Here is a 48,131-nt window from a genome sequence, read left to right as displayed (position 1 = left end):
GCCACCCGCTACGACAAACTCGCCGTCCGCTACGAAGCCACCATCACCATCGCCGCCATCAACAGCTGGCTCCGCACCCACTTATGAAACACGCCCTAACGCCTGGTGTATAGCAGGGGCCCCCTCCTAACAGCTTCGAATCCGCACCAACCTCGCCAGGCCAGCGCCGGCAGAGCCGTGCGGCGGTGCGCCCCGCCCGATCGGGGAACGGCGCGTTAGAGTCGCTGCTTGACCATGCCCGGTCGGCATCGACCGGGCGTAGCGGCTGGGGGGTTCTTCGGGTGGGCGAGGCGCACACGACCGGTCACCGTGCGGGCGTACCGGGTGAGCACGCCGAGACGGATACCACGCTGGTCGTGGTCACCGGGCTGTCCGGTGGTGGGCGCAGCACGGTGGCCCGGGCGCTGGAGAACGTGGGCTTCTACGTCGTCGACAACCTGCCGCAGGCGCTGCTGCTGGACATGGCCGAGCTGGCGGTGAAGGCGGGCGGGGCGGCCCGGCGTACCGCGATGGTGCTGGACGTGCGCTCCCGGGCCTTCTCCACCGATCTGGCCGAGGCGATCCGGGAGTTGAAGGAGCGTGGCTACGCCCCCCGGGTGGTCTTCGTCGATGCCGACGACGAGGTGCTGATCCGCCGGTTCGAGAGCGTCCGACGCTCGCACCCGTTGCAGGGCGACGGTCGGCTCGCCGACGGCATCGCGGTCGAGCGGGGGCTGCTGGAGGAGGCCCGCGACCAGGCCGACGTGATCATCGACACCAGCCACCTCAACGTCAACCAGCTGCGCCGCCGGGTCGAGGAGCTGTTCGGCGGGGAGGACGCCCGCCGGTTGCGGCTGACGGTGATCTCCTTCGGGTTCAAGTACGGCCTGCCGCCGGACGCCGACTTCGTGATGGACGCCCGATTCCTGCCGAACCCGTACTGGGTGCCGGAACTGCGCGAGCACACCGGGCGGGAGGAGGCGGTCAGCGCGTACGTGCTGGGGCAGGAGGGCGCGGACGCCTTCGTCGACGCGTACGCGGATCTGGTGAACGCCACCACCGCCGGCTTCGAGCGGGAGGGCAAGCGGTACCTGACGGTGGCGGTCGGCTGCACCGGTGGCAAGCACCGCAGCGTGGCGATCGCGGAGGAGCTGGCGGCCCGGCTGCGCCGCTCCGGGTTGGCCGCCAACGCCCAGCACCGGGACCTGGGGCGGGAATGACGATTCGGGTGGTGGCGTTCGGCGGCGGGCACGGCCTCTCCGCTTCGCTGCGTGCGCTGCGCCGCTGCGCTCCCGAACTCGACCTGGACATCACGGCGGTGGTGACCGTCGGCGACGACGGCGGTTCCAGCGGCCGACTGCGCGCCGAACGGGGCGGCCTGCCCCCCGGCGACCTGCGGCAGGCGCTGGTGGCGCTGGCCGGCGACCATCCCGCCACCCGACGCAGCGCGGGGCTGTTCCAGCACCGGTTCGCCGAGGTGGCGGTCGCTGGCCGGGGTGACGGGCTGGCCGGGCACGCGGTCGGCAATCTGGTCCTCTGCGGCCTGATGGAGTCACTCGGCGACCCGGTGGCCGCGCTGGAGCACGCCGGAGCGATGCTCGGCGCGGTCGGCCGGGTGCTGCCGATGTCCCGCCAGCCGGTCGACATCGAGGCCCGGGTACGCGGCGCGGACCCGGGACGCCCCGAGGAGGTGTGCACCGTACGGGGACAGCACCAGGTCGCGGTCACCACGGGACGGGTCGAGTCGCTGCGACTCACCCCGCAGGCGCCCGCGGCGTGCGCGGAGGCGGTCGCCGCGATCGGCGCCGCCGACTGGCTGATCTTCGGCCCGGGCAGCTGGTACACCAGCGTGCTACCGCACCTGCTGGTGCCCCAGTTGGCCGCGGCGATCCTGGCCAGTCCGGCCCGGCGGCTGGTCACCCTGAACCTGGCCGCCGAGAAGGAGACCCTCGGGCTCTCCGTCGCCGATCACCTGGCGGCGCTGCGCTGGTACCTGCCGGAGCTGACGGTCGACTTCGTGCTCGCCGACGCCAAGGCGGTCGGTGACCCCGAACCCGTCCACGGTGCGGCAGAATCCCTGGGAGCCCGACTGGTCCTCGCCCCCGTCGCGGTCGACGACGGCACTCCCCGTCATGATCCGGCTGCTCTGGGCGCCGCCCTGGTGCCCGTACTGGGCGCCGATCGTTAGACACGTACGTAATCTCCGGCGACACGCCGGAACAGGTCCGTGAGGGGACGCACAATGGCGATGACGGCTGCGGTCAAGGACGAGCTGAGTCGGGTCGACGTGCCCAAGCCCTGCTGCCGGCGGGCGGAGATGGCGGCGCTGCTGCGGTTCGCCGGTGGGCTGCACATCGTCTCCGGCCGGGTGGTGGTGGAGGCCGAACTCGACACCGGCGCGGTGGCCCGCCGGCTGCGGCGTGAGATCGCCGAGGTCTACGGCTACCCGAGCGAGATCCATGTGCTCGCCTCCGGTGGGTTGCGCAAGGGCAGCCACTTCATCGTCCGCGTCGTCAAGGACGGCGAGGCCCTGGCCCGGCAGACCGGGCTGCTCGACGTGCGCGGTCGACCCGTACGCGGCCTGCCGCCGCACGTCGTCGCGGCCAGCGTGTGCTGCGCGGTGTCCGCCTGGCGGGGTGCCTTCATGGCGCACGGCTCGTTGACCGAGCCGGGCCGCTCCAGCGCCCTGGAGATCACCTGCCCCGGCCCGGAGTCGGCGTTGGCGCTGGTCGGTGCGGCCCGGCGGATCGGCATCACCGCCAAGAACCGCGAGGTACGCGGCGTCGACCGGGTGGTGGTCAAGGACGGCGACGCGATCGCCGCGCTGCTCACCCGGATCGGTGCCCACTCCAGCGTGCTGGCCTGGGAGGAGCGCCGGGTCCGGCGCGAAGTCCGGGCGACGGCCAACCGGCTGGCGAACTTCGACGACGCCAACCTGCGGCGGTCGGCCCGGGCGGCGGTCGCCGCCGCGGCCCGGGTGACCCGGGCGTTGGAGATCCTCGCCGACGACGCGCCGGAGCACCTGACCTCGGCCGGTCGGCTGCGGCTGGAGCACCGGCAGGCGTCCCTGGAGGAACTGGGTGCGCTGGCCGATCCGCCGCTGACCAAGGACGCCATCGCCGGACGGATCCGGCGGCTGCTGGCGCTGGCCGACAAGCGCGCCCGGGACCTGGGCATCCCGGATACCGAAGCGGCCGTCACGCCCGACATGCTCGTGGTCTGATAGGACGGTGGGGCGACCACCCGGCGCAGCGTGGCTCGGTGCGCTCGGATATGGTCGCTGCGTACGGCAAGGGGGCCGGCACCGGCTCTCCGCCGTATCCACCGCCTCGACGGCGGTCAGGTCCCTCGGACCGCGACGGGGTGGCCGGGATGAACCGTCAACGGCCGGCTCCAACGGTCGGCGCACACCACTTCGCCGGCCGAGGGTCTCCACGCCGGCGGACCAGAACGCGAGGAGATGGGACCTGTGACCATCCGGGTTGGCATCAACGGCTTCGGCCGGATCGGCCGCAACTTCTTCCGGGCAGTGCTGGCGTCCGGCGCTGACGTCGAGGTCGTGGCCGTCAACGACCTGACCGACAACGCGACGCTCGCCCACCTGCTCAAGTACGACAGCATCCTGGGCCGCCTCCCGCAGGAGGTCAAGGCCACCGCCGACGAGATCACCGTCGGTGGCAAGACCATCAAGGCGTACGCCGAGAAGGACCCGGCGAAGCTGCCCTGGGGCGACCTGGGCGTCGACGTGGTCATCGAGTCCACCGGCTTCTTCACCGACGCCACCAAGGCCAAGGCGCACGTCGACGGCGGGGCCAAGAAGGTCATCATCTCCGCTCCGGCGAAGAACGAGGACGTCACGGTCGTGATGGGCGTCAACGACGGCCAGTACGACCCGGCCAACCACAACATCATCTCGAACGCCTCCTGCACCACCAACTGCCTGGCGCCGATGGCGAAGGTCCTGCACGACACGTTCGGCATCCAGCAGGGCCTGATGACCACCATCCACGCGTACACCCAGGACCAGAACCTGCAGGACGCGCCGCACAAGGACCTGCGCCGGGCCCGGGCCGCCGCGCTGAACATCGTGCCGACCTCGACGGGCGCCGCGAAGGCCATCGGCCTGGTGCTGCCGGACCTCAAGGGCAAGCTCGACGGGTACGCGCTGCGGGTGCCGATCCCGACCGGCTCGGCCACCGACCTCACCGTCACCGTCGGTCGGGAGACCACGGTGGACGAGGTCAACGCCGCGCTGAAGGCCGCCGCCGAGGGTCCGCTGCGGGGCATCCTGACCTACAACGAGGACCCGATCGTCTCCGCCGACATCGTGACCGACCCGGCGTCGTGCATCTTCGACGCGCCGCTGACCAAGGTCATCGGCAACCAGGTCAAGGTGGTCGGCTGGTACGACAACGAGTGGGGCTACTCCAACCGCCTCGTGGACCTGGTCAAGCTGGTTGGTTCGTCGCTGTGAGCATCCGTACCCTCGACGACCTGCTCGCCGAGGGGGTGTCGGGTCGGCGCGTGCTGGTGCGCGCCGACCTGAACGTCCCCCTCGACAAGCAGACCGGCGCGATCACGGACGACGGCCGGATCCGGGCGGTGCTGCCGACCCTCGGTGCGCTGACCGAGGCCGGCGCCAAGGTGGTCGTCTGCTCCCACCTGGGCCGGCCGAAGGGCGCGCCGGACCCGCAGTTCAGCCTCGCCCCGGTCGCCGGGCGGCTCGGTGAGCTGCTCGGCACGGCGGTGCACTTCGCCACCGACACGGTCGGCGAGTCCGCCCAGGCGACGGTGGCGGCCCTCGCCGACGGTGAGGTGGCGCTGCTGGAGAATCTCCGCTTCAACAAGGGGGAGACCAGTAAGGACGACGCCGAGCGGGGTGCCTTCGCCGACCAGCTCGCCGCCCTCGGTGACGCGTACGTCGACGACGCGTTCGGCGCGGTGCACCGCAAGCACGCCAGCGTCCACGACGTGCCCGCCCGGCTGCCGCACGTCGCCGGCCGGCTGGTGCTGCGCGAGGTCGAGGTGCTGTCGCAGCTCACCGGCGACCCCGAGCGGCCGTACGTGGTGGTGCTCGGCGGGTCCAAGGTCTCCGACAAGCTCGCGGTGATCGAGGCGCTGCTGCCGAAGGTCGACCGGCTGCTCATCGGTGGCGGCATGTGCTTCACCTTCCTCAAGGCTCAGGGCCACGAGGTCGGCTCGTCCCTGCTGGAGGCGGAGATGGTGGAGACCTGCCGCAACCTGCTGGAGCGTTCCGAGGGCAAGATCATGCTCCCGGTCGACGTGGTGGCCGCCGACGCGTTCGCCGCGGACGCCGCGCACGACACCGTGCCGGCCGACGGCATCCCCAGCAAGCGGGTGGGGCTGGACGTCGGCCCGAAGACGGTGGCGGGCTTCGCCGCCGCGCTCAAGGACGCCCGGACGATCTTCTGGAACGGCCCGATGGGCGTGTTCGAGATGGCCGCGTTCGCGCACGGCACCCGCGGGGTGGCCGAGGCGATCGCCGGCTCCGACGCGTTCAGCGTGGTCGGTGGCGGTGACTCCGCCGCGGCGGTGCGGGCGCTCGGGCTGGACGAGAAGGCCTTCGGGCACATCTCCACCGGCGGTGGCGCCTCCCTGGAGTACCTGGAGGGCAAGACCCTCCCCGGCATCGCGGCCCTGGAGAACTGATGGCGAGCGCCCCCCGCCGGCCGTTGATGGCCGGCAACTGGAAGATGAACCTGAACCACCTCGAGGCGAACCTGCTGGTGCAGAAGCTGGCGGCCAGCCTCACCGAGAAGCAGCTCGCCGAGGTGGAGACGGTGGTGCTGCCACCGTTCACCGACCTGCGCACGGTGCAGACCGTGGTGGAGGGCGACAAGCTGCTCATCGGCTACGGCGCGCAGGACCTGTCGCCGCACGCCTCCGGCGCGTACACCGGGGAGATCTCCGGCGCGATGCTGGCCAAGCTCGGCTGCACGTACGTGGTGGTCGGGCACTCCGAGCGGCGGCAGTACCACCGCGAGGACGACGCGCTGGTGGGTGCCAAGGTGCAGGCGGCGCTGACCCACGGGCTCACCCCGATCCTCTGCGTGGGGGAGGGGCTCGACGTCCGGGAGCAGGGCACCCACGTGGCGCACTGCACCGACCAGCTCGACGCGGCCCTCAAGGGGCTCAGCCCGGAGCAGGTCGTCCGGGTGGTGGTCGCGTACGAGCCGGTCTGGGCGATCGGCACCGGCAAGACGGCCACCCCGGAGGACGCCCAGGAGGTGTGCGGCGCGCTGCGGGCGCGGCTGGCCGACACCCTCGACCAGGGCACGGCCGACGGTGTGCGGATCCTCTACGGCGGATCGGTGAAGTCGTCGAACGTCGCCTCGATCATGGCTCAGCCGGACGTGGACGGCGCCCTGGTGGGCGGCGCCAGCCTGGACGCCGAGGAGTTCGCGAAGATCTGCCGGTTCCCGGAGCACATCACCGGCTGATCGCTCGCTATCCTTGACTCCGCCCGTCCGCCGGTCGGTGCCGCCGTGCCCGAACTGCCCGGGCGAGGATCGTAATGAGAGGACTGACCCCCGCCATGCCGCTCTGGTTCGCCTACACGCTGATCGTGTTGCTGGTCATCACGAGCTTCCTGCTCGTCCTGCTCATCCTGCTGCACCGCGGCAAGGGCGGTGGTCTGTCCAGCATGTTCGGCGGTGGCGTCAGCTCCAGCCTGGCCGGCTCGTCGGTGGCCGAGAAGAACCTGGACCGCTACACCGTTCTGGTGGGCATTGTCTGGTTCGCCTGTATCATCGGGCTCGGTCTCTGGCTCCGGCTCGAGGTGGGTACGGGCGTCTGAGCCGACCCCCGAGGCGTACAATCTGCGCGCGGTCCGTCACCCGACGGGCCGCGCGCAGTCCGTTTCACCCGCTGCACCGCGTCGCCCGCCGTCCACCCCTCGACGGCGGTCCCCTCCGACGACAGGAGTCAGCGCCGTGCCGAACGGCCACGTCATCCGGGGCGCCCGCGTCGGGTCCGCGCCCCCACGTCACCCCGAACGCCACCAGCCGGTCCCGTGCCGGTCGGTCAGCTACTGGTGCCGCAACGGGCACCGCACCGACATCCGGATCGTCGCCGACGTGGCGGCCCCGACGGTCTGGGACTGCCCCCGCTGCGGGCTGCCCGCGGGCCAGGACGCCCAGGATCCGCCCGGCCGGGTCCGGGCCGAGCCGTACAAGACCCATCTGGCGTACGTGAAGGAGCGGCGCACCGACGCCGAGGGGGAGGCGATCCTCGCCGAGGCTCTCGCCGCCCTGCACCGACGTCGCGGCACACGCTGAGTCGGATCGATCGCACTCGCACGGCCGCAGGTGTTAAGAAGGGGCCCCTTCACCTCATCAGGCGTTAAAAGGGGGCCCTTCCTTTCACCTCAGGCTGCGGAAACGGGCCGGGAGGTCGGCCGCCGCCGCGCGGTCCAGCAGCCAGAGAGTACGCCCGGTGCCCTGCACGCCGGCGGCCGGCACCTGCACCGGGCCGGCGCCGGCCAACGCCATGCCGACCGCGTGGGCCTTGTCGCCGCCGGCGGCGACCAGCCACACCTCCTCGGCGGTGTTGATCGCCGGAAGGGTGAGGGTGATGCGTACCGGCGGTGGCTTCGGGCTGCCCCGTACCGCGCTCACCGGCCGGCTCTCGTAGTGCACCGGGTGCTCCGGGAAGACCGAGGCCACGTGCCCGTCCTCGCCGACGCCGAGCATCAGCACGTCGAAGTGGGGCAGCACAGCGGTGCCGGGCCGGGCCGCCCGGGCGAGTTCGGCCGCGTACCGGGCGGCGGCCTCCTCCGGGTCGGCCCCGCCGTCGGAGGGTGGCATGGCGTGGACGCGGGCCGGGTCCACCGGCAGCGCGTCGAGCAGGGCCGCGCGGGCCTGTGTCTCGTTGCGCTCCGGGTCACCGGAGGGCAGGAACCGTTCGTCGCCCCACCAGAAGTCGACCCGGGACCAATCGACCGCGTCCCGGGCGGGCAGTTCGCCCACCGCCCGGTAGACCGCCGCGGCGATCCGCCCGCCGGTCAGCACCACCGACGCCTGGCCACGTTCGGCCTGTGCGTCCAGCAGTCGCACCACCAGCCGGGCCGCGACCGCCTGCGCCAGCAGGTCGGCGTCGGCGTGGACGGCGACACTCGCCTCACTCATGGTGTCCTTCCGCGACCGCGTGGGCGGTCCGAGTCGTGCGGGTCTGAGGGATGGGAGGGTCAGGAGCCGGCGTTGGTCGTGGCGTGCGCCGTGACGCCGGCCTCGGCCCGTTGAGCGGTGGCCGGGTCCTTCCAGACGTGTACCCGCTGGCTGGGGCGCCGATCCAGGTTGGCCAGTCCGGCGAAGGCGCCCAACGCCTCCGCGTACACCTGGTCGGAGCCGAGCCGGCGCAGTTCCTCGGCCAGTTCGTCGCCGAGCGGCCGGCGCACCAGTGGCAGGATCCGGTCCTCCTGGCCGGTACGCCGGAAGGTGGCCACGCTGTCCTCGCGGGTCAGCGTCAGCTCGTCGCCGTTGGCACAGCGCAACTGGACCTCCCGCATCCGGGGAAACTCCCGGGCCCGGTCCCAGCGCGGCTTGATGCCGAGCCGGCTACGCAGCCAGCCCCGCATCAGCGCGGCGGTCGGGTCGCTCGGCGGCGCGACGATCGCCGCCTCGGTCAGCTGCGCCTCCGTGGTGTCGAAGGCGCCGGCCACCAGGGTGCGCCACGGGGTGATCCGGGTCCAGGCGAGGTCGGTGTCGCCGGAGGCGTAGTCGCGGGCCCGCTGCCGCAGCGCCGCGATCGGGTCGGCGGCCTGCGCGGAGTCGGTGATGCGCCGGTCGGCGACCACGCCGAGGAAGTCGGTGGCGATCTCCTCCGGCGGTTCGCCGTGCCACCAGGTCACCACCGGCACGTCCGGCACCAGCAGCGGCATCACCACGGACTCGGCGTGCAACGCCAGCCGCCCGTACATCCGCATCACCACCGCCTCGCACGGGCCCAGTCGCCCGCCGACCACGATCTCGGCGTCGAGCCGGCTGCGGTCCCGGTCCACGTCGGAGCGGACGACCACCAGCAGCCGGCAGGGATGCGCGGCGGCGGCGATCGTGGCCGCCGCTTCCGCGTCGCGGACCCGCTTCTCGTCCACCACCACGATCAGGGTCAGCGCCATGCCGCTGGCCACCCCGCCCGCGCTACGCCGTTCCGCGGCGAGTGCCTTGACCACCTCGTTGCCGGTGGTGTCCCACAGTCCGATCAACGCAGCCTCCTGCTTCGCTCGCCGTACCCGCCGCGCGCCGCCGCCCCGCTTCGCGCACCGACGGCGCGCGGCGTCGTGCCGCTGAACCCGCTGGATCGTTCGCTCACGCTCGCCGCCAGGCCCGGCCCTCGCGGGCCAGCATCTCGTCGGCGGCCCGGGGGCCCCACTCGCCGGCCCGGTAGGGCTCGGGCTTGGTGCCCTCCCAGGCGTGCTCCAGCGGGTCCACCACGGCCCAGCTCTGCTCGACCTCGGCGGCGTCCGGGAACAGCGTCCGGTCGCCGATCAGCACGTCCAGCACCAGCCGTTCGTACGCCTCCGGGCTGGACTCGGTGAACGCCTCGCCGTACTGGAAGTCCATCGCGATGTCGCGGACCTCCATCGTGGTGCCGGGCACCTTAGAGCCGAACTTGAGCACCACGCCCTCGTCCGGCTGGACCCGGATCACCAGCTGGTTGTTGCCGAGCATCTCCATGTCGGCGGGGGTGAACGGCAGGTGTGGCGCCTTCTTGAACATCACCGCGACCTCGGTGACCCGTCGCGGCAGCCGCTTGCCGGCCCGGATGTAGAACGGCACCTCCGCCCACCGGCGGTTCTGGATGCCGAGCCGCACCGCCACGTAGGTCTCGGTGGTCGAGGTCGACGGGACACCGTCTTCCTCAAGGTAGCCCTTGGCCCGCTGGCCGCCGACCCAGCCCGGCAGGTACTGGCCGCGTACCGTGCCCTGCGTGACGTCCTTCGGCAGCGTGATGGCCTTGAGCACCTTGAGCTTCTCGGCCCGGATCTCGTCGGCGTCGAAGCTGGTCGGTTCCTCCATCGCCACCAGGGCGAGCAGCTGCAGCAGGTGATTCTGCAACACGTCGCGGGCGGTGCCGACCGAGTCGTAGAAGCCGGCCCGGCTGCCGATCCCGACGTCCTCGGCCATGGTGATCTGCACCGAGTCGACGTACTGCGAGTTCCACAGCGGCTCGAACAGGCTGTTGGCGAAGCGCAGGGCGAGGATGTTCTGGACCGTCTCCTTGCCCAGGTAGTGGTCGATGCGGAAGACGTCCTGCCGGGTGAAGACGTCGTCGACCAGGTCGTTGAGCGCCTTGGCGGAGGGCAGGTCGTTGCCGAACGGCTTCTCCACCACCACCCGGCGCCATCCGCCGCACTTCTCGTTGTCGGCCATGCCGGTGCGGGCCAGCTGCTTGAGCACCACCGGGAAGGCCGCCGGCGGGATGGAGAAGTAGAACGCCGCGTTGCCGTGGATGCCGTGGCTGTCGCGCAGGCCCTCCAGGCAGCGCGCGAGGTTGTCGAAGGCGGTGTCGTCGTCGAACGAGCCACCGACGAACTTGATGTTGTGTTCGAGTCGCGACCACACCTCCTCCCGCCACGGTGTCCGGGCGTGTGCCCTGGCCGCCTCGCGGGCCAGCGAAGCGAAATCGCCGTCGCCCCAGTCCCGCCGGGCGAAACCGACGACCACGAAGCCGGGCGGCAGCAGCCCCCGGTTGGCCAGGTCGTAGACCGCAGGTAGCAGCTTCTTCTGGGCCAGGTCACCGGTCACCCCGAAGATCACCAGAGCACACGGCTCCGGGATCCGCGGCAGTCGCCGGTCCTGCGGGTCGCGCAGCGGGTTCACGCTGCCTCCTCGCTCCGCTCGTCCACGTCGTCCATCGTCATGCCCGCGGCCACCCGTGCCGCCGCGCCGGGCGGCCGGGCCGGCCCGGCTGGGCACCGGGGCAGGTGCCGATGCGGGCGTTCCCGACCGGCCGGAGTCGCCGGTGACTCCCTGAAGGAGTACGGGGGTTCGGGTACCGGTAGATCAACGTCGACCGTACCGGTTCGCTGCGAAAGGCCGTCCACCTGCGAATCACTCGGATACCACCGCTCACCCACGCCGCCACCTGGTCCAGGTGGCGGCGTGGGTGCTGCCGGACGGCACCGTCACGCATTTCCTCCGGCGCGGGCGGCGGCGTCGGCGTTGTCACGGGCGGCGTCGCCCGGGTGCCCGCTGCCCTTGCCGGCGGCGGCCAGCGACTTGCGGACGCCGTCGAGCAGTTCGTGCCAGCTCGCCTCGAACTTCTCCACGCCCTCCCGCTCCAGGGTGGCGATCACGTCGGCCAGGTCCACGCCCACCGACTCCAGGGCGGCGAAGACCTTCCGGGCGTCGTCGTACGCGCCGGTGACGGTGTCCGGGTGGGTCTCGCCGTGCTCGGCGTACGCGTGGATGACCGGTTCCGGCATGGTGTTGACCGTGCCGGGCGCGATCAGCTCCTCGACGTAGATGACGTCCCGGTAGTCCGGGTTCTTCGTCGAGGTGGAGGCCCACAGCGGCCGCTGCGGGTGTGCACCGGCGTCGGCCAGCGCCCGCCACCGGTCGGTGCCGAAGACCTGGCTGTAGCGCTCGTACGCCAACCGGGCGTTGGCCACCGCCGCCTTGCCACGCAGCGCCTTGGCCCCGTCGGAGCCGATCTTCTCCAGCCGGGCGTCGACCTCGGTGTCGACCCGGGAGACGAAGAACGAGGCCACCGAACCGATCGTGCTCAGGTCGTGCCCGTTCGCCTTCGCCTGCTCCAGGCCGGCCAGGAACGCCTCCATCACCTGCGAGTAGCGGTCCAGCCCGAAGATGAGCGTCACGTTGACGCTGATCCCCTCGGCCAGCGCGGCGGTGATCGCCGGCAGACCGGCCTCGGTCGCCGGGATCTTGATGAACAGGTTCGGCCGGTCGACCAGCCACCACAGCGCCTTGGCCTCGGCCACGGTGCGCTGCGAGTCGTGGGCCAGCCGCGGATCCACCTCGATGGAGACCCGGCCGTCGACTCCGCCGCTGGCGTCGTACGACGGGCGCATCACGTCGCAGGCCCACCGCACGTCGTACGTGGTGAGCATGCGGACGGCCTCTTCCACGTCGACGCCCCGCGCGGCCAGGTCCCGCAGCTGCCAGTCGTACTCGTCGGCGTCGCTCAACGCCTTCGCGAAGATCGTCGGGTTGGTGGTCACCCCCGCGACGTGCTTGTCCCGGCGCAGCTGGTCCAGCCCACCGGAGTTCAGTCGTACCCGGGAAAGATCGTCGAGCCAGACCGCCACTCCCGCGGCGGTCAGCTCGCCCAGCCTGTCGGTCGTCATGTGCGCCAACGCCTCCCTCAGTTGCCGGTCGTGAAACCGGTGATGTCGCCGACCCGGCTCAGCGCCGCGTGCGCGGCGGCGACGATCCGGTCCGGGGTGAAGCCGAACTGCTCGAAGAGCACGGAGTGCGGGGCACTCGCGCCGTAGTGCTCCAGGCTGACGCTCTCGCCGCAGTCACCGACGATCCCGCGCCAGGACATCGCGATGCCCGCCTCCACGCTCACCCGGGCCTTTACCCCGCGCGGCAGCACCGACTCCCGGTACGCCTCGTCCTGCTCGTGGAACCACTCCTGGCAGGGCATCGACACGACCCGGGTCGGGGTGCCGTCGGCCTCCAGCCGCTCCCGGGCGGTGAGGCAGAGCTGCACCTCGGATCCGGTGCCGATGATGATCACCTGGGGCTTGCCGTTGGACGCCTCGGCCAGCACGTACCCGCCCTTGGCGACCCCCTCGGCACCGCCCAGCTGCGAGCGGTCCAGCGTCGGCAGCGCCTGCCGGCTCAGCGCCAGCGCGGTCGGCCGGTCGGTGTGCTCCAGCGCCTGCCGCCAGGCCCAGGCCGTCTCGTTGGCGTCGGCGGGGCGGACCACGTCCAGGCCGGGGATGGCCCGCAGCGCGGTCAGGTGCTCCACCGGCTGGTGGGTCGGGCCGTCCTCGCCGAGGCCGATGGAGTCGTGCGTCCAGACGTAGACCACCGGCAGCTTCATCAGCGCGGCCAACCGCACGGAGGGCCGCATGTAGTCGCTGAACACCAGGAAGGTGCCGCCGTACGGGCGGGTGCCGCCGTGCAGGGCGATGCCGTTGAGGATGGCGCCCATGGCGTGCTCGCGGATGCCGAAGTGCAGGGTGCGGCCGTACTCGTGGCCGGGGAACTCCTTGGTGGCGTACTGGCTGGGGACGAAGGAGGGCTCACCCTTCATCGTGGTGTTGTTGCTCTCGGCCAGGTCCGCGGAGCCGCCCCACAGCTCGGGCAGCACCGGCGCGAGCGCGGCCAGCACCTTGCCGGAGGCGGCGCGGGTGGCGACACCCTTGGCGTCGGCGGGGAACTCGGGCAGCGCGTCGGTCCAGCCGTCGGGCAGCGTCCGACCGGCCAGCCGGTCGTAGAGCGCGCGGCGCTCCGGGTTGGCCTGCGACCACGCGTCGAAGGCGGTCGTCCACTCCTGCTGCTCGGCCTCGCCGCGGCGCAGCGCCGCCCGGGTGTGCGCGAGCACCTCCTCGGTGACCTCGAACGATCCGGCCGGATCGAAGCCGAGGACCTCCTTGGTGGCGGCCACCTCGTCGGCGCCCAGCGCCGAACCGTGGATCTTGCCGGTGTTCTGCTTGTTCGGTGCCGGCCAGCCGATGATGGTGCGCAGTGCGATGAACGACGGTCGGGCGGTCTCGGCCCGGGCGGCCAGCAGCGCCTCGTAGAGCTCCTCGACGTTCTCGTGGTAGTCGCCCTGCTCGGCGTCACCGCGCCGCCAGTCGACCGTCTGCACGTGCCAGCCGTACGCGGTGTAGCGGGCCGCCACGTCGTCGCTCATCGCGATGCGGGTGTCGTCCTCGATCGAGATCTCGTTGTCGTCGTAGATCACGCAGAGGTTGCCCAGCTGCTGGTGCCCGGCCAGCGCGCTGGCCTCGTGGCTGATGCCCTCCTGGATGTCGCCGTCGGAGGCGATGCACCAGATGTGGTGGTCGAAGGCGGACTCGCCGGCCTCGGCCTCCGGGTCGAACAGGCCGCGCTCGCGGCGCGCCGCCATCGCCATGCCGACGGCGTTGCCCAGGCCCTGCCCGAGCGGGCCGGTGGTGGTTTCGACGCCCGGGGTGTGCCCGTGCTCCGGGTGACCCGGGGTGAGCGAGCCCCACTGCCGCAGCGACTTGAGGTCGTCCAGGCTCAGCGGGTAGCCGGCGAGGAAGAGCTGGATGTAGAGCGTCAGGCTGGAGTGGCCCGCGGAGAGCACGAAGCGGTCCCGGCCGGGCCAGTTCGGATCGGCGGGGTTGTGCCGCATCACCCGGTTGAACAGCAGGTACGCCGCGGGGGCGAGGCTCATCGCGGTGCCCGGGTGGCCGTTGCCGGATTTCTCCACGGCGTCCATGGCCAGTACGCGGACGGTGTCCACGGCACGGCGGTCGAGATCGGACCAGTCAAGTGCGGGGTGCGCGGGTCGGTTGGCAGCCACGGTGGTTTGTGCTCCTCGGCGAGATGGGCGGAACCCTCACTGGTGACCCTATCGAGCGCGGCTAAACGTGCGCCCGAGGATCTCAGCATGCTGGTCTGTACGTTTCGGGTCCGCTCCACGGTTCAGCCACCGTCGGGCCGCGCCGCCGCCCGCCGGTGTGACGACTGGCACCGTTACCGGGTCGCCCGGGCAGCCAAAACGACAACGCGTAGTGTGTGGGGCGGTGTGTGGACCCGAGCCGGTCCCGCCGCCGTGACCTCCCCTGCCGACGCCGGAAGGTGGCAATCCGTGAGCATGATCACCGAGCGCCCCGTCAGCAACCCTGCCGGGCAGACGCCGGTGCGTACGACCGGGGAGACCCCAGCCCGCCCTCGCGACCTTCGGGCGGTGGTGGCGGCGTACGTGACCCTGACCAAGCCGCGGATCGTGGAGCTGCTGCTGGTCACCACGGTGCCGGCGATGATGCTCGCGCACGGCGGCATGCCGTCGCTCTGGCTGGTCGCGGTGGTGCTGGTCGGCGGCTCGCTCGCGGCGGGCGCGGCCAGCGTGCTCAACTGCTACATCGACCGGGACATCGACCAGTTGATGCGGCGGACGAAGCGGCGGCCGTTGCCGGCGCACACGGTGACCCCCCGTAACGCGTTGATCTTCGGTCTGGTGCTGGCGGTCGTGTCGGTGACCCTGATGGCGGCCTTCACCAACCTGTTGGCCGCCGGGCTCACGCTGGCCGCGATCGTCTACTACGACGTCGTCTACACGTTGTGGCTCAAGCGCACGACGACGGCGAACACCTTCTGGGGCGGCGCCTGCGGGGCCGCGCCGGTGCTGATCGGCTGGGCGGCGGTGACCGGGTCGTTGTCGCCCGTGGCCTGGGCCCTGTTCGGCGTGGTCTTCTTCTGGCAGATGCCGCACTTCTACCCGCTGGCGATGAAGTACAAGGACGACTACGCCCGGGCCGGCATCCCGATGTTGCCGGTGGTGGCCTCGGTCCGGCGGGTCAACGCCGAGATCGTGCTGTTCGCCTGGCTGACGGTGCTCACCTCACTGGCCGTCTGGGCGCTGGGCCTGAGCGCGGTCTACGGCGTGCCGACGTTGGTGGTCGGCGTGATCTTCCTGGCCGAGGCGCACCGGCTCGCCGGGCGGGCCCGCCGGGGTGAGCCGGTCAAGCCGATGCGGTTGTTCCACTGGTCGACGACGTACCTGACCATCGTCTTCGCCGCCGCGGCCCTCGACGCCCTCCTCTGACCGCCCGGTCCGGCGACCGGGCGGAGCTCTTTCGACGTCCGTGTCGGCGATCGCCGATGGGCTGTTGTCCGGCAAATCGTCACATCCATGGGCGCGGACGGATGGATCCCGGCTTCTTCGGTATCACCCGCTTCCTGGTGCTCCGGTGTTCCGATACGCCGGTTTCCGCCCGGATAAATACGGGCGAAACGCCTTTGGTCCTGCTTAAACCTGCGGGTAATGGGTATCACAAAAGCTTCACGGTTCTCGCACGTCCGTGTGTATCTCTGCTTAGGCTTCGCGTTATGGCAGATGGTTCCGATACGACGCTGACGGCTGATCAGACCGCCTCCGGGCACGCCCCCAACGGGCTGGTCGCGGGCATCAAGTCGTTCGCCGCCGAACACGGCGGGGCGAAGGCGGTCATCGAGTACGTCGGCAAGCGTGGCGCCCGCATCGTCCTGGTGGGCTCCGACGGAGCGTGGGGCGACCAGTTCGCCGAGGACACGGTCGTCGCCCGGGAGGCCTGCGCGCAGGCCGGGGTGGACGTGGAGAACGCCTGGGAGCGGGAACTGATGGACCAGATGCGTCCGAGCAACGACCTCTGGCGTTCGATGGCCCGTCGCACGATGGCCCGTTGAGATAAATTGACCGATCACCACCAGCCGACCCGGGGGAGACCCCGGGTCGCTCTCGTCACCTGTACCGACCTGGCCGGCCTCGAGGCCGACGACCGGCTCGTCCTCGCCCCGCTGGCCGCGCGCGGCATCTCCGCCGAACCCGTCGTCTGGGACGATCCGGCCGTCGACTGGGCCGGCTACGACCTGGCCGTGCTCCGCTCACCCTGGGACTACATGTCCCGCCGGGACGAGTTCGTCGCCTGGGCCGAACGCGTGCCGCGGCTGGTCAACCCGGCGGAGGTGGTGCGGTGGAACACCGACAAGCGCTACCTCGACGAGCTGTCGGCGGCCGGCGTGCCCACCGTGCCCACCGGGTGGGTGCTGCCAGGCGAGCCGTGGCAGCCGCCGGCCGACCGGGGCGAGTACGTCATCAAGCCGGCCGTGAGCGCCGGCAGCCAGGACACCGGCCGCTACGATCTGACCGACCCGGGGCACCGGGACCTGGCGCTGGCCCACGTGCGCCGGCTCGGCCGGGCCGGTCGGGTCGCCATGGTCCAGCCGTACCTGGACGCCGTCGACACCGACGGTGAGACCGCGCTGCTCTTTTTCGCCGGCCCGGACGGGCTGACCTTCAGTCACGCCATCCGCAAGGGCCCGATGCTGACCGGTCCGGACGACGGCGTCGACGGGCTGTACAAGGTCGAGGAGATCACCGCCCGCACCGCGCAGCCGGCGCAGCTCGCGGTCGCGGCGCAGACCCTCGCGGCGGTACCGGGCGGATCGGACCGCCTGCTCTACGCCCGCGTGGACCTGATTCCCGGCCCCGACGGCACCCCCGTGCTGGTGGAACTGGAGCTGACCGAGCCCTCGCTGTTCCTCGGGTACGCCGACGGCGCCCCCGGCCGCCTGGCCGACGCCATCCGCGTCCACCTGGCCCGGCCCTGGTAGTCCCCGTTCAGTGGGTCGCGGCCACAACCTCGTGGTCGGCACGAGGGGAGGTGGGCGGAGCCGAGTGGTCGACCGGGCGGCGTTCGCGGATCGACCAGAGCACCGACAGGGTGGCGAGCCAGACCAGGCAGGAGCCGAGCATGTGGGCACCGACCAGCAGTGCCGGCAGGTTCGTGAAGTACTGCACGAAGCCGATCACCCCCTGGCCCAGCTCGACCAGGAGCAGGGTCAGGGCGGCCCGTACGGCGCGGGCCGGGGCACCGACCGCGCGCAGCGCCAGCCACAGCCCCACGGTCAGGCCGACGAGCAGGAAGACCAGGTCGGCGTGGATCTGGGAGATGGTCTGCGGGTCGAGGCCGTTGCGGATCGCGTCGGCGTCGCCGGCGTGCGGGCCGCTGCCCGTCACCGCCACCCCGACGACGATGACCGCCGCGCTGGCCACCACGGTGATCCAGGTGAGGGTTCGCAGCGCCGGAGGCACCACGGGCACCGTCGGGCCGTCCGGTTCGCGCACCCGACGCCACAGGGCGTAGGCGACGAGCAGCAGCAGCATCGACACCACGAAGTGAATGCCCACGATCGAGGGGTGCAGCTGGGTGCGGACGGTGATGCCACCGATCACCGCCTGCGCCACGATGCCGAGGACGACGGCCAGCGCCAGCGGCACCACACCGCGCCGCCGGGGGCGGTGGGCGAGCGCGGCGAGCAGGGTGGCGCCCGCGATCAGCACCAGCACGAAGGTCAGCAGGCGGTTGCCGAACTCGATCGCCCCGTGCACGCCCATCTCGGCGGTGGCGGTGTACGACTCGTCGGTGCACCGGGGCCAGGTGGGGCAGCCCAGCCCGGAGGCGGTCAACCGGACGGCCCCGCCGGTGACGACGATCGCGGCGTTCGCGACGATGTTGGCGAACGCCAGACGGCGCAGCAGGGCGGTGGAGACCGGGAACCGGACGGGTCGCTTCACGAGGCGAATCCTACGCACCGTAGTTGTCGCCGATCGGGTGACTCCGCCCGTGCGGTGGTTCGGATCACCGGGGGCGCGTTTGCGGGCCCTGATTGAATTACGTAACGTGGGCGTTGTGAAAAAGGCAGCGGGGCTCACCGGGCACCAGCCGACGGCCGGTACGGCCGCCGGCCGGTCGCTGCCCGGCGCTCACGTCACAGCCGCCCCGTCGGCCCCGGTCGGCACGCCGGTGGGTGAGGCGTCGACCCGGGACCGGGTCACCCTACTGCTGCTGGAGCGCCGCGCCGCCACCGCCGCCCAGCTCGGCGACGCGCTCGGGCTCAGCCCGGCGGCGATCCGCCGGCACCTGGACGCGATGCTCGCCGAGGGTGATGTGATCGCCCGTGAGCAGACCGTACGCGGTCATCGCGGACGCGGCAGGCCGGCCAAGGTGTTCCTGCTCACCGACGCCGCCCGCAGCCGGTGTGGCACGCACCACTACGACAACATGGCGACCGCGGCGCTGCGCTGGATTGCCCGCACCGGTGGCTCCCAGGCGGTGGAGAGATTCGCCGCCGAGCAGGTGGCCGCCCTGGAGACCCGCTGCCGGGCCGCCCTCGCCGACGCCGGCGACGATCCGATGGCCCGTGCCGAGGCACTCGCCATGGCGCTGACCGCGGAGGGTTACGCTGCCAGTGCCTCCACGATCGCCTCCGGCGGCCAGCTCTGCCAGCACCACTGCCCGGTGGCGCACGTGGCCGCCGAGTTTCCCCAGCTGTGCGAGGCCGAGACCACGGTGATCTCCCGCCTGGTCGGTACCCACGTGCAGCGCCTGGCCACCATCGCGCACGGCGACGGGGTGTGCACCACGCACATCCCGGGGTCGCCGCACGCCCAGTCCGGTAAGACCGTCACCACTGTGAGGACAGATAGATGACCGAGCAGATCGTCCAGCCCCTGACCCAGGAGGAGCAGCTCGCCGCCCTGGGCAACTACGAGTACGGCTGGGCCGACCCGGACGTCGCCGGGGCCTCGGCTCAGCGCGGCCTCAACGAGGCGGTGGTGCGGGACATCTCGGCCAAGAAGAACGAGCCGGCCTGGATGCTCGACCTGCGCCTGAAGGGCCTGCGGCTGTTCGAGCGCAAGCCGATGCCGGCCTGGGGCGCCGACCTCACCGGGATCGACTTCGACAACATCAAGTACTTCGTGCGTTCCACCGAGAAGCAGGCCGCCAGCTGGGAGGACCTGCCCGAGGACATCAAGAACACCTACGACAAGCTGGGCATCCCGGAGGCGGAGAAGCAGCGCCTCGTCGCCGGTGTCGCCGCCCAGTACGAGTCCGAGGTGGTCTACCACAAGATCCGTGAGGACCTGGAGGAGCAGGGTGTCGTCTTCCTCGACACCGACACCGCCCTCAAGGAGCACGAGGATCTGTTCAAGGAGTACTTCGGCACGGTGATCCCGGTCGGCGACAACAAGTTCGCCGCGTTGAACACCTCCGTGTGGTCCGGTGGCTCGTTCATCTACGTGCCGGAGGGCGTGCACGTGGAGATCCCGCTGCAGGCGTACTTCCGGATCAACACCGAGAACATGGGCCAGTTCGAGCGGACGCTGATCATCGTCGACGAGGGTGCGTACGTGCACTACGTCGAGGGCTGCACCGCGCCCATCTACTCCTCGGACTCGCTGCACAGCGCCGTGGTGGAGATCATCGTCAAGAAGAACGCACGGTGCCGCTACACGACCATCCAGAACTGGTCGAACAACGTCTACAACCTGGTCACCAAGCGCGCCGTGTGCCACGAGGGCGCGACCATGGAGTGGATCGACGGCAACATCGGCTCCAAGGTCACCATGAAGTACCCGGCGGTCTACATGACCGGCGAGCACGCCAAGGGCGAGGTGCTCTCGGTGGCCATGGCCGGCGAGGGCCAGCACCAGGACGCCGGCGCCAAGATGGTGCACGCCGCGCCGCACACCAGCAGCACCATCGTGTCGAAGTCGATCGCCCGGGGCGGCGGCCGGACCTCGTACCGGGGCCTGGTGCAGGTGCTGGAGGGTTCGCACAGCAGCGCCAGCACGGTCAAGTGCGACGCCCTGCTGGTCGACACCATCTCCCGCTCCGACACCTACCCCTACGTCGACATCCGCGAGGACGACGTGTCGATGGGGCACGAGGCGACCGTCTCGAAGGTCAGCGAGGACCAGCTCTTCTACCTGATGAGCCGGGGCCTGAGCGAGGACGAGGCGATGGCGATGATCGTGCGCGGCTTCATCGAGCCGATCGCCAAGGAACTGCCCATGGAGTACGCCCTGGAGCTCAACCGCCTGATCGAGCTGCAGATGGAGGGCGCGGTCGGCTGACGCCGAGCGGCGTCACCGGCGAACGCCGACCCGTCGGGCCGGGGCGCGCGAGCCCCGACCGACCCTCCAGTTAATGACACCGCCGTCGTAGAACAGACCAAGGACGAGATGACTACCCAGGCTTCCGCGCCGCCCAGCACCAAGTCACAGGCGCTGCGTTCGTACGATGTCGCCGACTTCCCGGCCCTGACCGGCCTGGAGGAGGAGTGGCGCTTCACCCCGCTGAAGCGGCTGCGCGGGCTGGTCGGCGATGACCCGACCGCCACCGGCACGGTCCGGCACGAGTACGCCGATCTGCCCGAGGGCGTCAGCGTGGAGCGGGTCGGCCACGACGACCCGCGGGTCGGCAGCGTGCTCACCCCGTTCGACCGGGTCAGCGCGCTGGCGTACGGCGGTGCCGGGCAGGCGCTGCTGGTGCGGGTGGCGCAGGACGCCGTGATCAGTGGGCCGACCCTCCTGCGGGCGGTCGGCGGGGGCGCGGAGGGCCTGGCCTTCGGGCACACCGTCGTCGAGGTGGGTCGGTTCGCCGAGGCGATCCTGGTGCTGGAGCAGGTCGGTTCGACCACGCTGGCCGACAACGTCGAGGTGTCGGTGGGCGACGGGGCGAAGCTGACCCTGGTCACGGTGGCCGACTGGGCCGACGACGCGGTGCAGGCGCAGCACCTGAAGGTCCGGCTGGGCCGCGACGCCCGGGTGCTGCACGTCCAGGTCACCCTCGGTGGCGACCTGGTCCGCCAGCACACCACCGTCGAGTACACCGACCGTGGCGGCGAGGCCGAGCTGTACGGCGTCTACTTCGCCGACTCCGGCCAGCACCAGGAGCACCGCCAGCTGGTCGACCACACCGTGCCGGACTGCCGCAGCTACGTGGGTTACCGGGGGGCGTTGCAGGGGGAGAGCGCCCGGACCGTCTGGGTCGGCGACGTGTTGATCCGGGCCGAGGCGACCGGCACCGACACGTACGAGATCAACCGGAACCTGCTGCTCACCGACGGTGCCCGGGCCGACTCCGTGCCGAACCTGGAGATCGAGACCGGCGAGATCGCCGGCGCCGGTCACGCGAGCGCCACCGGTCGCTTCGACGACGAGCAGCTGTTCTACCTGATGGCCCGGGGCATCCCGGAGGCCGAGGCGCGCCGGCTGGTGGTCCGCGGCTTCTTCGCCGAGCTGCTGAACAAGATCCCGGTCGAGGAGCTGCGCGAGCGGCTCGGCGAGGCGATCGAGGCCCGGCTGACCAAGGCGGGCGCCTGATGATCCGCATCTGCGCCATCGAGGACGTGCCGAAGGGCACCGCGATCAGCGCCGATGTCGACGGCACCCAGATCGCGCTCGTACACGGTGAGGACGACCAGTTCTACGCGGTGTACGACGAGTGCTCGCACGCGGCCGTGGCGCTCTCGGAGGGGGAGGTCGACGGCTGCACGCTGGAGTGCTGGCTGCACGGCTCCCGTTTCGACCTGCGCACCGGCGAGCCCACGGGGCTGCCCGCCACCGAACCCGTACCCGTCTATCCCGTCGAAGTCCGCGACGGTGACATCTACGTCAGTCTGACGCCGAGCAATGGAGTGACCCGATAATGAGCACCCTGGAGATCCGCGACCTGCAGGTGTCGGTGAAGCTGCCCGAGGGTGAGCTCAAGCCGATCCTGCACGGTGTCGACCTGACCGTGAAGTCGGGGGAGACCCACGCGATCATGGGCCCGAACGGCTCCGGCAAGTCGACCCTGGCGTACTCGGTCGCCGGCCACCCCAAGTACGAGATCACCGGCGGTTCGGTGACCCTGGACGGCGAGGACGTCCTGGAGATGTCCGTCGACGAGCGGGCCCGCGCCGGTCTCTTCCTCGCCATGCAGTACCCGGTCGAGGTGCCCGGCGTCTCGGTGGCGAACTTCCTGCGTACCGCCAAGACCGCGATCGACGGCGAGGCGCCGAAGCTGCGCACCTGGGGCGGTGAGCTGCGTGGCGCCATGGAGCGCCTGCACATGGACCCGGCCTTCGCCCAGCGCAATGTCAACGAGGGCTTTTCCGGCGGTGAGAAGAAGCGCCACGAGATCGTGCAGCTGGAACTGCTCAAGCCGAAGATGGCCATCCTCGACGAGACCGACTCCGGTCTCGACGTGGACGCGCTGCGCGTGGTCAGCGAGGGCGTGAACCGGGTGCGGGACACCGGTGACACCGGTCTGCTGCTGATCACCCACTACACCCGGATCCTGCGCTACATCAAGCCCGACTTCGTGCACGTCTTCGTCGCCGGCCGGATCGTCGAGCAGGGCGGCCCGGAGCTGGCTGACAAGCTCGAGGAAGAGGGCTACGAGCGGTACGCCGCCGGGACCGGTTCGGCGCGGGCCTGATCTGCGAAGGAAGGGCCGGGTCACCACGATGACCACCATCGCGATCCCGTCGGGGATGCCGCAGTACGACGACGTGCCCCGCTACGACGTGGCGGCGGTACGCGCCGACTTCCCGATCCTCGCTCGGGAGATCAACGGGCATCCGCTGGTCTATCTGGACAGCGCCAACACCTCGCACAAGCCACGCCAGGTGCTCGACGTGCTGGCCGAGCACTACGCCCGGCACAACGCCAACGTGTCCCGCTCGGTGCACACGTTGGGTACCGAGGCGACCGAGGCGTACGAGGGGGCCCGGGCGAAGATCGCCGCGTTCGTCAACGCGCCGAGCGTCGACGAGGTGGTCTTCACGAAGAACTCCACCGAGGCGATCAACATCGTGGCGTACGCGTTCTCCAACGCCGCGCTGCGCGCCGATGCCGATCCGCGCTTCCGGCTGGGTCCGGGCGACGAGATCGTCATCTCCGAGATGGAGCACCACTCGAACATCGTCCCGTGGCAGTTGCTGGCCGAGCGCACCGGCGCGACGCTGCGCTGGTTCCCGGTCACCGGCAACGGTCGGCTGGACGAGTCGGGCCTGACGGACCTGGTCAACGAGCGGACGAAGATCGTCTCGCTGGTGCACATGTCCAACATCCTCGGCACCGTCAACGCCACCTCGCGGATCACCGCCCGGGTCCGGGAGGTGGGTGCGCTGCTGCTGCTGGACTGCTCGCAGTCGGTGCCGCACATGCCGATCGACGTGGTCGACCTGGACGCGGACTTCATCGTCTTCACCGGGCACAAGATGTGCGGCCCGACCGGCATCGGGGTGCTCTGGGGCCGGGCCGAGCTGCTGGCGGCGATGCCGCCGGTCTTCGGCGGCGGCTCGATGATCGAGACGGTGACGATGGGCGGCTCGACGTACGCCGCGCCGCCGGCCCGCTTCGAGGCCGGCACCCCGCCGATCGCGGAGGCGGTCGCGCTCGGTGCGGCCGTGGACTACCTCACCGGGATCGGCATGCGGGCGATCCAGTGGCACGAGAAGCAGCTGACCGCGTACGCCCTGGACGCCCTGGCCACCGTGCCCGGTCTGCGGATCTTCGGCCCGGAGGTGCCGGTCGGCCGGGGCGGCACCATCTCCTTCGCCCTCGGCGACGTGCACCCGCACGACGTGGGGCAGGTGCTCGACTCCCTCGGCGTGCAGGTGCGGGTGGGCCACCACTGCGCCCGCCCGGTCTGCACCCGGTTCGGGGTGCCGGCCACCACCCGGGCCTCGTTCTACCTCTACACCACCACCGAGGAGATCGACGCGCTGGTGGCGGGCCTGGAGCAGGTGCGGAAGGTGTTCGGCTGATGCAGCTAGACCAGCTCTACCAGGAGATCATCCTGGACCACTACAAGCACCCGCACGGGCGTGGGCTGCGCGACTCCGCCGACCCGGCCCACCAGGTCGGCGAGGCGCACCACGTCAACCCGACCTGCGGTGACGAGGTCACCGTCCGGGTGGCCACCGACGGCGAGACGCTGCACGACGTGTCGTACGACGGCATGGGCTGCTCGATCAGCCAGGCATCCGCGAGCGTGCTGCACGAGCTGCTGACCGGCCGGGTCGCGGTGGAGGCGTTCGAGGTGCACGAGGCGTTCCTGGCGTTGCTGTCCGGCCGTGGTCAGGTCACGCCGGACGAGGATGTGCTCGGCGACGGGGTGGCGTTCGAGGGCGTGGCCCGCTACCCCGCCCGGGTCAAGTGCGCGCTGTTGCCGTGGATGGCGTTCAAGGACGCCGCGGCACGCGCCGGTGTGGGCGCGAGCCCGACGGAGGTGAAGGCATGACCGAGGAAACCAGCAGCACGCCCGAGTCGGGCGCCGTGGCGACCGACGGCGCGGTGACCCCGGCGGCCGGCGGCAAGGCCGCCGTCGCCGACGTCGAGGAGGCGATGAAGGACGTCGTGGACCCGGAGCTGGGCATCAACGTGGTTGATCTCGGCCTGGTGTACGGCGTGCACGTCGACGACGAGAACGTGGCCACCCTGGACATGACGTTGACCTCGGCGGCCTGCCCGCTGACCGACGTGATCGAGGACCAGGCCCGGCAGGCGCTGACCACCGGCCCCGGCGGCGGTCTGGTCAACGACATCCGGATCAACTGGGTCTGGCTCCCCCCGTGGGGACCGGACAAGATCACTGACGAGGGGCGCGACCAGCTCCGCTCCCTCGGCTTCAACGTCTGACGGCCCACCGGGCCGGTACCTCGCACCGTCGCGTCGGGCGCGGCATCCACCGGGTGCCGCGCCCGACGTCGTACCCGGCTTGTCCGACGGGATCGAGAGGCGTGACGCTCTGGTCGGATAATCCGTGGCGCGCCTGCGGCGGGTCGTCGCAGGATGGCGCGGTGAGTGAGGCGTACCCGCTGAAGCCGTGTCCTGTCGCCGTGGCCACCGCCGCGCGCCGACAGCGGGCCGTGCCGGGCGACGACTCACCCCGGCTCCTGTCGTGACCGGCGCGTTTCTCGCCGGTCTGGTCGCCGGCTACGGCGTGGCCGTCCCGGTCGGCGCGATCGCCGTGCTCATCCTCGGGCTCACCGCGCGTACCTCGTTCCGGGTCGGCGCGGCCGGTGCGCTGGGGGTGGCCACCGCCGACGGGATCTACGCCGGTGTCGCGGCGCTCGGTGGCGCGATGGTCGTCGGCTGGCTCACGCCGATCGCCGGACCGCTGCGGCTGGCCGGTGCGGCGGTGCTGCTCGCCCTCGCCGCCCACGGGGCATGGCGGGCCCTGCGTCCGCGCGGGTCACGGCGCTCCCCGCAGCAGCGGCGTGGGTTGGAGACGCCGGCCCGGGCGTTCGCCGGGATCCTCGCGTTGACCCTGCTCAACCCGGCCACGGTCGTCTACTTCACGGCGCTGGTGCTCGGCCGGACACACCTCGGTGGCGCCGGTACCGGCGTCGCGCTGATCTTCACGCTCGGAGTGTTCGTCGCCTCGGCCAGTTGGCAGCTGGTGATCGCCGGGGGCGGCTCGCTGATCGGGCAGGCGCTCACCGGCGACCGTGGTCGCCTGGTCACCGCCCTGCTGTCCAGCGCCATCATCACCGTGCTGGCCGTCGGCATGCTCCTCGGTGGCTGACCGGTGCCGCCCGTGCCGTACGGTCGGACGATGAGCAGCCGACCCGCCGCAGGGGGCGGCCGGTGGGTGCAGGTCGATCCGGACCGCGTCGCCCGCTGGGTCGCCGGCTTCGCCGACCGGCACGGCCCGCCCACCACCAGTCTCCAGGAGTACGGGCTGCTGCTGTCCGCCCCGGACGGTGCCACCGCCGAACTGCACACCCCACCGGGTGCGCCGGCCACCCCCGAGCTGGACGCTTTCGTGGCGGCGGCCGTCGCGTCGCGCCGGATCGGGCTGTTGCTGGCCCGCAAGGGAGCGGTGGCGATCGGGATCGGCGAGGGGCAGCGGCTGAGCGTGCACAAGGTGGACACCCGCTACGTGCAGGGGCGCACCGCCGCCGGTGGTTGGTCCCAGCAGCGGTTCGCCCGCCGCCGGGACAACCAGACCAGGGCCGCGCTGGCCGACGCGGCGGATCTGGCCGTACGCCTGCTGCTGCCGGAGGCCGACCGGCTCGACGCGTTGGTTGCCGGCGGCGACCGGCGGGCCGTGGACACCGTGCTGGCCGACCGCCGACTCGCCCCGCTGGCCGCGTTGCGCGCCGACCGGCTTCTCGACGTCCCGGAACCCCGGTACGCCGTGCTCCTCGCCGCTCTCAGCGCGGCCCGGTCGCTTCGCATCCTGGTTCGGGAGCCGCAGGCGGACGTCGGCCGCTAGCGGGACCGCTCAGTCGAGGCAGAACTCGTTGCCCTCGGGGTCAGCCATCACGATGTGACCGGTGCCCATCGGGGGAGCCGGGTCGTGCCGCCTGAGCCGGGTGGCGCCGTGCGAGACGAGGCGCTCGGCCTCCGCCTCCAGCGCGGCCATGCGTGCGTCGCCGTCGAGCCCCGGCGCGACGCGCACGTCGAGGTGCACCCGGTTCTTGGCCTGCTTGCCCTCGGGTACCCGCTGGAAGAACAGCCGTGGCCGCTGTCCCTCCGGGTCGACCAGCGCCGAGGCGTCGTTGCGCTGCTCCACCGGCACGCCCATCGCGTCCAGCGCCTGTTCCCACGACTCGAAGCCCTCGGGTGGGTCCTGGATCCGGTAGCCGAGGGTTTCGGCCCAGAACGTGGCCAACCCGCCCGGGTCGGCGCAGTCGAAGGTGATCTGGACATCGCGGGCCATGTCGGCTCGCCTCCTGTCAGGTCCGTCGGTCTGGTCGGTCATGGCCCATCCTGACGGCGGCGGCGGACAATTTCGCTCGTTCTGCCGAGGAGGCGCCGGTGGCGCGGGCCCGGTCGCGGTGACCGGGCCCGCCGTGTGCCAAAACGTCAGACCGCGCCGCTGAACGTGTCGCAGGTGGCCGGGTCGCCGGACTCGTAGCCTCGGTTGAACCACTGCTTGCGCTGCTCGGAGGAGCCGTGGGTGAACTCGTCCGGGTTCACCGGCCGGCCGGCGCGCTTGGAGATGGCGTCGTCACCGATCTTCTCGGCGGCGTCGATGGCCTCGGCGATGTCCCGCTCGGTGATGCTGGTGAAGATCTTCTGGCCGCTCTCGTCCGCCGTGCCGGTGGCGTTCTTCGCCCAGGCTCCCGCGTAGCAGTCGGCCTGCAACTCCATGCGTACCGACAGGTCGTTGGCGTTGTTCGGGTCGCGTTGCTGCTGGCGGCGGACCTGCTCGTTGGTACCGAGCAGGTTCTGCACGTGGTGGCCGTACTCGTGGGCCAGCACGTACGGCTGGGCGAACTCGCCCTCGGCGCCCAACTGCTCGGCGAGCACCTCGTAGAAGGAGAGGTCGATGTAGACCAGCGAGTCGGCCGGGCAGTAGAACGGCCCGACGCCGGAGTCGGCCTGGCCGCAGGCGGTGTTGACGGCCTGGCGGAAGAAGACGGTCCGGGTGGGGCGGTACTGCTCGCCGAGGGACTGCGGCAGGGCGGTGCGCCAGTAGGCCTGGATCGAGTTGACGTAGAGGGTGTTGCGGCAGTCGAGCTGGTCCAGGGCGTCCTGGCTGCTGCACCGCTGCTCCAGCGCGGCGTTGTCGCCCTGCTCCTCGCCGCCGGTCATGGCGTTCAGGCCGAAGCCGCCGCCGACGAGGGCCACCAGCACGGCGATGACGATGCCGACGATGCCGCCGCGCCCGCCGCCGATCGGGATGGGGATGCCCATCCCGCCGCCTCCACCGCTGCCTCGCCGGTCCTCCACCTGGCTGGTGTCTATCCGTGCGTTCTCGTTCAGCTCCATGGTGACCCCGATCAGTCTGTGGCTCGTGGGCCGGAACCGGTCCGGTCGGCGATCCCGGTACCCGACGATCTTGGTCGGTAATCCGCGTGGGGCGACCGCCGGGGCCCGGTACACTTGACGCCGTGCTGCGCTGCGAAGGCTGAACGCCCCGCGCCGACGGGTCGAAAAGGATCCGCCGGCGCTTTCGTGTGCCCTGAGTCAGCCCTTCGGATCCCGAGAGCGAGTACCTGGAAATGATCACTGCCAGCGGCCTGGAACTGCGCGCGGGCGCCCGGATCCTGCTGTCCGACACCACGCTGCGGGTGCAGCCCGGTGACCGGATCGGACTGGTCGGCCGCAACGGTGCCGGCAAGACCACCACCCTGAAGGTCCTCGCCGGGGAGGGCCAGCCGTACGCGGGGCAGGTCGAACGGCGCAGCGCCGTCGGCTACCTGCCGCAGGATCCGCGTACCGGCGATCTGGACGTCACCGGCCGCGACCGGGTGCTCTCCGCCCGCGGCCTGGACGCGCTGATGGCCGGCATGAAGGAGTTGGAGGCGCGGCTCGCCGAGGACGACGACGAGCGCCTGGTCCGCCGCTACGGCGCGCTGGAGGACCAGTTCGCCGCGCTCGGCGGGTACGCGGCGGAGGCCGAGGCGGCCCGCATCTGCGCCAACCTGGGACTGCCCGACCGAGCCCTGGCGCAGACCATCGGCACCCTCTCCGGCGGTCAGCGTCGCCGGATCGAGCTGGCCCGGATCCTGTTCCGTGACGCGGGCGAGAACGGCGGCGGGATCCTGCTGCTGGACGAGCCCACCAACCACCTCGACGCCGACTCGATCACCTGGTTGCGGGGTTTCCTGGCCAACCACAAGGGCGGTCTGGTGGTCATCTCCCACGACGGCGATCTGCTGGAGTCGGTGGTCAACAAGGTCTGGTTCCTGGACGCCACCCGCAGCGTGGTCGACGTCTACAACCTCGGCTGGAAGGCGTATCTGGAGGCGCGGGAGACCGACGAGCGTCGCCGCCGTCGGGAGCGGGCCAACGCCGAGAAGAAGGCCGGCGCGCTGATGGCGCAGGCCGACAAGATGCGGGCCAAGGCCACCAAGACGGTCGCCGCGCAGAACATGGCCCGCCGGGCCGAGCGGCTGATGTCCGGGCTGGAGGAGGTACGCGTCGCCGACAAGGTGGCCAAGGTGCGCTTCCCCGCCCCGGCGCCGTGCGGCAAGACTCCGCTCACCGCGACCGGCCTGTCCAAGTCGTACGGCTCGTTGGAGATCTTCACCGACGTGAACGTGGCGGTGGACCGAGGTTCCCGGGTCGCCATCCTCGGGCTCAACGGTGCCGGCAAGACCACGCTGCTGCGGATGCTCGGCGGCCTGTTGGAACCGGACACCGGCGAGGTGCGTCCGGGTCACGGACTGCGACTGGGCTACTACGCTCAGGAGCACGAGACGTTGGACGTGGAACGGACCGTGCTGGAGAACATGCGGGCCGCTGCCGTCGAGCAGACCGACACCGAACTGCGGAAGATCCTGGGCGCCTTCCTCTTCTCCGGCGAGGACGTCGACAAGCCGGCCGGGGTCCTCTCGGGTGGGGAGAAGACCCGGCTGGCCCTGGCCACGCTGGTCTGCTCCGGTGCCAACGTCCTGCTGCTCGACGAGCCGACCAACAACCTGGACCCGGTCAGCCGGGAGCAGGTCCTCGACGCCATCGCCCGCTACCCGGGCGCGATCGTGCTGGTCACGCACGACCCGGGCGCGGTCCTCGCGCTCAAGCCGGACCGGGCGATCCTGCTCCCCGACGGTGACGAGGACGCCTGGAGCGACGACCTGCTGGAACTGGTCGAGCTGGCCTGAGCCACCGGCGGCGTCACCTATCGGGAAGCTGACATTGCATAGCGTGTCGGTTGGCGAATAGTTGATATCTGGCGCATGATCGTTCGAGACGGTCTAATAGGTGGGACCGTATCCGAACCGCACAGTCTGGGACGTGAGGACACAGCATGGCAGCCACTGGCACAGCCACCAGCACTGAGAAGGGTCGCCGGATCGTCGGAGCCGAGCGTCAGACGCTCGCGAAGGACCTCGTCAAGCGGTACACCGGGGGCGAGAGCATCCGGGCGCTCGCGGCCTCGACCGGACGATCGTACGGGTTCATCCACCGCGTGCTCACCGAGTCCGGGGTGCAGCTGAGGCAGCGCGGCGGCGCGCGGCGTCGCAAGAAGGCGTGACCCGCCCGTCAGCGTCGTTCAGCAGCAGCGCCACCACCACCGCGACCCGGGCCGCCCGGTGACCGCCGAGGCGACCGGGGTCCGGCTGGAATGCGACGGGCCGGTCGCCACGGTCACCCTGTGCCGGCCCGACGTGCTCAACGCGCAGACCCCGGCGATGTGGCGCGCGATGAGCGATTTCTCCCGCGACCTTCCCGGAGACGTGCGGGTGGTCGTGGTACGCGGAGCGGGGCGAGCCTTCTCCGCCGGCTTGGACCTGTCGGTGGCCGGTACCTCCGGGCCCGGCTCCTTCGCCGAGCTGACCACCCTGCCGGAGCAGGAGTGCGCCGACCGGATCGCCGAGTACCAGGGCGGCTTCACCTGGCTGCACCGGCCCGACATCATCTCGATCGCCGCCGTGCAGGGGCACGCCATCGGTGCGGGTTTCCAGCTTGCCCTCGCCTGCGACCTGCGGGTGCTGGCCGAGGACGCGAAGTTCTCCATGGCCGAGGTCACCCTGGGTCTGGTCCCGGATCTGGCCGGCACCAAGCGCCTGGTCGAGCTGGTCGGTTACGCCCGCGCGCTGGAGATCTGCGCCACCGGACGGCGGATGGACGCCGCCGAGGCGGACCGGATCGGCCTGGCCACCCTGGTGGTCCCGGTTCCCGAGTTGGACGACGCGGTGCGTGACCTGACTGCTGGGCTGCTCGCCCACAACCGGGACGCGGTCGTCGAGATCAAGGCGTTGCTCGCCGGAGCCGTCGGCCGTACCCACGCCGAGCAGCAGCGAGCCGAGCGGGAGGCGCAGACGCGTCGGCTGCGCGATCTCGCCGGACAGAGCGAATAGGTAAGGACCGTTCGGGAAGATCCGGGTTACTCGCGAGGTTGTCGTAGTCATCGGGAGAATTGACCCCGCGGCGTACGGCGCCCGATGACCCGGAGGTGAGCGTGTCCAACCCGATGGCCGCTGGCGGCATGGGCGGTTGGAGCATGCTCCGCTCGATGCGCAACCAGGACGACATCTCCGCGCACCGACTCAAGCGTGGTGTCGCCCGCCGGATCGTGGCGTTCGCCCGCCCCTACCGACGTGACATCGTCGTCTTCCTGATCACCGTGATCGTCGCCGCGGTGATCGGGGTGGCGACCCCGCTGCTCGCCGGTGACGTGATCGACACGATCACCCGTGGCGGCCCCGACGCCGGGGCGCTGGTGATCCGGCTGGCCATGTTCATCGCCGCGCTCGCGCTCGCCGAGGCCGTCCTCTCGCTCGCCCAGCGGTGGTATTCGGCACGCATCGGTGAGGGCATCATCCTCGACCTGCGCACCCGGGTCTACGACCACGTGCAGCGGATGCCGCTGCAGTTCTTCACCCGTACCCAGACCGGTGCGCTGGTCAGCCGGCTCAACAACGACGTGATGGGCGCCCAGCGGGCCTTCACCTCGACGTTGTCCGGCGTGGTCAGCAACGTGATCCAGCTGGTCCTCACCGCCGCGGTGATGCTCACTCTGTCCTGGCAGATCACGGCGCTCTCGCTGGTGCTGCTGCCGGTGTTCATCATCCCGGCGCGGCGGGTGGGCCGACGGCTGGCCGAGATCACCCGCGAGTCGTACAACCTCGACGCCAAGATGAACGCCACCATGACCGAGCGGTTCGGCGTCGCCGGCGCGTTGCTGGTGAAGCTCTTCGGTCGGCCCGACGCCGAGGCCGCCCGCTTCGCCGCCCGCGCCGAACGGGTCCGCGACATCGGCATCACCTCCGCGATGTACTCGCGGACGTTCTTCGTGGCCATGCTGCTGGTCGCCTCGCTGGCCCAGGCCCTGACCTACGGCCTCGGCGGCTGGCTCGCGGTCACCGGCGACGTCAGCGCCGGCACCGTGGTGACCCTCGCGTTGCTGCTCACCCGCCTCTACGGCCCGCTCACCGCGCTGAGCAACGTCCGCGTCGACGTGATGAGCGCGCTGGTCTCGTTCGACCGGGTCTTCGAGGTGCTCGACCTGGAGCCGGGCATCAAGGAACGGCCCGACGCGGTGCGGATTCCCGCCGGAGCGGGCACCGTCGAGTTCCGCGACGTCCGCTTCCGCTACCCGAGCGCCGCGGAGATCTCCCTCGCGTCGCTGGAGGAGGTCGCCGCGCTGGACCGTACGGTCAACGAACCGGTGCTCAAGGGCGTGTCGTTCAAGGTCGAGCCCGGGCAGATGGTGGCCCTGGTCGGTCCCTCCGGTGCCGGCAAGTCGACGCTGTCCATGCTGGTGTCCCGCATCTACGACGTCACCGACGGGCAGGTGCTGGTCGGTGGCGTCGACGTCCGCGACGCCCGGCTCGACTCGCTGCGCGACGAGATCGGCGTGGTCACCCAGGACTCACACCTGTTCCACGAGACCATTGCGGAGAATCTGCGCTACGCCAAGCCGGACGCCACCGACGACGAGCTGTGGGCCGCCCTGGCCGGTGCGCAGGTCGCCGACCTGGTGCGTGCTCTGCCCGACGGGCTGGACACCACCGTCGGCGAGCGCGGCTACCGCTTCTCCGGCGGCGAGAAACAGCGCATCGCCATCGCCCGCCTGCTGCTCAAGGCGCCGTCCATCGTCATCCTCGACGAGGCCACCGCCCACCTCGATTCGGAGAGCGAGGCGGCGGTGCAACGGGCGCTGTCGGTGGCGCTGACCGGGCGTACCGCCCTGGTGATCGCGCACCGGCTCTCCACCGTGCGCGACGCCGACCAGATTCTCGTCCTCGACGACGGCCGCATCGTCGAACGGGGCCGCCACGACGAGCTGGTCGCCGTCGGCGGTCTCTACGCCGAGCTGTACCGCACCCAGTTCGCGGTGGCCGACTCGCCCACCCCGTACGTCGACGCCACCGGCCCGGAGCCGGTGGTCATCCCGGCGCGGGAGTACATCGCCGACGAGGCCATGCCCCCCGCCGCCGCCAACTGACCGGCCCTGTCGTCCAGGCGGGCCGCCGCGCGGGCAACCCGTAGCCGTGGCCGGTAGAAACCCGAAGGGCACCCGGCGTTCGGACGGGTGCCCTTCGGGTTGATCACAGCGGTAGATCTCGGTCCGGCTGCTGCCAGCACGAGGATGGCGGCGGCTACTCGCAGATGTATACTCGCAGGCGAGTAATCGGGGGCGAGGAGTGGTGGCGATGGCCAAGCGGCGCAAGGTCAACAATCTGATGGCGCTGGCCGTGCTCTCCGTCCTGGTGCACCGGCCGCTGCACCCCTACGAGATCGCCACGGCGCTGCGCGGCCGGGGCAAGGACCAGGACATGCCGATCAAGTGGGGATCGCTCTACACGGTCGTCGGGAACCTCGACAAACACGGTTTCATCGCGGCCGTGGAGAGCGTGCGCGCCGGCCGGCGTCCCGAGCGCACGGTCTACCGCATCACCGACGCCGGCCGGGCCGAGCTGGTCGACTGGGCCCGCGAGCTGCTCGCCACCCCGATGGCCGAGTACCCGCGGTTCCGGGCCGGCCTGTCGGTCCTTGCCGCCGTGCACCCGGACGAGGCCGCCGATCTGCTGCGGCAACGGCTGAGTCAGGTGGTCGAGACCATCACCGCCGCCCGTGCCGGACTTACCGAGCTCTCCACCGAAGTGCCCCGACTGTTCCTGATCGAGTCGGAGTACAACCTGGCGCTGCGGGAGGCCGAGGCGGCCTGGATCCGCACCGTCCTCGCCGACTTCGACTCGGGCACCTTCAGCGGCCTGGACCAGTGGCGGGCGTTCCACGAGACCGGCGAGGTCCCGGCCGAGTTGGCCGCACTCGCGGAAAGGACCAGCAGGCCAAGCGACCCATCGGAATGACGACACGAGCCCCGGCGAGGTGCGCCAACACCACGCCGGGGCCCTACCCCGAACCGCACCCTGGTCAGGCACTCGGCACGAGGCACGCAACCAACGAGGATAGCCGGGTTCCCGCCCAGGACGGTTCGCCATGCACAGGACCGATCCACCGGAGGGACAGAATGACCGACGTACGGACAGCAATCATCATCGGCGGCGGCATCGCCGGCCCGGTCGCCGCGCTCGCGCTGCACCGGGCGGGCATCGCGGCGACCGTGTACGAGGCGTACCCGAGCGCCGCCGACGGCATCGGCGGCACGCTGGCGCTGGCACCCAACGGCGTCGCGGCGCTGCGGACGGTCGGCGCGGACCAGGCGGTCACCGCCACTGCCACGCCGATCCACCGCACCTCACTGGTGATCGGCGCCAACCGCATCGACCTGCCCGTCCTGTCCGACGCCCCGCCGCTGCGCGTGGTTCACCGCAACGCCCTCCACCGGGCGCTGCACCAGCGGGCAACCGCCGAAGGCGTCCTGATCGAACATGGCAAGCGGCTGACCGATGTGCGGCAGACAACCACCGGCGTCACCGCCGAGTTCGCCGACGGCAGCACCGTCGCCGGTGACATTCTGATCGGTGCCGACGGGGTGCACTCCACGGTGCGTAATTTGATCGACCCGCACGCACCCGGGCCGCGATACACCGGCGTGCTTGGCTTCGAATCGGTGGCGGAGCACACCGTGGACCTCGAGCCGGGAACCATGACTTTCGCGTTCGGTCGGCGTGGCTACTACCTTTACTGGTCCGACCCCGACGGCGGCACCCGGTGGGGCGTCAACCTGCCGCAGGACCGGCCGATGAGCCTGGTCGAGGCGCGGGCGGTGCCGTCCGACGAATGGCTGCGCCGGCTGCGGTCCGCGTACCGCGATGACGATCCCGGCGCCGCGCTGATCGCCACCAGCAATCCGGACGAGTTGCAGGTCTCCGGATCGCTGCACATCATGCCGTCGGTGCCGCACTGGCACCGGGGCCGGATGGTGCTGGTCGGCGATTCGGTGCACGCGCCCTCCAACAGTTCCGGGCAGGGGGCGTCGCTGGCCATCGAGAGCGCCGTGCAACTCGCCCGCTGCCTGCGCGACCTGCCCGACGTGCCGTCGGCCTTCACCGCGTACGAGCGGCTGCGCCGGGTCCGGGTGGAGCGGATCGCTGCCCGCGCGGCCCGGATCAACCACGCCAAGGCACCCGGCCGGATCGGCCGGGTGGTCCTGCCGGTGATGATGCGGATGCTGATGAGGGTCGCGATGAACCCGGAGAAGAACCTGGCCTCGGAGCAGCGCTACACGATCGATTGGGAGGCACCGGCGACGACGGAACGTGCGCCTGCCTGACCTGGCGTCCGACGCATCCCCCCAGGCGCCCGCGCCAGGATGATCGAGCGCGGCCGGGAGTGACCGCCGCTCGGCCCGGGCGAACGGCGGTCACTCCCGGCCGGTCGCCTGGCGAAGTTCGGCGAAGGCGGCACCGAGGGTCTGCGGGGTGTAGTGGGCGTTCAGGCCGCTGGGATTGGGCAGCACCCAGAGCCGGCTGCCGGCCAGCGGCTCCGGTTGCGGCCCGAAGCGCGCCTTCGGCCGGGCGAAACCGATCCGGTACGCGGTCACCCCGACCACCGCGACCCAGCGAGGCCGGTACCGGTCGACCTTGTCGGTCAGCTGCCGCGCCCCGTTGACCAGCTCGGCGGTGGTCAGCTCGTCGGCCCGGGCGCTGGCCCGGGCCACCACGTTGGTGATGCCGAGTCCGAGTGCCGGCAGTTCGTCCTGCTCGCTGGGGTGCATCAGGCGTGGGGTGAAGCCACCCCGGTGCAGCGCCGGCCAGAACCGGTTCCCGGGGCGCGCGAAGTGCCACCCGGTCGCCGCCGACCACAGCCCCGGGTTGATCCCGACGAAGAGCACGTCCAGCCCGGCGGCGATCACGTCCGGGATGGTCCGGTCAGCCGCCGCGGCCAGTTCCTCCCGGCTGGGGCGCGGGTACGGGCGGCCGGTCACAGGCCGCGGAGCGCGCCGCCGTCGACCGGGACGGTGACGCCGGTGAGGTAGCTGGCCGCGGGGGAGAGCACGAACGCGGCGACCCGACCGAACTCGACGGGGTCACCGACGCGGCGCAGGGGGATACCGGCCTCCGCCTCGGCCCGGGCCCGCTCGGGGTCGCCGGTGGCGGCGAAGAGTTCCCGGTTCCGGTCGGTCAGGATCCGTCCCGGCAACAGCCCCACCACCCGCACGCCACGCGGGCCGTACTCGTCGGCGATGTCCTTGGCGACGCCGGCCAGACCCGGCCGCAGCCCGTTGGAGATGCCCAGCCCGGGTACCGGCCCGCGGGCCGAGGTGGAGAGCACCAGCGCGATCGCGCCACCGTCGGGCAGCGCGGCGGCGGCCGCCCGTACCATGCGGACGCTGCCGAGGAAGACGGTCTCGAAGGACTGTCGCCACTGCTCGTCGTCGACCGACGCGGCGCTGCCGGCGGGTGGCCCGCCGACCGAGACCAGAGCGCCGTCGACGCGGCCGAAGTGGTCCCGCGCCGCCGTCAGCAGCCGTTCGGGGGTCGCCGGGTCCGCCACGTCGGCGGTGAGACCGACCGCCCGGTCGGGCCCGCCGAGGCCCGTCACGGCGGCCTCCACCGCGTCGGAGTGCCGGGCGGAGAGCACCACCCGGGCGCCGTCGGCCACCAGACACTGCGCGGTGGCGTAGCCAAGCCCACGGGAGGCACCGGTGAGCACGTACACCCGATCGGTCAGTCCGAGATCCATGCCGACGATCCTGCCCCAGCCCGCCCGGTGGGAAACAGCCCCGGTGTCGGGCCGGATCGGCGGTTCAGGGGCGGGCCGCGCGCAGCAGTCGTACCCGACCGGCGAGCTGTAGGGCGACGGCGCCGCCGGCCCGGCCGACGGCGGGGGACCGGCGGCGGCGCGGTGGTCGGTGCCCGTCGTAGCGGAACTGCGCCTCCCTCGCGGCCAGTTCCTCGGCGCCCAGCGCCGGCAGGGCGTCGCGGGCGTGCAGCGCGCGGGCCAGGTCCCAGCCGTCGCGTAGCCCGCCGCCGGTGGGTCGACCGGCGGCCCACTCGAGGAACGTCGCCGGCCAGTCGGGGCCGAGCCCGGCCGCGAGCAGCGGCCAGTGCCGGGTGACCTCGCCGGCCCGTTTGCGTAGCAGCGCGGTACGGGCGGCGGCCAACGGGCCGGGTGCGAAGCCGGGCGGTGGCGGGCCACCGGCTACCAGGGCGGCGACCAGCGCCGCCTGCCGTGCCGCGAGTGATCCGACCGCCGTGGCGGGTGGTGGATCGGCCCGGCCGTCGGGCCCCGCCCCGGCCGGTCTCATGTCACCACCGGGAAGCCGCAGGCGGCGGCGACGGCGTCCAGCTCGGTACGGAGTTCAGCGGCCGGTGGATAGTGCCCGTCGCGCTCCAGCAGTGCCGCCGGTGGCCGGTGCCGGGCACACAGCTCGGCGAGCAGCGCCAGCACCTCCTGCCCGATCGGATCGGTGTGCGTGTCGTGGTAGAAGCCGCCCCGCTCGGCACCGCCAGCGACGTGCAGGTACGCCACCCGCTCCAGCGGCAGCCGGTCCAGCAGCGCGAGCGGGTCGGTACCCCGGTTGCGGGCGTTGGCGTACACGTTGGCGACGTCGAGCAACAGCAGCGCTCCGGTGCGTTCCAGGATCTCGCTGAGGAACGCCGCCTCGTCAAGCTCGTCGTCCGGCCAGTCGAACAGGGCGGCGATCGGCTCCAGCGCGATCGGTACCGGCAGCTCCGCCTGCGTCCGGGCGATGTTGGCGCAGACGGCGTCGACCGCCTCGCGGGTGCGCGGCAGCGGCAGCAGGTGGCCCGCCTCCAGGCCGCCGGCCCGGACGAAGGCGATGTGCTCGCTGACCAGCGGCGCGGCCAGCAGTTGGGCGACCGCCGTCAGGTGGGCCACCCGGGCCGGATCGACCGGTTCCGCGCCGCCGAGGGAGAGCCGGACCCCGTGCGGTACCACGGTGACGCCGCGCTTCCGCAGCTCCACCAGGTCGTCCGGTGGTGGCCCGGCGGTCGGTACGGTTTCGGCGATCACCTCGACGAAGCGCAGGCCGGGCAGCTCGGCGACGAAGCCGGAGATCTCCGGGCGCCAACCGACGCCCACGCCGTGCGGCGGGTTCATCCGCCGCACCCGCCACCGCCGCAGCCACCGCCGCCACCGCAACTGCTGCCGCCACCGCAGCCGCCACTGCTTCCCGCGGTGCTGCCGCCACCGCAACCTCCGGTGTAACCGGTGGCGCCGGCCGCGGCCTGGCGCTGGATCTCGGCCTGCTGGGCGAAGGTCGGGTCGATCGCCCAGAGCGAGGCGGTGCCGTAGAGGGCCACCGCCATCGCCGCTCCCGCGGCGCCGTAGGTGGCGTACGCCGGGTTCGACGCGGGCGCGAGGTGTCGGTTGCGCTGGCGCAGTACCTTCAGGGCCGCGTCGGCCGTCTTGGTGCGGCGGGGCACCCGGACGAGCAGCACCGTGGTCAGCACGGCGAGCGTGAGCACCGTGAACACCAGATACCCGACCGGACGGCCGTTGGCGAGCCCGGCGACGATCCGGGCGACACCGAGCACCAGCAGCGCGACCAGCAGCAGCGGACCGTGCCGCAGGGCCGCCCGCCGGTCCGGGCCGATCGCGAGGCCACGCTGGTCGAGTCCGTCGCGCAGTTCGACGAGGGCGCGCTCGACCCACTCGGTACGGCGCACGTCCCGGGCCGGGGTGCGCTGGGTCGCGGCGTAGTGGATCGCCCGGTCGAGCTGGGTGACGCCGGACGGCAGCGGTCCGTCGGCGGTGAGCCGGCGGCCCTGGTCGACACCGATCACACCCTGGCTGCGCAGCGCGCCGAGCGAGGTCCAGACGGCGAATTCCTCGCCACCGTTGAGGTAGGCGACCTGCTGCGGGCCGAGCTGGCTGGCGGGGGGCGCGTCGCGGCCCTCCACCAGCGCTCGACGGCGGATCAGCACGACGGCGACGGCTACCACCGTGGCCAGCAGGTAGAGCGTGATGAAGGTGGGACCGGGAACTCCCCAGGTGTCGAAATCGATCGCGAAACCCGTCATGGCCTGCTCCTGTCGCGCGAGGGAACGCGGCTTCATTGTGGAGCGGCGATGCCAGCCTCCGGTGGTCCGGAGGGTCCAGTTACCTTCCTGTTACCTGGCGCGGTCAGCGCCGGCGTACCGCCTCCTCGACCAGATCGAGCACCGCGCCCAGATCGCCCGCGGGTCGGCCCATGGCCAGGTGCAGCACCAGTCCGTCGTAGGCGAGCTCCAGGAAACGGGCGAGTACGTCGATGGGAACGTCCTCGCGGAGCACGCCGGCGTCGCGTTGGCGGGCCAGCCGGTCCCGGGTCGCCTCGGCGATGGCGGCCGACCGCTGCGTCCAGCGGGCGGCGAAGGCCGGGTCGGTACGCAGCCGCCGCGACACCTCCAGTTGGCTGCCCAACCAGCCGGTGGTGTCGGGGGAGACCGCCCGGGCCAGCAGATCCCGCATCACCTGGACCAGTCCGTTGCGGGCGACCGTCTCCACCATCGCCGCCGCGTCGTCCTCGGCGACGGCGAGGAAGAGGGAGTCCTTGTCCCGGAAGTGGTGGAAGATCGCTCCGCGGGAGAGTCCGGTCGCCTCCTCCAGACGGCGTACGGTCGCGCCCTCGTAGCCGTGTCGCGCGAAGCAGGCCCGCGCCGCGGCGAGAATCTCCTGTCTGCGGGCGTCGAGCTGATCCTGGCTTACTCTGGGCACGTGACGATCGTGTCAGCTCCCTCCGGGTGACGCAAACCGTACGTACGGCTTGTTGCCTCCGGGTGAACCGCGCCGCGCCGTGGTCCCTGCCCGACACCGCCGCGTAACCTTCTGCCCTGTCGGCGAGGTACCCGATTCCCGTAGGGTGCCCGAGTGCCGCTGCTCCTGCTGGACCTGGACAACACCCTGCTCGACCGGGCCGGGCCGTTCCGCACCTGGGCAGAGCGCTTCCTCGACGGCATCGGAGCGCCGCCGCACGACATCGAATGGCTGCTTTCCATCGATGCCGACGGATTGACTGATCGCTGGGACATCGCGGACGCCATCCGGGACCGCTACCGGTTGCGGATTCCCTCCATCGATCTGGTCGAGGAACTGCACGACGGCGTCGTCGAATTCACCCGGCTGGACCCGCTGGTGGCGTGTGCCCTGCGGATCGCCGACGACGCCGGCTGGACGCCGGTCGTGGTCACCAACGGCGCGGTCCGCCAGCAGGATGCCAAGATCCGCCGTACCGGGTTGGACCGGTACATCGCGGACTGGGTGATCTCCGAGGAGGCCGGGGTCAGCAAGCCCAATCCCCGGATCTTCGCACTCGCCGCGCAGCGGGCCAGGATGCCGCTGCGCGGCGCCTGGGTGATCGGCGACGGACCGGAGGCGGACATCGGCGGCGCCACCGCCGTCGGCCTGCCCAGCGTCTGGTTGCACCGGGGGCGTCCCTGGACCGACGCCCGGTTCGCGCCCACGGCGACGGTCGACACGGTGATCGCCGCCATCGCCGAGATCATGGGCGCCTGAGGTCCCGGTCGCTCAGAGCGGTCGCTCTTAATCGGTTGACCCGGCGCGGGGATGCGGTCAGCATGGTCCGCGCATCGTGCAACCCCGGGCGTGCGCCCGGTCGAGGAGAGGGGGTCGGTCATGGCCGTCTTCGCAGGTCGCTTCCTGCCCTCCGACAACTCGACCAAGGGACTACCAGCACCATGCGCGATCAGGACTTTCCGGTGCCCGAGCGCCGTACCCGCGGCAGGCGCCGCTTCGACGACGACGAACCACACTTCCTGAAGCGGGGCCGACCGGCCGTCCCCGCGTCCACCGAACACGACGACGGGTCCGACCCGGGCGGCGACGGAGACTGGTCCTCCTGGGACGACGCGGTGCACGGGCCGTCGCCCCACCCGGACTGGCTGGTCACCGAGCTGGCCGCCAAGGACACCGAGCTCGGTGTGCTGAAGACCGGCAAGGAGGCCGACGTCCACCTGGTGCGCCGGGCCGTCCCCGGTACCGACCGGTCCTGCCTGCTGGCGGCCAAGCGGTACCGGGACCCCCGGCACCGGCTGTTCCACCGGGACGCGGGATACCTCGAGGGGCGGCGGGTGCGCCGCTCGCGTGAGATGCGGGCGATGGCCGGCCGGACGGCGTTCGGCCGGCAGATGATCGCCGGGCAGTGGGCGGCGGCGGAGTTCGCCGCCCTGAGCCAGCTCTGGGAGATCGGTCAGCGGTACGGCATGATCACCGTGCCGTACCCGGTGCAACTGCGGGGAACCGAGCTGATGCTGGAGTTCCTCGGCGATGCCGACGAGGGGCGGGCCGCACCCCGGCTGGCCGAGCTGCGTCCCGATCCGGCCGAGCTGCGTGGACTGTGGGGGCAGCTGGTCGACGCACTGGTCGTCCTGGCCCGGGCCGGGTACGCCCACGGCGACCTGTCGCCGTACAACCTACTGGTGCACGCCGGGCGGCTGGCGCTGATCGACCTGCCGCAGGTGGTCGACGTGGTGGCCAACCCGCAGGGGCGGGAGTTCCTGGCCCGCGACGTGCGGATCGTCGCCACCTGGTTCGCCGCCCGGGGTCTGCCCGCCGACCTCGCCGACCCGATGGTGCTGACCGAGCTGCTGTGCCGCGAGGCCGGCCTGACCTGACCGCAGTGCTCCGGGTGGCGGCCGCCGCCACCCGGAGCATGTTCCCGGCCATCGAACCCTTCTCGAGCGCGCTCGACCTCCCGGTCCGACGTACCGCATCGGGAGGTCGAGCGAGCTTCACTGGAGGTAGCGTTCGACCTCGGACACCGGGCGGGCGCCCTGGGCCTCCGGATCGCCGTGGGCCTGCCGGGCGGCGCGGCGCCGGCGCAGCAGGTCCCAGCACTGGTCGAGGGACTCCTCCAGCTCACGCAGGCGGGTACGGGCCTCGTCGTCGGTACCCGTCTCGTTGGTCTGCGCCTGGGCGCGCAGCCGGTGCTCCTCGTCGACCAGATCGGAGATCCGGCTCAGGATGGTCTTGTCGTCCATGCCCTGAGCCTGGCACAGGGAGGCCGACCTCGGCCCGCGTTCCCGGCGGCGAATCCCGCGGGCAGGGCCCGCGACCTCCACGCATGATGTAGATCACGCGCTTCGCGGCGAACCCGATCTTGGTGGAGCGGGACATCGACGACAGGGTGCCGTCGATCGTCGGCCGGCGCCTTCTCGTGCGCCCCGGTCAGGCAGAACGCGGGTCGCCGGCCCGGCGTTCCCGCGCGGCCGGGCATCGAACGCGGTCGGAACAGCACTGTCCGACGAGCCGGCTCCGTTGTGGACAGCGGGAATGTCGACCATGAAGATTTCTCGTTACGCGACTAGTGAGGATTGCCAGTGCAATGTCATGCTCATTGCAACCGTGGCAGTTCGAAGAGTGACGCCCCGCACCCCTGGGGCCTGTTCAGGCGGGAGCCGACCACGTCATGTCAGTCCAGAGCAGACAAGCGGGATCCATACCCCTGCGACATGTGTTGCCGAATCTGCTGCGCGATCCGGCTCGTGCCCTGGTCGACTTCGGCGAACGCTCCGGCGGCGAGGTCGTCCGGCTCAACCTCGGCTCGTTCCGCCCCTACCTGATCACCCACCCCGATCACCTGCAAAGGGTGCTGCGCGAGAAGTCCGACAACTACGTCCGGGCCGGCGACGGTCTACAGTGGCGCCCGCTCAAGCGGCTCTTCGGTGACGGCATCCTCAGCGACGGCGAACACTGGACGAACAGCCGGCAGATCCTGCAACCGCTGTTCACCGCCCGGCGCATCGACGGGCTGATCGACCGCCTCGCCGTGGCCATCGAGGACGCCATCGACGAACTGGCGGAGCCGGCGCGTACCGGAGAGCCGGTGGACATGGGCACCGTGCAGGCTCAGATCGTCTGCTCGGCCATCATGCGGGTGTTCTTCGCCGACCGGATCTCGGTACCGGACGCGATGCGGATCATGCAGGCCCAGGACGCCATCGCCTGGTCGGTGATGCCCCGGATCCTCGTGCCGTGGGCGCCGCTGGCCGCACCGATGCCCGGCGACCGGACGTTCCGTCGCGCCGTGAAGCTCATCGACGACCTGCTGCTGCCGACCATCAGGGCCGCCCGGGACAATGCCGACGACGACTCGGACGACATCATCGCGACCCTGTGGCGGGGGCGTACCGAGGACGGCGGCCGGCTCGACGAGCGCCAGGTGCGCAACGACACGGTGGCGATGGTGGCCACCACCACCGAGACCACGATCAGCGTGCTCACCTGGCTCTGGCCGCACATCGAGCGGGACCCGACCGTCGCGACCCGGCTCTACGAGGAGATCGACCGGGTGGTCGGCGACCAGCCGGTGCGCCGCGAGCACCTGCGCGACCTGCGCTACACCCGGCAGGTGCTCGACGAGTTGCTCCGGCTCTACCCGATCGGTTGGCTCTTCCCCCGGATGGCGGTCGAGGAGGACGTCGTCGGCGGGGTCCGGATACCGGCGGGCTCCACCCTCGTGGTCAGCCCGCTGATCACCCACCGGATGTCGCGGTTCTGGGACCGGCCCGAGGTCTTCGACCCCGACCGGTTCAACCCCGAGCTGGTCCGGTCGCGCCCCAAGTACGCGCACTTCCCGTTCGGCGGCGGCCCGCACCAGTGCCTCGGCATGCACCTGTTCTATCTGGAGGCCACGCTGATCGTGGCCACTCTGCTGAGCCGGTTCCGATTCCGGCTGCGGCGCAGCGCCCTGCCCGGCATCAAGGTGGCGGCGGCTCTGCGTCCACTCGAACGTGTCGAGGTGACCCTGCGACCGGCACAGGGTGTCGCGGCGTGAGCCCGGAGTCCGGATCGTCGCCGGTCACCGGCGACGATCAGATGACCGTGGCCGCCGAGCAGGGCCGCATCTGCGCTCTGGCCGCGAAGGGCCAGCGTGACCTGGCGAAGGTCGCTGCCGCGCACCCCGACCTGTTTCCCGCCCAGCCCTTCGACGCGGCGCTGTTCGGCAACGTGGCCATGGCCATCGCCTTCGGCGCACCCTGGTGCGACCTCGACCAGTTGCGCATCACCAACCGGATGGTGCTGTGGGGCTTCGCCGTCGACTGGCTGATCGACCACGAGGCCCGCTCCCGCGACGAGATCGACCGGTTGACCGCCAGGTGTCTGGCGGTGGCCGACGGTGGCCCGCCGGAGGAGGGCGACCCGCTCGGGGCGTACCTGGCCGAGCTGCGCGACGAACTCGCCAGGGCGCCGGCCTTCGACGCACACCGGGAACGGTGGCGCGAGGAGGTACGCAAGGTTCTCGCCGCGATGGCCCGGGAGTGGGACTGGAAGCAGCGGCCCGACCAACTGCCCGACTTCGAGGAGTACCTGGCCAACGCCGCGAATTTGGCCTGCACCGTGGTCAACGTCGGGCACTGGATCCACACCGACGACCCGGCGACGCTCAAGGAGTTGGACCCGCTGCTCGCGGCCAGCGACCAGGTGCAGCGGATCCTGCGGCTGGTCAACGACCTCGGCACCTACGAGCGGGATCTGCGCTGGGGGGACCTCAACGCGTTGCTGCTGGTGCCCCGGGCCGACGTGGAGCGGCGGATCGCGGAACTGGTGACGCAGGCTCGCCGGATGCTCACGCCACTGCGCCAGAGCTGCCCGGTGGCCGCGGACTACCTGGCCCGACAGATCGGCTTCAGCAGCGGCTTCTACCGCTCCACCGACTTCTGGGGTACGCCGTGACCGCCCCGACGGTCACCACCACCTCGACGGCGGCGACGTCGGCCGCCGTCGACGCGGCGGACGGCCTGGTGGCACAGCTGGAGCGGGAACCGCACGGACAGGTGAGCACCTCGGTGTACGAGACCGGTCGGCTCGTCGCCGACGCGCCCTGGCTCGCCGGGCACGGAGCACGGCTGGCGTACCTGCTGCGGCAGCAGGGCGCCGACGGCACCTGGGGTCAGGCCGGTGGCTACGCCCTCGTGCCGACGGCGAGTGCGGTGGAGGCGCTGCTGGCCGAACTGGTCCGGGCCGAACCGGCCGAGCCCGGCGGGTTCACCCGGTCGGACCTGGCCGTGGCCGGCCTTCGCGGGTTGATCGCCCTGGCCCGACGGCTGGACGGTGCACCATCCACGCCGGACACACCCGCCGCCGACCTGATCGTGCCCGCACTGGCTGCCCGGATCGACGCGCACCTGGCCCGGTTGCACGACCGGCACGACCCGACGGTGGCCGGGGCACCCCGCGCGCTGCCCCGGGTGGACCGGCGGCGGCTCGACACGGTCGGTGCGCTGCTCGTCACCGACCGTCCGGCGCCCGACAAGCTGTGGCACGCCTACGAGGTGCTCGGCCCGGCCGCCGCCGGCCGGGCCGAGGTCGTTCCGGTGGCGGGGGCGGTGGGCGCCTCACCCGCGGCCACCGCCGCCTGGCTGGGGCACCGGCAGTCGCCGGAGCGGGCCGCCCGGGCGTACCTCGACGACGTGGTGGCCCGGCACGGCGGTCCGGTGCCGTGTTGCACCCCGATCACCGTCTTCGAACGCGCCTGGACCCTCGCCACGCTGGCCCGGGTGGGCCTGCCGGTCCGGGCGTCGACCGGGCTGGTGACCGAGTTGACCGCCGCCCTCGGGCCGTCCGGCGCGGCGACCGGACCGGGACTGCCCGCCGACGCCGACACCACCTCCGTGACGCTGTACGCGCTCGCCCGGCTGGGTCACCCGGTGGACCCGGCGAGCCTGCTCCACTACGACCTGGGCGACCACTTCTGCACCTGGCGAGGGGAGGACGGGCACTCGGTCAGCACCAACGCGCACGTGCTGGAGGCGCTCGGCTGGCACAGCCGGCACGCCGGCGGCGGCACCGACCGGTACGGCGCCCGGGTGGCGGCCCTCGCCGGCTGGCTCCGTGACACCCAGCACCGCGACGGGTACTGGTCGGACCGGTGGCACGCCTCGCGCTACTACGCGACCTGCTGCGTGGTGCTGGCGCTGGCCGGCTACGCCCCGTCGGAGACGGACCCCGCCGTCGACCGCGCGGTGGACTGGGTGCTGGCCACGCAGCGCGACGACGGTGGCTGGGGACGCTGGTCGACCACCGCCGAGGAGACGGCCTACGCGGTGCACGTCCTGCTCGGCACGGCCGGGCGAGGTCGACCGGAGGTGTCACCGGCCGTTCGTCGGGCGCTGGCGCACCTTCGTACCGAACCGATCGAGCATCCTCCACTGTGGCACGACAAGGATCTGTACGCGCCGCTGCTCATCGTACGGGCGGCGGTGCTGGCCGCGCGGCAGCTGGCGCTCGCGGTCGCCGAACCGTCTCCGCCGGCGTCCGGGTTGGCGGGCGACCCGGACCGACCAGGGCATGATCACGAGCGCTTGAGTTGATGCGGTGACGCTGTTAGGTTGCGCCGGGGTCGGTGTGCTGTGTGACGCACTCCTGACTGACCGATCAACTAGCTCAGGGCCAGGGACGGTGTAATGGGTTCCCGCAGTACGAATCTGCGTACCAAGGTAGTGGCCCTGTTGGCCTCGCTGGTGGCGCTCTGGGGCTTCACCGCCTGGGTCACCGTCCGGGATGGAGTGAACCTGCTCGGTGTGCAGGCGCTCGACGTTCGGGTGTTCGACCCCACCGAGCCGCTGCTGCTGCAACTGCAGCTCGAACGGCGCACCTCGCTGGTGTACCTGGGCCGACCCGACGAGGGGCAGCGGCAGGAGCTGACCCAGCTGCGCGAACGCACCGACCAGTTGGCCGCCGAGTTCGCTGAGTCGACCGACCACTGGCAGGTCAGCCTGCTCGGCAGCGACGCGCTGCACGACCGGATCGCGGACCTGAAGCAGCAACTGGCCGCGCTGCCCGACACGCGCACCGCCGTCGACGGCCGCAACATCGGCCGCAGCGACGCCGGTGCGGCGTTCACCGAGCTGATCGAGTCGATCTACGAGGTGTACGACGAGCTCGGCAACCTCGACGACGACCAGGTCGCCGAGGACACCGCGCAGCTCATCCGGCTCAACCGGGCCCGGGAGCTGTTGTCCCAGGAGGACGCCCTGCTGGCCGGCGTGCTCGCCGCGGGCCGGATCACGTCGGTCGAGCGGGCGGAGTTCACCCGGGTCGTGGGTGCCCGTCAGTTCGTCGCCGAGCAGGCGATCGTCCGGTTGCCCGACGCCGACCAGGAACGCTACGAGCAGATGGTCACCGGTGCGAACTTCCGGCGGCTGAACGATCTGGAGAACCAGATCATGCTCGGCAGTGGCACCACCCGGGTGCCGTTCACGGCCACGGAGTGGTCCGACGCCACCAGCCCCGCGCTGATCGAGATCGGTGATGTGGTGCTGGCCGGCGGGGACGACATCGTCAAGAGCGCCACGCCGGTCGCGATCGGCGTCATCGTCCGGCTGGTGCTCGCCGCCGGTCTCGGTCTGCTCGCGGTCATCGCCTCGGTGGTCGTCTCGATCACCACGGCACGGGCCCTGGTGCAGCAGTTGCAACGCCTGCGCGACGCCGCGTTCCAACTCGCCAACGAACGGCTGCCGAGCGTGGTGGAGCGACTCGGGCGCGGCGAGCAGGTGGACATCGCCAAGGAGGCGCCGCCGCTGCGGTTCGGCGACGACGAGATCGGCCAGGTGGGTCGGGCCTTCAACGTGGTGCAGGAGACCGCCGTCCGCACCGCGGTGGAACAGGCCGAGCTTCGCCGGGCCGTGCGCGAGGTGTTCCTGAGCCTGGCCCGACGCACCCAGGCCCTGGTGCACCGCCAGCTCACCCTGCTCGACTCGATGGAACGGCGGGAGCAGGACGCCGAGGAGCTGGAAGACCTGTTCCGCGTCGACCACCTGGCCACCCGGATGCGGCGCAACGCGGAGAACCTGATCGTGCTCTCCGGCTCCACCCCGGGCCGGGCCTGGCGGCGCAGCGTGCCGATGGTGGACGTGGTCCGCGGCGCGGTG

At 71.7% G+C, this 48,131-nt stretch carries 48 protein-coding genes (1 of these 48 running past the window's edge); 33 read left to right on the top strand and 15 right to left on the bottom strand.

Annotated elements, in window-relative coordinates; genetic code table 11:
* Window positions 1-281: 281 nt before the first annotated feature.
* From rapZ to SM447_RS23055, 8 genes are all read left to right on the top strand, one after another.
* Window positions 282-1,199 carry an RNase adapter RapZ gene (gene rapZ, locus SM447_RS23090; RefSeq protein WP_387171671.1) on the top strand — a complete coding sequence of 306 codons (918 nt, stop codon included), beginning with the start codon at window positions 282-284 and terminating at the stop codon, window positions 1,197-1,199.
* Entirely contained in the window at window positions 1,196-2,167 is a 972-nt protein-coding gene (locus SM447_RS23085; protein WP_474574925.1) for a gluconeogenesis factor YvcK family protein, read from the top strand. The genes rapZ and SM447_RS23085 overlap by 4 nt, the downstream gene beginning before the upstream one ends.
* A 54-nt stretch (window positions 2,168-2,221) precedes the next feature.
* Window positions 2,222-3,202, top strand: coding sequence for a DNA-binding protein WhiA (gene whiA, locus SM447_RS23080; protein ID WP_155218486.1), 981 nt, complete (start codon window positions 2,222-2,224; stop codon window positions 3,200-3,202).
* A 246-nt stretch (window positions 3,203-3,448) separates the two neighbouring features.
* On the top strand, window positions 3,449-4,453 hold the full coding sequence (gap, locus tag SM447_RS23075) for a type I glyceraldehyde-3-phosphate dehydrogenase (RefSeq protein WP_474574924.1): 1,005 nt from the start codon (window positions 3,449-3,451) through the stop codon (window positions 4,451-4,453).
* Window positions 4,450-5,649, top strand: coding sequence for a phosphoglycerate kinase (locus SM447_RS23070; protein ID WP_474574923.1), 1,200 nt, complete (start codon window positions 4,450-4,452; stop codon window positions 5,647-5,649). Before gap ends, SM447_RS23070 begins: the two co-directional genes overlap by 4 nt.
* A complete protein-coding gene (tpiA, locus tag SM447_RS23065; protein WP_474574922.1) occupies window positions 5,649-6,440 on the top strand; it encodes a triose-phosphate isomerase in 792 nt (263 codons plus the stop codon). Before SM447_RS23070 ends, tpiA begins: the two co-directional genes overlap by 1 nt.
* 95 nt (window positions 6,441-6,535) lie before the next feature.
* Complete coding sequence (gene secG, locus SM447_RS23060; protein ID WP_474574943.1) at window positions 6,536-6,796, top strand: preprotein translocase subunit SecG; 261 nt, start codon at window positions 6,536-6,538, stop codon at window positions 6,794-6,796.
* A 136-nt stretch (window positions 6,797-6,932) separates the two neighbouring features.
* Window positions 6,933-7,277: an RNA polymerase-binding protein RbpA gene (locus SM447_RS23055; protein ID WP_474574921.1), complete on the top strand. Its 345-nt coding sequence runs from the start codon at window positions 6,933-6,935 to the stop codon at window positions 7,275-7,277.
* An 84-nt stretch (window positions 7,278-7,361) separates the two neighbouring features.
* Here the strand turns inward: SM447_RS23055 and pgl are convergent, their stop codons facing one another.
* From pgl to tkt, 5 genes are all read right to left on the bottom strand, one after another.
* The gene (pgl, locus tag SM447_RS23050) at window positions 7,362-8,126 is read right to left on the bottom strand and encodes a 6-phosphogluconolactonase (protein WP_474574920.1); all 765 of its coding nucleotides are present in this window, start codon (window positions 8,124-8,126) and stop codon (window positions 7,362-7,364) included.
* Between the two features lie 59 nt (window positions 8,127-8,185).
* Entirely contained in the window at window positions 8,186-9,202 is a 1,017-nt protein-coding gene (locus SM447_RS23045; RefSeq protein WP_474574919.1) for a glucose-6-phosphate dehydrogenase assembly protein OpcA, read from the bottom strand.
* Window positions 9,203-9,305: 103 nt separating this feature from the next.
* A complete protein-coding gene (zwf, locus tag SM447_RS23040) occupies window positions 9,306-10,820 on the bottom strand; it encodes a glucose-6-phosphate dehydrogenase (protein WP_474574918.1) in 1,515 nt (504 codons plus the stop codon).
* Window positions 10,821-11,125: 305 nt separating this feature from the next.
* Complete coding sequence (gene tal, locus SM447_RS23035) at window positions 11,126-12,307, bottom strand: transaldolase (RefSeq protein ID WP_474574917.1); 1,182 nt, start codon at window positions 12,305-12,307, stop codon at window positions 11,126-11,128.
* A gap of 17 nt (window positions 12,308-12,324) precedes the next feature.
* Entirely contained in the window at window positions 12,325-14,463 is a 2,139-nt protein-coding gene (tkt, locus tag SM447_RS23030) for a transketolase (RefSeq protein WP_474574916.1), read from the bottom strand.
* Window positions 14,464-14,751: 288 nt separating this feature from the next.
* Between tkt and SM447_RS23025 the strand changes: the two genes are divergently transcribed.
* The 3 genes from SM447_RS23025 to SM447_RS23015 all read left to right on the top strand — a co-directional run bounded on the left by SM447_RS23025 (window position 14,752) and on the right by SM447_RS23015 (window position 17,255).
* Window positions 14,752-15,708: a heme o synthase gene (locus SM447_RS23025; RefSeq protein WP_474574915.1), complete on the top strand. Its 957-nt coding sequence runs from the start codon at window positions 14,752-14,754 to the stop codon at window positions 15,706-15,708.
* Between the two features lie 284 nt (window positions 15,709-15,992).
* Window positions 15,993-16,328 (top strand): hypothetical protein, encoded by a 336-nt coding sequence (locus SM447_RS23020; RefSeq protein ID WP_474574914.1) that lies wholly within the window; start codon window positions 15,993-15,995, stop codon window positions 16,326-16,328.
* A gap of 6 nt (window positions 16,329-16,334) precedes the next feature.
* Complete coding sequence (locus SM447_RS23015; RefSeq protein ID WP_474574913.1) at window positions 16,335-17,255, top strand: ATP-grasp domain-containing protein; 921 nt, start codon at window positions 16,335-16,337, stop codon at window positions 17,253-17,255.
* 7 nt (window positions 17,256-17,262) lie between these two features.
* On the opposite strand, the gene SM447_RS23010 is transcribed toward SM447_RS23015, so the two are convergent.
* Window positions 17,263-18,237 carry a COX15/CtaA family protein gene (locus SM447_RS23010; RefSeq protein WP_474574912.1) on the bottom strand — a complete coding sequence of 325 codons (975 nt, stop codon included), beginning with the start codon at window positions 18,235-18,237 and terminating at the stop codon, window positions 17,263-17,265.
* Window positions 18,238-18,334: 97 nt separating this feature from the next.
* On the opposite strand from SM447_RS23010, the gene SM447_RS23005 reads away from it, so the two are divergent.
* The 10 genes from SM447_RS23005 (at window position 18,335) to SM447_RS22960 (ending at window position 26,701) form a co-directional block, all read left to right on the top strand.
* Complete coding sequence (locus SM447_RS23005; protein WP_474574911.1) at window positions 18,335-19,135, top strand: helix-turn-helix transcriptional regulator; 801 nt, start codon at window positions 18,335-18,337, stop codon at window positions 19,133-19,135.
* The gene (gene sufB, locus SM447_RS23000; RefSeq protein WP_474574910.1) at window positions 19,132-20,562 is read left to right on the top strand and encodes a Fe-S cluster assembly protein SufB; all 1,431 of its coding nucleotides are present in this window, start codon (window positions 19,132-19,134) and stop codon (window positions 20,560-20,562) included. The genes SM447_RS23005 and sufB overlap by 4 nt, the downstream gene beginning before the upstream one ends.
* Before the next feature lie 108 nt (window positions 20,563-20,670).
* On the top strand, window positions 20,671-21,813 hold the full coding sequence (gene sufD / locus SM447_RS22995; protein ID WP_474574909.1) for a Fe-S cluster assembly protein SufD: 1,143 nt from the start codon (window positions 20,671-20,673) through the stop codon (window positions 21,811-21,813).
* Window positions 21,813-22,139: a non-heme iron oxygenase ferredoxin subunit gene (locus SM447_RS22990; protein WP_474574908.1), complete on the top strand. Its 327-nt coding sequence runs from the start codon at window positions 21,813-21,815 to the stop codon at window positions 22,137-22,139. The genes sufD and SM447_RS22990 overlap by 1 nt, the downstream gene beginning before the upstream one ends.
* Window positions 22,139-22,912: a Fe-S cluster assembly ATPase SufC gene (sufC, locus tag SM447_RS22985; protein ID WP_474574907.1), complete on the top strand. Its 774-nt coding sequence runs from the start codon at window positions 22,139-22,141 to the stop codon at window positions 22,910-22,912. The genes SM447_RS22990 and sufC overlap by 1 nt, the downstream gene beginning before the upstream one ends.
* A 28-nt stretch (window positions 22,913-22,940) precedes the next feature.
* The gene (locus SM447_RS22980; RefSeq protein WP_474574906.1) at window positions 22,941-24,245 is read left to right on the top strand and encodes a cysteine desulfurase; all 1,305 of its coding nucleotides are present in this window, start codon (window positions 22,941-22,943) and stop codon (window positions 24,243-24,245) included.
* Window positions 24,245-24,721: a Fe-S cluster assembly sulfur transfer protein SufU gene (gene sufU, locus SM447_RS22975; RefSeq protein ID WP_474574905.1), complete on the top strand. Its 477-nt coding sequence runs from the start codon at window positions 24,245-24,247 to the stop codon at window positions 24,719-24,721. Before SM447_RS22980 ends, sufU begins: the two co-directional genes overlap by 1 nt.
* Window positions 24,718-25,119 (top strand): metal-sulfur cluster assembly factor, encoded by a 402-nt coding sequence (locus tag SM447_RS22970; protein WP_474574904.1) that lies wholly within the window; start codon window positions 24,718-24,720, stop codon window positions 25,117-25,119. The genes sufU and SM447_RS22970 overlap by 4 nt, the downstream gene beginning before the upstream one ends.
* Before the next feature lie 262 nt (window positions 25,120-25,381).
* Entirely contained in the window at window positions 25,382-26,008 is a 627-nt protein-coding gene (locus SM447_RS22965; protein ID WP_474574903.1) for a LysE family transporter, read from the top strand.
* A gap of 30 nt (window positions 26,009-26,038) precedes the next feature.
* Window positions 26,039-26,701, top strand: a complete 663-nt coding sequence (locus SM447_RS22960) for an acVLRF1 family peptidyl-tRNA hydrolase (protein WP_474574902.1) — start codon at window positions 26,039-26,041, stop codon at window positions 26,699-26,701.
* 9 nt (window positions 26,702-26,710) lie between these two features.
* On the opposite strand, the gene SM447_RS22955 is transcribed toward SM447_RS22960, so the two are convergent.
* Window positions 26,711-27,190, bottom strand: coding sequence for a VOC family protein (locus SM447_RS22955; protein ID WP_474574901.1), 480 nt, complete (start codon window positions 27,188-27,190; stop codon window positions 26,711-26,713).
* A 104-nt stretch (window positions 27,191-27,294) separates the two neighbouring features.
* On the bottom strand, window positions 27,295-28,203 hold the full coding sequence (gene ypfJ / locus SM447_RS22950) for a KPN_02809 family neutral zinc metallopeptidase (RefSeq protein ID WP_474574900.1): 909 nt from the start codon (window positions 28,201-28,203) through the stop codon (window positions 27,295-27,297).
* Window positions 28,204-28,436: 233 nt separating this feature from the next.
* On the opposite strand from ypfJ, the gene SM447_RS22945 reads away from it, so the two are divergent.
* From SM447_RS22945 to SM447_RS22920, 6 genes are all read left to right on the top strand, one after another.
* Complete coding sequence (locus tag SM447_RS22945; protein WP_474574899.1) at window positions 28,437-30,041, top strand: ABC-F family ATP-binding cassette domain-containing protein; 1,605 nt, start codon at window positions 28,437-28,439, stop codon at window positions 30,039-30,041.
* A gap of 146 nt (window positions 30,042-30,187) precedes the next feature.
* Entirely contained in the window at window positions 30,188-30,415 is a 228-nt protein-coding gene (locus SM447_RS22940; protein ID WP_007072022.1) for a helix-turn-helix domain-containing protein, read from the top strand.
* A 58-nt stretch (window positions 30,416-30,473) separates the two neighbouring features.
* Window positions 30,474-31,241 carry an enoyl-CoA hydratase/isomerase family protein gene (locus SM447_RS22935; protein ID WP_474574898.1) on the top strand — a complete coding sequence of 256 codons (768 nt, stop codon included), beginning with the start codon at window positions 30,474-30,476 and terminating at the stop codon, window positions 31,239-31,241.
* A 113-nt stretch (window positions 31,242-31,354) separates the two neighbouring features.
* A complete protein-coding gene (locus tag SM447_RS22930; protein WP_474574942.1) occupies window positions 31,355-33,331 on the top strand; it encodes an ABC transporter ATP-binding protein in 1,977 nt (658 codons plus the stop codon).
* A gap of 208 nt (window positions 33,332-33,539) precedes the next feature.
* Window positions 33,540-34,199, top strand: a complete 660-nt coding sequence (locus SM447_RS22925) for a PadR family transcriptional regulator (protein ID WP_474574897.1) — start codon at window positions 33,540-33,542, stop codon at window positions 34,197-34,199.
* Window positions 34,200-34,360: 161 nt separating this feature from the next.
* A complete protein-coding gene (locus SM447_RS22920; protein ID WP_474574896.1) occupies window positions 34,361-35,566 on the top strand; it encodes an FAD-dependent oxidoreductase in 1,206 nt (401 codons plus the stop codon).
* Between the two features lie 90 nt (window positions 35,567-35,656).
* Here the strand turns inward: SM447_RS22920 and mug are convergent, their stop codons facing one another.
* The 6 genes from mug to SM447_RS22890 form a co-directional block, all read right to left on the bottom strand.
* Entirely contained in the window at window positions 35,657-36,220 is a 564-nt protein-coding gene (gene mug / locus SM447_RS22915; RefSeq protein WP_474574895.1) for a G/U mismatch-specific DNA glycosylase, read from the bottom strand.
* The gene (locus tag SM447_RS22910; protein WP_474574894.1) at window positions 36,217-36,978 is read right to left on the bottom strand and encodes an SDR family oxidoreductase; all 762 of its coding nucleotides are present in this window, start codon (window positions 36,976-36,978) and stop codon (window positions 36,217-36,219) included. The genes mug and SM447_RS22910 overlap by 4 nt, the downstream gene beginning before the upstream one ends.
* Window positions 36,979-37,042: 64 nt before the next feature.
* On the bottom strand, window positions 37,043-37,543 hold the full coding sequence (locus SM447_RS22905) for an SCO6045 C-terminal-like domain-containing protein (RefSeq protein WP_474574893.1): 501 nt from the start codon (window positions 37,541-37,543) through the stop codon (window positions 37,043-37,045).
* Window positions 37,540-38,358, bottom strand: coding sequence for an MbnB/TglH/ChrH family RiPP precursor modification enzyme (locus SM447_RS22900; protein ID WP_474574892.1), 819 nt, complete (start codon window positions 38,356-38,358; stop codon window positions 37,540-37,542). The genes SM447_RS22905 and SM447_RS22900 overlap by 4 nt, the downstream gene beginning before the upstream one ends.
* Complete coding sequence (locus SM447_RS22895) at window positions 38,355-39,281, bottom strand: TIGR04222 domain-containing membrane protein (protein ID WP_474574891.1); 927 nt, start codon at window positions 39,279-39,281, stop codon at window positions 38,355-38,357. The genes SM447_RS22900 and SM447_RS22895 overlap by 4 nt, the downstream gene beginning before the upstream one ends.
* A gap of 103 nt (window positions 39,282-39,384) precedes the next feature.
* Complete coding sequence (locus tag SM447_RS22890; protein ID WP_474574890.1) at window positions 39,385-39,957, bottom strand: TetR/AcrR family transcriptional regulator; 573 nt, start codon at window positions 39,955-39,957, stop codon at window positions 39,385-39,387.
* A gap of 153 nt (window positions 39,958-40,110) precedes the next feature.
* Here SM447_RS22890 and SM447_RS22885 point away from each other — a divergent pair, with 153 nt between their 5' ends.
* Window positions 40,111-40,755, top strand: coding sequence for an HAD family hydrolase (locus SM447_RS22885; RefSeq protein ID WP_474574889.1), 645 nt, complete (start codon window positions 40,111-40,113; stop codon window positions 40,753-40,755).
* Window positions 40,756-40,937: 182 nt separating this feature from the next.
* Window positions 40,938-41,873 carry a serine protein kinase RIO gene (locus SM447_RS22880; RefSeq protein WP_474574888.1) on the top strand — a complete coding sequence of 312 codons (936 nt, stop codon included), beginning with the start codon at window positions 40,938-40,940 and terminating at the stop codon, window positions 41,871-41,873.
* Window positions 41,874-41,990: 117 nt separating this feature from the next.
* Here SM447_RS22880 and SM447_RS22875 read toward each other — a convergent pair whose 3' ends face one another.
* Window positions 41,991-42,239 carry a DUF2630 family protein gene (locus tag SM447_RS22875; protein ID WP_474574887.1) on the bottom strand — a complete coding sequence of 83 codons (249 nt, stop codon included), beginning with the start codon at window positions 42,237-42,239 and terminating at the stop codon, window positions 41,991-41,993.
* A 458-nt stretch (window positions 42,240-42,697) separates the two neighbouring features.
* Between SM447_RS22875 and SM447_RS22870 the strand changes: the two genes are divergently transcribed.
* The 4 genes from SM447_RS22870 to SM447_RS22855 all read left to right on the top strand — a co-directional run.
* Window positions 42,698-44,035 (top strand): cytochrome P450, encoded by a 1,338-nt coding sequence (locus SM447_RS22870; RefSeq protein WP_474574941.1) that lies wholly within the window; start codon window positions 42,698-42,700, stop codon window positions 44,033-44,035.
* A 41-nt stretch (window positions 44,036-44,076) separates the two neighbouring features.
* A complete protein-coding gene (locus tag SM447_RS22865; RefSeq protein ID WP_474574940.1) occupies window positions 44,077-44,934 on the top strand; it encodes a terpene synthase family protein in 858 nt (285 codons plus the stop codon).
* Window positions 44,931-46,571, top strand: coding sequence for a prenyltransferase/squalene oxidase repeat-containing protein (locus tag SM447_RS22860; RefSeq protein WP_474574886.1), 1,641 nt, complete (start codon window positions 44,931-44,933; stop codon window positions 46,569-46,571). The genes SM447_RS22865 and SM447_RS22860 overlap by 4 nt, the downstream gene beginning before the upstream one ends.
* A gap of 93 nt (window positions 46,572-46,664) precedes the next feature.
* Window positions 46,665-48,131 carry the 5' portion of a nitrate- and nitrite sensing domain-containing protein gene (locus tag SM447_RS22855; RefSeq protein WP_474574885.1) on the top strand. Its footprint extends 1,143 nt past the window's final position, so only the first 1,467 of its 2,610 coding nucleotides appear in the window; its start codon is at window positions 46,665-46,667; the stop codon falls past the right edge of the window.

It is taken from the genome of Micromonospora aridisoli (genome assembly GCF_056150025.1).
This window is presented reverse-complemented; position numbering and strand designations above follow the sequence as displayed.

Excerpts from the sequence above, each read along its gene's own strand:
- SM447_RS22990 (WP_474574908.1), top strand. The coding sequence starts at position 21,813 with ATGATCCGCATCTGCGCCATCGAGGACGTGCCGAAGGGCACCGCGATC.
- sufC (WP_474574907.1), top strand. The coding sequence starts at position 22,139 with ATGAGCACCCTGGAGATCCGCGACCTGCAGGTGTCGGTGAAGCTGCCC.
- SM447_RS22875 (WP_474574887.1), bottom strand. The coding sequence starts at position 42,239 with ATGGACGACAAGACCATCCTGAGCCGGATCTCCGATCTGGTCGACGAG.
- SM447_RS22970 (WP_474574904.1), top strand. The coding sequence starts at position 24,718 with ATGACCGAGGAAACCAGCAGCACGCCCGAGTCGGGCGCCGTGGCGACC.
- SM447_RS23085 (WP_474574925.1), top strand. The coding sequence starts at position 1,196 with ATGACGATTCGGGTGGTGGCGTTCGGCGGCGGGCACGGCCTCTCCGCT.
- SM447_RS22960 (WP_474574902.1), top strand. The coding sequence starts at position 26,039 with ATGAGCAGCCGACCCGCCGCAGGGGGCGGCCGGTGGGTGCAGGTCGAT.
- SM447_RS23020 (WP_474574914.1), top strand. The coding sequence starts at position 15,993 with ATGGCAGATGGTTCCGATACGACGCTGACGGCTGATCAGACCGCCTCC.
- secG (WP_474574943.1), top strand. The coding sequence starts at position 6,536 with ATGCCGCTCTGGTTCGCCTACACGCTGATCGTGTTGCTGGTCATCACG.
- SM447_RS22920 (WP_474574896.1), top strand. The coding sequence starts at position 34,361 with ATGACCGACGTACGGACAGCAATCATCATCGGCGGCGGCATCGCCGGC.
- SM447_RS22945 (WP_474574899.1), top strand. The coding sequence starts at position 28,437 with ATGATCACTGCCAGCGGCCTGGAACTGCGCGCGGGCGCCCGGATCCTG.
- SM447_RS22865 (WP_474574940.1), top strand. The coding sequence starts at position 44,077 with ATGACCGTGGCCGCCGAGCAGGGCCGCATCTGCGCTCTGGCCGCGAAG.
- sufD (WP_474574909.1), top strand. The coding sequence starts at position 20,671 with ATGACTACCCAGGCTTCCGCGCCGCCCAGCACCAAGTCACAGGCGCTG.
- sufB (WP_474574910.1), top strand. The coding sequence starts at position 19,132 with ATGACCGAGCAGATCGTCCAGCCCCTGACCCAGGAGGAGCAGCTCGCC.
- SM447_RS22980 (WP_474574906.1), top strand. The coding sequence starts at position 22,941 with ATGACCACCATCGCGATCCCGTCGGGGATGCCGCAGTACGACGACGTG.
- SM447_RS22910 (WP_474574894.1), bottom strand. The coding sequence starts at position 36,978 with ATGGATCTCGGACTGACCGATCGGGTGTACGTGCTCACCGGTGCCTCC.
- SM447_RS22930 (WP_474574942.1), top strand. The coding sequence starts at position 31,355 with ATGGCCGCTGGCGGCATGGGCGGTTGGAGCATGCTCCGCTCGATGCGC.
- SM447_RS22900 (WP_474574892.1), bottom strand. The coding sequence starts at position 38,358 with ATGAACCCGCCGCACGGCGTGGGCGTCGGTTGGCGCCCGGAGATCTCC.
- SM447_RS22905 (WP_474574893.1), bottom strand. The coding sequence starts at position 37,543 with ATGAGACCGGCCGGGGCGGGGCCCGACGGCCGGGCCGATCCACCACCC.
- sufU (WP_474574905.1), top strand. The coding sequence starts at position 24,245 with ATGCAGCTAGACCAGCTCTACCAGGAGATCATCCTGGACCACTACAAG.
- SM447_RS22895 (WP_474574891.1), bottom strand. The coding sequence starts at position 39,281 with ATGACGGGTTTCGCGATCGATTTCGACACCTGGGGAGTTCCCGGTCCC.
- ypfJ (WP_474574900.1), bottom strand. The coding sequence starts at position 28,203 with ATGGAGCTGAACGAGAACGCACGGATAGACACCAGCCAGGTGGAGGAC.
- SM447_RS22880 (WP_474574888.1), top strand. The coding sequence starts at position 40,938 with ATGCGCGATCAGGACTTTCCGGTGCCCGAGCGCCGTACCCGCGGCAGG.
- SM447_RS22955 (WP_474574901.1), bottom strand. The coding sequence starts at position 27,190 with ATGACCGACCAGACCGACGGACCTGACAGGAGGCGAGCCGACATGGCC.
- tal (WP_474574917.1), bottom strand. The coding sequence starts at position 12,307 with ATGACGACCGACAGGCTGGGCGAGCTGACCGCCGCGGGAGTGGCGGTC.
- whiA (WP_155218486.1), top strand. The coding sequence starts at position 2,222 with ATGGCGATGACGGCTGCGGTCAAGGACGAGCTGAGTCGGGTCGACGTG.
- pgl (WP_474574920.1), bottom strand. The coding sequence starts at position 8,126 with ATGAGTGAGGCGAGTGTCGCCGTCCACGCCGACGCCGACCTGCTGGCG.
- SM447_RS22940 (WP_007072022.1), top strand. The coding sequence starts at position 30,188 with ATGGCAGCCACTGGCACAGCCACCAGCACTGAGAAGGGTCGCCGGATC.
- SM447_RS22925 (WP_474574897.1), top strand. The coding sequence starts at position 33,540 with ATGGCCAAGCGGCGCAAGGTCAACAATCTGATGGCGCTGGCCGTGCTC.
- tpiA (WP_474574922.1), top strand. The coding sequence starts at position 5,649 with ATGGCGAGCGCCCCCCGCCGGCCGTTGATGGCCGGCAACTGGAAGATG.